The sequence below is a fragment of the Actinoplanes sp. NPDC000266 genome, assembly GCF_042899005.1.
Classification (GTDB): domain Bacteria; phylum Actinomycetota; class Actinomycetes; order Mycobacteriales; family Micromonosporaceae; genus Actinoplanes.
Genome location: NZ_JBIAZI010000003.1, coordinates 515948 through 573618, shown reverse-complemented (window position 1 = coordinate 573618; position 57671 = coordinate 515948). Strand labels below are relative to the sequence as shown.

The following is a 57671-nucleotide window of genomic DNA, read 5'->3' as shown; positions in this document are numbered from 1 at the left end:
CTGGCCACGCTCTTCGCCGACGTGCTCGGCCTGGACGAGGTCGGCGTGGAGGAGGGGTTCTTCGCGCTCGGCGGCGACAGCATCGTGGCCCTGCAACTGGTGGCCCGCGCCCGCGCGGCCGGGCTGGAACTCTCGGCCCGGCAGGTCTTCGAGCACCAGACCGTGGCCGCGCTGGCCGAGGTGAGCGAGGCCTTCGAGGGCGCGCGGGAACCGGCCGCGGTGGCCGTCGGCGAGGTTCCGCTGACCCCGATCATGGCGTGGTTGCGCGAGCAGGACACGCCGATCGGCACCTTCAGCCAGTCGGTGCTGTTGCGGGTGCCGGCCGCGCTGACCCGTGAGGCGCTGACCGGCGCCCTGCAAGCGGTTCTCGACCGGCACGACGTGCTGCGCGCCCGCTGGACCGGCGACGGCCTGATGGTGCCCGCGCCGGGCTCGGTGACCGCCTCGGTGCGCCTCGCCGCGGAAGGCCCGCACGAGGAGCACGCGGCCGCCGTCGGCCGGTTGCGGCCGGCCGAGGGGCACATGGTCGAGGCGGTCTGGTTCCCCGGCGACGCGCGGCTGTTGCTCGTCGCCCACCACCTCGTCGTGGACGGTGTCTCGTGGCGGGTGCTCGTCGAGGACCTGGCGGTCGCGGCCGACGGCAAGACCCTGCCCCGGTCGGGCACGTCGATGCGGGCCTGGGCCAAGGGACTCGCTTCCGCGGCGCGGGAACGGGCGGGTGACCTGCCGTACTGGCTCGACGTGGTCGACGCGCCGGTGACGTCCCTGGGCACGCGGCCGGTCGGCCGGGGCGACACGGTCTCCCGGACGCGGCACCACACCCTGCGCCTCGACGCCTCCCTCACCGGCCCGCTGCTGACCGCCGTGCCCGAAGCCTTCCACGCCGGCGTGCAGGACGTTCTGCTCACGGGTCTGGCCCTGGCGATCCGTGCGTGGCGGCCGGCGACAGCCGAGCACGGCGTCCGGCTGCGCCTCGAAGGCCACGGCCGCGAGGAGCACCTGGTGCCGGGCAGCGACCTGACCCGGACCGTCGGCTGGTTCACCACCGAGTTCCCGGTGCGGCTCGACCCGGGCGGCGACGACCCGGGCGCGGCCCTCAAGCGCGTGAAGGAGCAGCTGCGGGCGGTGCCCGACAGCGGCGCCTCCTACGGGCTGCTGCGCTATCTGCACCCGGGCGCGGCCGAGGCCCTGCGCGGCCGGCCCGCACCGGAGATCCTCTTCAACTATCTGGGCCGCATGGCCGCCGGCGACGGCGACTGGGTCGCGGCCGCCGAGAACGACACCCTCGGCGACGGGCTCGACCCGGCCTTCCCGGCCGGGCAGGCCCTGGAGATCAACGCCGCCACGGCCGACCGGCCGTCCGGTCCCGAGCTGGACATCCGGCTCTCGTACGTGGACGGCGTGCTCACCGAGGCGGACGTCATCGCGCTCGGCGAGCGCTGGCTGGCCGCGTTGGAGAGCCTGCGCGACGCCGCGCGGGCCGGCGGCGGGCACACCCCATCCGACCTCCTGGTCACCCTCAGCCAGGACGAGATCGACGAATTCGAGGACGAGTGGAGGCTTCTGTGACCAGCCCGGGCGGACTGCAGGACATCCTGCCGCTGTCGCCGCTGCAGGAGGGTCTCTACTTCCTGTCCACCTACGCGGCCGGCGGACCGGACGTGTACGTCGTGCAGCAGGTGCTCACCCTGGACGGGGCGCTCGACGCCGGCCGCCTGCGCGCGGCGGCCCAGGCGGTGCAGGACCGGCACGCCAACCTGCGGGCGGCGTTCCGCCCCCGCAAGGCGGGTCAGCCCGTGCAGCTGGTCCCAACCGCGCTGCCGGTCGACTTCACCGAGGCGGCCGAGGGTGCGAGCGTCGGCGACGTGGCCGAGGCCGAGCGGAAGCGGCCGTTCGATCTGGCCCGGCCGCCCCTGCTGCGGTGGACGCTGGTCGGGCTCGGCGGCGAGCGGCACGCGCTGGTGCTGACCGCGCACCACATCCTGCTCGACGGATGGTCGGCGCCGCTGGTCGTGCGCGACCTGCTGACGTTCTACGCGGGCGGGAAGCCGCCGGCGGCCCGGCCCTACAAGGACTATCTGGCCTGGGTGGCCCGGCAGGACCGGGGCGCGGCCGAGCGGGCATGGCGGGACGCCCTGGCCGGGGTCGAGGAGGCGACGCTCGTCGCGCCCGGTGCCGAACGGGCCGCGGTGGAACCGGCGGTGATCGAGCGGAAGGTCGGCGTCGCCCGGGTGGCCGAGGTGGCCCGGGCCCGTGGGCTGACGCTCAACACGGTGGTGCAGGGCGCCTACGCGCTCGTGCTGGCCGAGCTGACCGGGCGGGACGACCTCGTGTTCGGGGCAACCGTGTCGGGGCGGCCGGGAGCGCTGGCCGGTGTCGAGGACATGGTCGGCCTGTTCATCAACACCGTGCCGGTGCGCGTCCGGCCCCGCCCCGCCGACACGTGGGCCGGATATCTGGCCCGGGTGCAGGCGGAACAGGCGGCGCTGCTGGACCACCAGCACGTCGGGCTGGCCACCATCCAGCGGCAGGCCGGCGCCGGGGCGCTCTTCGACACGCTTCTGGTCTTCGAGAGCTACCCGCTGGACGAGGACGGGCTGCGCGCGTTGCAGGACGCGGCCGGGCTGCGGCTGGCCTCGGTGACGGGCGACGACGCGACCCACTACCCGCTGACCCTGACCGTCGTGCCGGGGGCCGAGGAGATCGCGCTGGGCGCCGAATACCGGGCCGACGCCGTCGATCGCGCCACCGCCTCGCACGTCCTGGACCGCCTGGCCGAGTTGCTCGGCGCGTTCGCCGCCGATCCGGACGGACGCCTCGCCGCGATCCGGACGGCCGAGCTCGTGGTCGCCGATACGGCGTTCTCCGCGCCGTCCACCCTGCTGCTGGACGAGTTCGACGCCACGGTCCGGGAGACCCCGGGTGCTGTCGCTCTGCGTTTCGGTTCTGCTTCTTTGACGTACGCCGAATTGCACGCCCGGGTGGAGCGATTGGCCCGCGTGCTGGTGTCGCGCGGCGCCGGCCCGGAGAAGGTCGTCGCGGTGCTGTTGCCGCGCACCGAGGACGCGATCGTGGCGTGGCTGGCCGCGATGAGGTCGGGGGGCGTGTACCTCCCGATCGACGTGGACTATCCGCGGGAGCGCGTCGACTATCTGCTCGACGACGCGGCTCCGGCGGTGGTGGTGACGCCTTCACTGCTCGCCGAGACGGCCGAAGCGCCGCTTCCGGTCATCGATCCTCGGTCGGGCGCCTATCTCATCTACACCTCGGGTTCGACCGGGCGGCCCAAGGGGGTCGTGGTCGAGCACGCGAGCCTGGCCAACCTGTTCCACCACCACCGGCAGCGTCTGTTCACGGGCGAGCGGATCGCGGTGGCGCTGTCGGCGGCGCTGGTCTTCGACACCTCGTGGGAGGGGCTGCTCCGGCTCGTCGCCGGGCACGAGCTGCACCTGCTCGACGACGAGACGCGCCGCGACGCCGACCTGTTCGTCTCCTACGTCCGGCGGCACCGCGTCGACGCGCTCGACGTGGCGCCCTCGCTCGGGCAGGAGCTCGTCCAGGCCGGACTGCTGACCGGCGACCACGCGCCGGCGCAGGTGCTGCTCGGCGGCGAGGCGGCGGGGCCGGTCCTGTGGGACGCCCTGCGGGCGGCGCCCGGCACGGCCGGCGTCAACCTCTACGGGCCGACCGAGTGCACTGTGGACACGCTCATGGCGCGCGTCGCGGACAGTGGGACGCCGCTCGTCGGACGGCCGATCGGCAACACCCGGGCGTACGTCCTGGACAGCTGGCTGCGGCCGGCCCGTACCGGTGAGCTCTACCTGTCGGGTGCGCAGCTCGGCCGGGGTTACAAGGACCGGGCGGGCCTGACGGCGACGCGTTTCGTGGCCGATCCGTGGGCGCCGGGGGAGCGGATGTACCGCACCGGCGACGTGGTCCGGTGGACGGACGGCGACCGCCTCGAATTCGTGGGCCGGGCCGACGACCAGGTGAAGATCCGGGGTTTCCGGGTCGAGCCGGGTGAGGTGGCCGCGCTGCTGAGCGAGCATCCCGCAGTGTCTCAGGCGGTCGTCCTCGCGGTCGAGGGGCGCTTGGTGGCGTACGTCGTGGGAGGAACCGGCGGTCTGCGGGAGTGGGCCGCCGAGCGGATGCCCGACCACCTCGTTCCCGCGGCCTTCGTGGGGTTGGAGCGGCTGCCGGTCACGGTGGCCGGCAAGGTGGACAAGCGGGCGCTCCCGGCGCCCGACTTCGGGGCGCTCAGCGGTGGCGCGGCCCCGCGGACCCCGGCCGAACAGACTCTGTGCGGCCTCTTCGCCGAGGTGCTCGGGCTGCCGGCGGTGGGCGTGGAGGACAGCTTCTTCACGCTCGGCGGCGACAGCATCGTCTCGCTGCAGCTCGTCGCCCGGGCCCGGACGGCCGGGCTGCGCATCACGCCGCGGCAGATCTTCGAGCTGCGGACGGTGGCGGCCCTCGCCGCCGTCGCCGCGCCGGCCACATCGGCCCCGATCGCGGACGCCGGAGCGGCGCTGGGCGACGTTCCGCTGACCCCGATGCTCGCGTGGCTGCGGGACAACGGGCCGGCCACGCGCTACAGCCAGTCCATGGTGCTGCGGGCGCCCGCCGATCTGACCGCGGCCCGGCTCGAGGCCGTCGTGCAGGCGCTGCTCGACCGGCACGACCTGCTCCGCGCCCGCTGGAACCCGGCGGCCGGGCTGTCCGTGCCGCCGCCCGGCTCGCTGTCCGCCGCCACCGTCATCGGCGCCGGCCGGCTCCGGCCCGAGGAGGGCGTGCCGCTGCGCGTGACGTGGACGCCCGGTCAGGTCGAGTTCGTCATCCACCACACCGTCGTCGACGGTGTCTCCTGGCGGATCCTGCTGGCCGACATCGCCGCCGCCTGGGCCGACCTGGTCGCGGGCCGCCCGATCGCGCTGCCGCCCGTCGGCACCTCGTTCCGCGAGTGGGCCCGGTCCCTGCGGCCCGACCCGGCCGAGCTGCCGTACTGGCGGGACGTGGTCGACATCGACGAGCCGCTGCTCGGCGCGCGGCCCGTCCGCGACACGGTCTCCAGCGCGCGGACGGTCACCCTCGAAGCCGACGCCGCCCTCATCCAGGCGAGCCCGGCCGCGTTCCACACCGGCGTCACCGAGGTGCTGCTGGCCGGTCTGGCCGTGGCCCTCGGCGGCCGGGACGTGCTGATCGAGCTGGAAGGCCACGGGCGTGACACCACCGACGCCGACCTGTCCCGCACGGTCGGCTGGTTCACCACCGAATATCCGGTGCGCCTGAGCCCGGGCGGCACCGATCCGGCCGCCGCGCTCAAACGCGTCAAGGAACAGCTGCGGGCCGTGCCCGGCAACGGCGCCGGGTACGGTCTGCTGCGCCACCAGCTGGATGGGCTCGCGGAGCCGCAGATCCTGTTCAACTACCTCGGCCGGTTCGACGGCGGCGGGGAGACGAGCGGGGCCTGGGCGCCGATCGGCGGGCTCGGCGGCGACGCCGACCCGGAGATGCCCCTCGGCCGGGCCCTCGAGATCAACGCCTCCGTGCTGGGTGACCGGCTGACCGTGGCGCTGACCTATCCGGACGGCGTCCTCACCGAGGAAGTGGTGCGGGAGCTGGCCGGTTCCTGGTTCGCGGCGCTGGCCGAGCTGGCGACCGCGAAGGGCGGGCGCACCCCGTCCGATCTGCTGCTGGCCGGCGTCACCCAGGAGGAGATCGACGCCCTGGAGCCGGAGGACGTGTGGCCGCTGTCGCCGCTCCAGGAGGGCCTGGTCTTCCTGGCCGCGCTGGCCGGCACGGTCGATCCGTACGTCGTGCAACAGGTCCTTGACCTGGACGGCCCGGTCGATCCGGACCGGATGCGGTCGGCCGGGCAGGCCCTGCTCGACCGGCACCCGTCCCTGCGGGCCGGCTTCCTGGACGGGCCCGACGGCACCCTGCGGCAGGTGGTCGCCGGCCACGCGGCACTGCCGTGGCAGTTCCTCGACCTGACCGAGGAGGAGTTCGAGCGGTTCGCCGCCGCCGATCGCGCCCGGCCGTTCGACCTCACGGCCGCGCCCCTGCTGCGCCTCACTCTGGTGCGCCTTTCCGGGCAGCGGCACCGGCTCGTGCTCACCAACCACCACGTGCTCCTCGACGGCTGGTCCACGCCGCTGGCGGTCCGGGAGCTCTTCGACCTGTACGCCGGGCGGTCGCTGCCCGCGCCCCGCCCGTACCGGGACTATCTGCGGTGGCTGCTCGGCACCGACCGGGCCGCCGCCGAGGCCGCCTGGCGCGAGTCGCTGGACGGTCTCGACCAGCCCACCCTCGTCGCGCCGGGCGCGGGCGCCGTCCTCGACAGCCGGCCCGGCAAGCTCGAGAGCGAGCTGCCGCGCGAGGTCACCGACCGGCTCACCGCGCTCGCCCGCGACCGGCAGGTCACGCTCAACACCGTCGTCCAGGCGGCCTGGGCGGTCCTGCTGGTCCAGCTGACCGGGCGTACCGACGTCGTCTTCGGCACCACGGTCTCGGGCCGGCCGGCCCAGGTCCCCGGCGTCGACGAGATGATCGGCTTCTTCATCAACACCCTTCCGGTACGGGCAGCGCTCGACCCCGCGGAAAGCTGGGCCGCCCTGCTCGACCGCCTCCAGGCCGGGCAGTCGAAGCTGCTGGACCACCAGCACCTGCCGCTGACCGAGGTGCAGCGGATCGCCGGCCTGGGCGAGCTGTTCGACACGCTCACCATCTTCGAGAGCTACCCGCTCGACACGGAGGCGCTGCACGACTCGACCGGCTCGGCCGGCCTGCGGATGACCGACGTGACCGGCGACGACGCTCCGCACTATCCGCTTACCCTGGCCGTCGCGCCGGGGGAGCGGCTGCGGCTCGGCCTGGCCTACCGCTCGGACGTCTTCACCGCCGCCACCGCCTCGGAGATCCTCGACCGGTACGGGGCCCTGCTGGCCGGCCTGGCCGCCGACCCGCACCGCCCGGTCGGGCGCACCCAGCCCGACCACCAGGCGGTGGACCGGGTCGCCGTGCCCGAAACGACGCTGCCGCGGCTGTTCGCCGCCTCCGCCCAGGCCCACCCCGACGAGATCGCGGTCGTGTACGAGGGCTCGTCCCTCACCTACGCCGCCCTCGACGAGCGGGTCGCCGCCCTGGCCGGCTGGCTGCGGTCGCGCGGCGCCGGCCCGGAGACGATCGTCGCGGTCGCGATCGAGCGCTCGCTCGACCTCATCGTGGCCCTCTACGCGGTCCACCGCGTGGGGGCGGCCTACCTTCCGCTCGACCCGTCGCATCCCCAGGAGCGCAACGACTTCCTGCTCACCGACTCCGGAGCCACGATCGTCCTGACCTCCGCCGACCACGCGGGCGCTCCGGTGGCCGAGGCCCCCGGCCTGCCGGGCGACGCCGCCGCGTACGTCATCTACACCTCCGGCTCGACCGGCAAGCCCAAGGGCGCCACCGTCTCGCACCGGTCGATCGTCAACCGCCTCCTCTGGATGCAGGACCGGTACCGCCTCCAGCCCGGTGAGCGCGTCCTCCAGAAGACCCCGGCCGGCTTCGACGTGTCCGTGTGGGAGTTCTTCTGGCCCCTCATCACCGGGGCCACCCTCGTCGTCGCCCGCCCCGGCGGGCACCGCGACCCTGCCTACCTCGCCGACGTCATCACGCGGAACGAGGTGTCGACGGTCCACTTCGTACCGTCGATGCTGCGGGCCTTCCTGGCCGCCGACCCGGACGTGCCGCCGCTGCGCCGCGTCATCTGCAGCGGCGAGGCGCTGCCCGGCGACCTGGCCCGCCGATTCGGCGAGATCCTGCCCGGCGCCGAGCTGCACAACCTGTACGGCCCCACGGAAGCCGCCGTCGACGTGACCTACCACCCGGTCGACACGTCGGCCGGCGGCCCGGTGCCGATCGGCCGCCCGGTCTGGAACACCGAGGTCCACGTCCTCGACCCGTGGCTGCACCCGGTCCCGGCCGGCGTGACCGGCGAGCTGTACCTCGGCGGCGTCCAGCTGGCCCGCGGCTATCTGGGCCGCCCCGGCCTGACCGCCCAGCGCTTCGTGGCCAGCCCGTTCGGCGGTCCTGGCGCACGGCTCTACCGCACCGGCGACCTGGCCCGCTTCACCGGCTCCGGCGTCCTCGAATACGCCGGCCGCACCGACGACCAGGTGAAGATCCGCGGCCTGCGGGTGGAGCCGGGCGAGATCGAGGCCGCCCTGACCGCGCTGCCCGGCGTCAGCGCCGCCGCCGTGGTCGCCCGCGACGACGGCCCCGCCCGCCGCCTGGTCGCCTACGTCGTGACCGCCGCCGAGCCCGCCGGCCTGGCCGGCGCCCTGGCCGCGACGTTGCCCGAGCATCTCGTCCCGGCCGCGTTCGTGCGCCTCCCCGAGCTTCCGCTCAGCCCGAACGGAAAGCTGGACCGCCGTCGCCTCCCCGCGCCCGACTTCGCCGCCCAGGCCGGTGACGACGAGCCGCGCACCCCGGCCGAGGAGCTTTTCGCCGGCCTGGTCGCGGGCGTGCTCGGCCTCGACCGCGTCGGCGTCCGCGACAGCTTCTTCACCCTCGGCGGCGACAGCATCCTCGCCCTCCAGCTGACCGCCCGGGCCCGCGCGGCCGGCTGGCGCCTCTCGGCCCGGGACGTCTTCGCCCGCCCGACCGTCGAAGGGCTGGCCGCGGCCGCGGTCCCGGTGGAGGCCACGCGCCCGGAGGCGGACTCCTTCGGCGACGTTCCGCCGACGCCGTTCATGCGAGCCCTCGACGACCCGGCCGACCCCCACCTCACCCAGTCGATGGTGATCCGCACGCCGGCCGGCCTGACCCGGGGCGACCTGACCGAACGCCTCCAGAAACTGATCGACCACCACGACATGCTCCGGGCCCGCTGGACCGGGACCGCCCTGCACGTCCCGCCGCCGGGCACGGTGAACGCGGCCGATCTGATCGCGCCCGGGGTGGCTCCGGCGGAGGGCCGCATGCTGAGCGCCGAGCCGCTGGACGGCGACCGTTTGCGCCTGACCATCCACCACCTGGCCGTCGACGCCGTCTCCTGGCCGATCCTGCTGTCCGATCTGGCGGCTGAGGGACCGCTGCCGTCCGCCGGCACGTCGTTCCGTTCGTGGGCGCTGGCCCTGGAGACAGCCGATCGCGAGGCGGAGAACGGTTACTGGGACTCGGTTCTCGCCGGCCCGCCCGCCTTCCTGGCCGAGGTGGAGCTGGACCCGGAGGCCGACACGCTCGGCACGCTGGACCAGGTGACCGCGCGGATCCCGGTCGGTGGCCTGACCACGACGGTCCCGGCCGCGTATCGCGCCAACGCGCAGGACGTGCTGCTGACGGCCCTGGCGGTCGCCGCCGGCCGTGACGTCCTGGTGGAGCTGGAGGGTCACGGCCGCGAGGAGCAGATCCTCCCGGGCGCCGACCTGTCCCGCACGGTCGGCTGGTTCACCACGGCCCATCCGGTACGTCTCGACGCGCCCGCGAACCTCAAGCGCGTGAAGGAACTGCTGCGCGCCGCCCCGGACGGCGGCATCGGCTACGGCCTGCTCGGCCGCACCGACCCACGGCCCCCGATCCTCTTCAACTACCTCGGCCGCGCGGAGGGAGAGGGGCCCGGCCGCGCGGAGGGAGAGGGGTCCGGCCGTGCTGCGGGTGGTGCCGGCGGCGACGGCGGTGCGGGCGGTGCCGGTGTCGGTGGTCGTGGGGCCGCGGAACAGGCCTGGCAGCCGGTTGACGGGATGCGCGGGGATGCCGGTGACGAGGTGCCGGCGCGGCATGTTCTCAGTGTTGAAGCGACCGTGGTCGGGGACGAGATCGTGTTGTCCGTTGCCTATCCGCGGCGGGCGGTGGCGGCAGCGACCGTGCGCGGGCTGCTCGACGGCTGGACCGCGGCCCTGGCCGAGCTGGACGCGGCGCCCGGTGAAGGTGGGCTCACACCCTCCGACGTGCTGGCCCCGGTTGGGCAGGCGGCGCTCGACGAGCTGGGGGAGCGCTACCCGGATCTGGTCGACGTTCTGCCTCTGACGCCTTTGCAGGAAGGGCTTTTCTACCTGCACGCCCTCGACGGGGCGGGCGATGTCTACCTCGTGCAGCAGCAGCTCGACCTCGACGGGGCCCTCGACGCCGGCCGTCTGCGGAGGGCCGCCGCTACGCTGCTCGACCGGCATCCCAACCTGCGGGCCGCCTTCACGGCCACGGTGGACGGTGTGCCCGTTCAGGTCGTCCCGGCGCGGGCCGAACTGGCCTGGCGGGAGGCCACCGCGGCCACCCGGGGCGAGGCCGACCTTCTCGCCGACGCCGAGCGGAGCCGGGCCTTCGTGCTGGCCGAAGCGCCGCTCATCCGGTTCCTGCTGGTCCGGCTTGGCGCCGACCGGCACCGGCTCGTCATGACCCAGCACCACGTGATCGTGGACGGCTGGTCGGGGCCTCTGATGGCCCGGGAGCTGCTTTCGGCGTACGCCGGGAAAGCCCCTGGAAATGCTCGCCCCTATCGGGATTTCCTCGCCTGGCTGACCGCGGCCGACGGTGAGACGGCGCGCCGGGCCTGGAGTGACGCGCTGGCCGGCGTGACCGAGCCGACCCTGGTCGCGCCGGGCGGCGTCGGGCGGCAGGCTCAGCTTCCGGGTGAGGTGACCGCGCAGCTGCCGCCGCGCCTCGTCGACTTCGCGCGGGGGCTCGGGGTCACGCCGAACACGTTTGTGCAGGCGCTGTGGGCGGTTCTTCTGGGGCGGCTCACCGGCCGCGACGACGTCGTGTTCGGCGCGACCGTCTCCGGGCGGCCGCCGGAGCTGAGCGGGGCCGACGAGACCATCGGGCTGTTCATCAACACCGTGCCGGTGCGGGCCAAGCTGCCCACCGGTGAGAGCTGGGACGCGTTCCTGCAACGGTTGCAGCAGGAGCAGGCGGGCCTTCTGGCGCACCAGCATCTCGGGCTGGCGCCGATCCAGCAGCTCGCCGGGGTGGGGGAGCTGTTCGACACGCTGCTGGTGTTCGAGAGCTACCCGGTGGACGAGGACCGCCTCGACGAGAGCCAGCGCGACGCCGGTCTCAAGCTGGCCGGTGTCACCGGGCGGGACGCCACGCACTATCCGCTGACGCTCGTCGCGGCCGAGGACGACGGCCTGCATCTGGCCCTGGAATACCGGCCCGACGTGTTCGGGGAGGACTTCGCGCGGCTCTTGCTCGACCGGTTCGTGGCGCTCGCGGACGAGGTGGCGGCGAATCCGCTGACCCCGGTCGACCGGGCCGACACCCTCACCGCCGGGGAACGCCACCGCGTGCTCGGCGAGTGGAGCGGCGACACCCTCGCGGTGACGCCGGAGACGCTGCCTGATCTGGTCCGGCGCTGGAGCGGGCCGGCCCTCGTGGTCGGGGAGCGGCGGTGGAGCTACGCCGAGCTGGTGGCCGAGATGGACGCCCTGGCCTCGGTTCTGGCCGGCCGCGGCGCCGGGCCCGGCCGGATCGTGGCGCTGCTGCTGCCGCGCGGCGAGCACATCGTCCCGGCCATCTTCGGGGCGATGGCCTCGGGCGCGGCCTATCTGCCCATCGACCCCGACTATCCGCCGGCCCGGATCGCCGCGATGCTCGACGACGCGCGGCCGGTCATCACGCTCGCCGTCCGCTCCACGGCCGGGCTCCTTCCGCCGGGCACGGCCACGCTGGTGCTCGACGAGCCGTACGAGAAGGGGACCGGAACGCCGGAGCCGATCGGCCCGGACCATCCGGCGTACGTCATCTACACCTCCGGGTCGACCGGGCGGCCCAAGGGCGTCCTGGTGCCGCACCGCACCGTGGCGACTCTGCTGGCCAGCCACACCGAGCGGATCCTCGGCCCGGCCGCCGGGAAGCTGGGCCGGCCGCTGCGGGTGGCGCACAACTGGTCGTTCGCGTTCGACGCCTCGTGGCAGCCGCTGCTGGCGCTGCTCGGCGGCAACGAGCTGCACCTGGTCACCGAGGGACCGCGCCGCGACCCCGAACTGCTCGCGAAGCTGTTGCGGGACAACGGGATCGACATGATCGAGGTCGCGCCGTCGCACCTCGACCAGCTCCTCGCGGCGGGCTTCGACGCGGCCGGGCTGGCCGTGCTCGGCGTGGGCGGCGAGGCGGTGCCCGATCCGCTGTGGGCCGGGATGGCGGCGCTGCCCGACACCGAGTCGTACAACTTCTACGGGCCCACCGAATGCACGGTCGACACGATCGTCCAGCGGGTCAAGGAGGTGCCGCGGGCTCTGATCGGGCGGCCGGTCGCCAACACCACGCTCTACGTGCTCGACGGCCGGTTGCGGCCGGTGCCGCCGGGCGTCGCGGGGGAGCTCTACATCGGCGGGGCGCAGCTCGCCCTCGGCTACCTCCATCAGCCGGGCCTCACGGCCACCCGGTTCGTGCCGGATCCGTTCGGCGCGGCGCCGGGCCGGCGTCTCTACCGGACCGGCGACGTCGTCCGGTGGACCACGGACGGCCGCATCGACTATCTGGGGCGCTCCGACGACCAGGTGAAGATCCGGGGCTACCGGATCGAACTGGGTGAGGTCGCCACGGTGCTGTCGCAGCATCCGTCGGTGGCGCAGGCGGTCGTGGTCGCGGATGGGGGGCGCCTGGTGGCGTACGTCGTCGGGAATGCCCTTGATCTGAGGTCCTGGGCCGCCGAAAGGCTGCCGGACCATCTCGTCCCGGCGGCCGTCGTCGAGCTGGACGCCCTTCCACTGACCGTCAACGGGAAGCTCGACCGTGCCGCCCTGCCGGCCGTCGCGTACGTCTCCGCCACCCGCGCGCCGCGCGGAGAGAATGAGGAGAAATTGGCCGCGTTGTTCACCGAGGTGCTCGGGGTTCCCGTCGGCGCCGAGGACAGCTTCTTCGACGCCGGCGGCGACAGCATCGCGGCCATGCGGCTGACCAGCCTGGCCCGCGCGCGGGGCGCCGAGATCCGCCTGGCCGATCTGGTCGCGCTGAAGACCGTGGCCGCCCTGGCCGAGGTGACCCGATGAGGCCCTCCGTGCTGCTGCGCTGGGCCGTGCGTGACTCGGCCAAGGGCCTCACCGCCTCCTGGATCGGCGGCCTCGGCTATCAGGCCGGGCTGATCCTGCTGCCCTGGTGCCTCGGCCGAGCCCTCGACGAGGGGATCACGCCGGGCGACCGCACCCCGCTGCTCTACTGGGCCGGGGCCACCCTGGCCGTGTCGGTCGCGCTGACCGGCGCCGAGTTCGCCATGCGCTGGTGGGCCACCCTGGCCGGCGTCCGCACCGGGAACCGGCTGCTGCTGCGCCTCAGCGAGCGGGTGCTCGGCTGGGATTCGGCCACCGCGCACAAGTTCTCGGCCGGCGACCTGGTCACCCGCGGCACCCGCGACGTCGAGCAGATCACTATCTGGCTGTCCACAGTGCCCTCGCTCGCCAGCGGCGTGCTGGGCTTCCTCACGGTGCTGGTCGTCGTGGCCACGCTCGATCCGATGCTGGCCGTCGTCGGGCTCAGCACGGTGCCGCTGCTGATCGCGGTCAACCTCTGGTATCCGCGCCGGTACGAGGGTGCGAACGCCGCGCTCTCGGCGGCGCACGGAGCCCGGGCGGACGCGGTGGAGGACCTTCTCTCGGCCAGTACGGCTGTACGGGGCCTCGGCGGTGAACAAGTGCTCATCGAGCGGCACCACGAGGTCAGCGCCACGGTCCGCGACCGCACCCTGGCCCTGGCCCGGATCGCCGCCGGGTGGGCCGCGAACGCGCCGTTCGTGCCGTGGCTGGCGACCGCGATCGGCCTGGCCTTCGGTGGCCTGGCCGTGCTGGACGGGAGCTTCTCGGTCGGTGGCCTGGTGTCGTTCGCGAGCTGGATGACGCTGCTGGGCCGTCAGGTCATGATGCTGACGTTCCGCTTCGGTCAGCTCGGCGACGCGTGGACGGCGGCCGGCCGGATCGAGACCGTTCTTTCGGCTCAATCGGAAATGTCCGAGACAGGCGATGGGGTTCGGCTGGGTGTGGGGGCGCTGACCACGGCCGGCGTCACGGTGGAGCTGGAGGGCCGGGCACCGCTGGCGCTGCCCGACATTTCCGTCGGTGAACGCGAGTTCGTCGCGGTCGTCGGGCCGGTCGGTACGGGCAAGTCGACGCTGCTGCGACTGCTGGCCCGGCTCGCCGACCCGGCCACGGGGGCGATCCGTTACGGCGGCACCGATCTGCGGGACGCGGTCATCGGCGATGTGCGCGACACCATCACGATCGTCGGCCAGCGCCCGCTGCTGCTGTCCGGGACGATCGCCGAGAACCTGCGCCTGGGCCGGGCCGAGCTCACCGACGAGCAACTGCGCGAGGCCTGCCGGATCGCCGGGATCCTCGAGCACATCGAGTCGCTGCCCGAAGGCTTCGCCACGGTGGTCGGCGAACGCGGCAGCACGGTCTCCGGCGGGCAGCTGCAGCGCCTCGCCCTGGCCCGGGGTTTGCTGCGCGGGGCCCGGGTGCTGCTGCTGGACGACGTCACGTCGGCCGTGGACGCCCGCACCGAACAGCGCATGCTCGACGGCCTGCGCGGCCTCGACGTGACGATCGTGTTCGCCACCTCCCGCACGGCGGTCCGCGACCGCGCCGACCGCGTCGTCGACCTCGGCGTCCACGATGGAGAGCTGGTGTCCCATGGCTGACGTCCGCCTGCTGACCGAGGAGCCCGACCAGCGGCACGTGCTGCGCCGCGTCTGGCCGCATCTGCGGGAGCACCGCCGGGCGATGGCCGCGGCCATCGCGGTCAACCTGCTCTCCACGCTGTCGCTCACGCTGGTGCCGCTGGTGATCGGCCGGGCGGTGGACGAGCTTCTCGACGGCGACCGTACGGGGCTGCTGGTCACCGCCGGTGTCGTGCTCGGGCTGGTGGTGGCCCGGACGGTGCTGCTGCGCTGGTCGGAGCTGCTGCTCACGCGGGTCGGCGAGAAGGTCGTGCACAGCCTGCGCGACCTGGTGGTGGAGCGGCTCGGGAACACGTCGCTGCGCTTCCTCGAGGCGCACCGGGGCGGGGACCTGCTGCAGAGGGCCACGGTCGAGATAGCGGAGCTGGCCACGTTCGTACGGAGTCAGCTCCCGGACCTCATCTCGCTCGGCGGCTATCTGGTGTTCAGCGTGATCGTGCTGCTGTCGTCGTCGTGGCAGCTCTTCGGCCTCCTGGTGCTGGTGTTCGGGCCGCCGATGTGGTTCATCTCGCGGCGCTTCCGGCGGGCGGCGGCGAACGCCTATCCGGCCGAGGCGGCCGCGCAGGCGACGCTGGCGGCGACGTTCTCGGAGAGCCTGCTGGCCCGCGAGCAGCTCCAGATCGACGGCGCCACCGGCACGTGGCTCGGCCGCCTGGGCAAGGATGCTGACGCCTACCTGCGAACGGCACGGGTCGCCCAGCGCGGCGCGACGTGGATCGACGCGACGTGGGTGGTGCAGGGCCTGACGAGCGCGGCTCTGCTGATCGCCGGCGGCGCGCTGGCGAGCGAGGGAATCGTGACGATCGGCGTCGTCGTCACCTTCGTGCTGGCCAGCCGCGACCTGTTCAGCTCCATCGACGACTTCACGCTGGTCGCGGGGGAGATGCTGGAGTCCCGAGTGGGCCTGGCCCGCCTGCTCGACCTGCTCGACGCCACCGCATCACCTTTGTCGCCGGTAAATGCCGAAATATCGGGCGGGGAAGGGTTCGGCGCGGCGGGGGTGCGCGTGGCGGAGGGCGTAGGTGGTGGGCCTGCGGCGGCGGGTAGCGCGACTGAGGAGCGCGGTGCGCAGGTGGGTTCCGGCTCGGCGGTGCGGCTCGCCCACGGTGGGCTGAGCGCTGAGGTCGTCACCTACGGGTATCGGCCCGGGGAACCCGTGCTGCACGGGGTCAGCGTTCGTTTCCGGGCGGGAGAGCACGCCGGGATCGTGGGGGAGACCGGGTCCGGCAAGACCACTCTGGCCAAGCTGCTCTGTGGGCTCTACCTGCCCGATGCCGGAGCGGTCCGGCTCGGGGACGCCGATCTCAGTGGGCTCGGCGCGGGTGAGGTGCGGCGGCGGCTTGTTCTGATTCCGCAGCAGGTTCACATGATTGCCGGGAGCTTCGCCGACAACCTCGCGCTCACTCCTGGGCGGCCCGGGCCGGAGGACTTCGCGCGGGCCGCCGAGCGGCTCGGGCTCGACGGATGGGTGGCCGGGCTGCCCGGCGGGTTCGACGCCGAGCTCGGGCGGCGCGGTGAGCGGTTCTCGGCCGGGGAACGGCAGCTCGTCGGGCTTCTGCGGGCGGCCATGACCGATCCCGAAGTGCTCATTCTCGACGAGGCCACGGCCGACCTCGACCCGGCCACCGCCCACCGCATCGAGGAGGCCCTGGCCCGGCTGCGGCGCAACCGGACCGTGCTGGTCATCGCCCACCGGCCGTCCACCATCGACCGCCTTCCCCGCGTCGTGCGCCTGCACGCCGGGCGGATCACATCCCCGGAGGACTGAGAGATGCCCGTCATCGACGGCCTGCACTACCAGGAGGCCGGCACCGGCCCGGGAGTGCTGCTGCTCGCCGGCAACGGCGCCCGGGGGCGCACCTGGCACCTGCACCAGGTGCCCGCGCTCGTGGCGGCCGGCTATCGGGTTGTCACCTACGACGCCCGGGGGCTGCCGCCCAGCGCCACCCCGCCCGTGGTCACCATGCCCGACCTGGTGAACGACGCGGTCACCCTGATCGAGCAGCTCGGCCTGGGCCCGTGCCGGATCGCCGGCTCCTCCATGGGCGCGCGGGTCGCCGCCGAGCTCTGCCTCGAACGGCCCGACCTGGTCGACAAGGCGGTCCTGATGGCCACCTTCGGGCGCCGCAGCGCGTTCCAGGCCGCCATGACCGCGGGCGAGCGCGGCCTCGAGCGGGCCGGTGTGGAGCTGCCGGACGAGTACCGGGCCGTGGTGCGGGCGGCCTTCAACCTGTCGCCGCGGACGCTGGCCGACGACCGGCAGGCCCAGGACTGGCTCGACGTGTTCCAGGTCCGCCTGCCGGGCCACGCCGGGACGCCGAGCCGGCAGGAGGCCGGCGCCGAGGAGGACCGCCTGAAGGCGTACGGGGGAATCGAAAGCCCCTGTCTCGTCGTCGGGTTCGCCGACGACCTCATCGCGCCGGCCGCCGGTGGCCTCGAGGTTGCCCAGGCCATCCCGGGCGCCCGGTACACCGAGATCCCCGACGCCGGCCACTACGGATATCTGGAACAGCCCCATCGGCTCAACACCGAGCTGATCGCCTTCTTCGATGGAGAGCCCGCATGACCACCACCGCCCGCGAGGTCGAGCTCGTCTGGCACGACCTCACGCCCCGCCTGCTCGAGGTCCGCCGCGTCGAGCGGCTCACCCCGCGCATGGTCCGTATCACCCTCGGCGGCGAGGAGCTGGACGGCTTCAAGTACGGGGCGCCGGACGACCACGTGAAGGTCTTCTTCCCCGAGCCCGGCGCCGACCTGCCGGTGATGCCGTCGATCGGCGAGGAGGGCCTGGAGCCGCCGCCGCCCGGCTCGCCGCTGCCCATCTACCGCGACTACACCATCCGCTACCTGCGGCCGGAGGCGCGCGAGCTCGACATCGACTTCGTGCTGCACGAGCACGGCCCCGGCGGATCGTGGGCGGCGCGGGCGGCGCCGGGTAAGCGGGTCGGGATCCTCGGGCCGCGCGGCTCGAACCTGGTGCCGTACACCTTCGACTGGTATCTGCTCGGCGCCGACGAGACCGCCCTGCCCGCCCTCGCCGCCTGGCTCGAGCAGCTTCCGGCCGGCGCCACCGTGCTCGCCTTCGCCGAGGTGGCCGGCGAGAGCGAGAAGCAGCCCCTGGACGGCGTGACCTGGCTCCTCCGCGACCGCGGCCAGAAGCTCAGCGATGTGCGGGACGTGACCCTTCCGGAGGGCGACGGCTACGTCTGGATCGCCGGTGAGGCCACGGGTCTCAAGCCGGTCCGCCGCCATCTGCGCGCGCGGGGCCTCAACCGTAAGTGGATGGAGATCGACGGCTACTGGAAGAAGGGCGTCGAGAACCTGGACCACCACGAGGACGACGATGAGTAGCCCGCTGCCCAGCCTGGCGCCGCACACCCTGCTGGTGTTCCTGCTGCAGGTGTCGCTGCTCCTGCTGGTCGCGCTGGCCCTGGGCCGGCTGGCCGTGCGGCTCGGCCTGCCCGCGCTCGTCGGCGAGCTGCTGACCGGCGTGATCCTGGGGCCGTCGCTGCTCGGGGCGCTCGCCCCCGGCGCCTTCACCTGGGTGCTCCCGTCCGACGCCGACCAGCTGCACCTGGTCGACGCCGTGGGGCAGTTCGGTGTGCTCCTGCTCGTCGGCGTGACCGGCGTACAGCTGGACACCGTGATGCTGCGCAAGCGCGGCATCACCGGCGTGAAGGTCAGCCTCGCGGGTCTTCTGCTGCCCCTGGCGCTGGGCATCGCGGCCGGATTCCTCGTGCCGGCCGCGATGCTGACCGAGACCAGCGACCGCGGCACGTTCGCGCTGTTCCTGGGCGTCGCCATGTGCGTGACGGCCATCCCGGTCATCGCCAAGACGCTGTCCGACATGGGCCTGCTGCATCGCGACATCGGCCAGCTGACGCTGGCCGCCGGCATGGTGGACGACGCCGTCGGCTGGTTCCTGCTGTCGGTGGTCTCGGCCGCGGCGACCACCGGCGTACGGGCCGGGGCCGTCACCCTGTCGGTGGTCTACCTCATCGGCTTCGTGGTGGCCGCGATCCTCGTCGGCCGCCCGCTCGTGCGCTGGGTGCTCGACCTGGCCGGCATGGCCGGTGACGGCGGCCCCCGGGTCACCGCGTCCGTGGTGCTGATCCTGCTCGGCGCGGCCGCCACCCACGCGATGGGCATGGAGGCGCTGTTCGGCGCGTTCGTCGCGGGCATCCTCATCGGGCAGGCCCGCGCGGCCGAGAAGCCCGATCCGCGGCCGGGCCGCTCGATCTGGCAGGACCTGTCGCCGCTGCGCACGATCGTGCTGTCCGTGCTGGCACCCCTCTTCATGGCCACGGCCGGCCTGCGGATGGACCTGACCGCGCTGGCCGACCCCAAGGTGCTGCTGGCCGGCGTCGCGCTGCTGCTGGTGGCGATCGTCGGCAAGTTCGCCGGCGCCTACATCGGGGCGCGGGCCAGCAAGCTGTCGCGCTGGGAGTCGATCGCTCTCGGCGCCGGCATGAACTCGCGCGGCATCGTCGAGGTCGTGGTGGCCACCACCGGCCTGCGCCTGGGCGTGCTGTCCATCGCCACCTACACGGTGGTCGTGCTCATCGCCGTCATCACCTCGGTGATGGGCCCGCCCATCCTGCGCTGGTCGATGTCGAAAGTGCAGATCACCGAGCTCGAGCAGGAGCGGGCTCTCGCCTTCTCCGGACAGGGGGCGCCGAAATGACGGGAATCGCGCTGGTCACCGGGGCCGGTCAGGGCATCGGCCGCGCCGTGGCGCTCGCCTTCGCCGAGGCCGGCACGCGGGTGGCCGCGGTCGACCGGGAGGCCAAGGGCGTGGAGCGGCTCGCCGCCGAGCACGACGGGATCACGGCCTACGTGGCCGACGTCTCGCAGTCCTCCGAGGTGGAGGGTGTCGTCGAGGCGGTGGAGCTGGGCCTCGGCCCGATCGGGGTGCTGGCCAACGTGGCCGGCGTGCTGCGCACCGGGGCCGTCGTCGGCTTCTCCGACGAGGACTGGGCGGCGCTGTTCGACGTCAACGCGGGCGGGGTCTTCCGGGCCAGCCGGGCGGTGGCCCGCCGGATGGTGACCCGCCGGGCCGGGGTGATCGTCACGGTGTCGTCCAACGCGGCCGGGATCCCGCGCTCCGGCATGGCCGCGTACGCCGCGTCCAAGGCGGCCTCGACCGCCTTCACCAAGAGCCTCGGGCTCGAGCTGGCCCCCTACGGGATCCGCTGCAACGTGGTCGCCCCCGGCTCCACCGACACCCCGATGCAGCGGTCCCTGTGGGACGAGGGCGGACCGGACCCGGTCATCGCCGGTGATCCGGCCACCTTCCGTACCGGCATCCCGCTGGGCCGGCTCGCCGAGCCCGAGGACGTCGCCGACGCGGTGCTGTTCCTCGCCTCCGACCGCGCCCGGCACATCACCATGCACGACCTGTACGTCGACGGCGGCGCGACGCTCCGGGCCTGAGCCTGACAAGGAGAACCATCGAAGTGACTACCGTCTCCGCCGCGACCACCGCGGCCGAGCTGCTGGCGGGCTACCGCCCGGGCCGCTCGTCGCTGTTCGCCTCACCGAGCGGCACCCTGCTCGCCGAGGGCACCTATTTCGCGGTTCCGCCGTCGGGCCGCCGGGACGGCCTGGCCGACCTGGCCCACCGCGTCGACGCCGTCCTGGGCGTCGCCGAGGCGGCCGGTCACGAGGTCCGCGCCGTGGTGGGCGCGGTCCCGTTCGCCCCGGACGCGCCGGCGCACCTCGTGGTGCCGGCCCGGCTGCGGCGCGGCGGGCCGCCGGTGGCCGCCGCGGCCGGCGAGGCAACCGTCCAGGTGAAAGAGATCCGGGCGGTGCCGGATCCGGGCCGCTACACCGCGGCGGTGGCCGAGGCGGTCCGGCAGATCAACGCGGGCCGCTACACCAAGGTGGTCCTGGCCCGGTCGCTGCGGGCCGACGCGCCCGGCTTCGACCCGGCTCCGGTGGTGCGGGCGCTGGCCGGGCGCGACCCGGGCGGCTACACGTTCGGCGTCGACCTCGGCGGCGGCCGCACCCTGTTCGGTGCCAGCCCCGAGCTGCTGGTCTCCCGCCGGGGCACCCTGGTCACGGCCAACCCGCTGGCCGGTTCGGCCGCGCGCAGCGGCGACCCGGCCGAGGACGCCCGCCGGGCCGAGGCGCTGCTGCGGTCGGAGAAGGACCGGCACGAGCACGCGGTGGTGGCCAGCGCGGTCGCCGACGGTCTCCGCCCGTACTGCTCGCATCTGACTGTGCCCTCCGAACCGTCGCTGGTGCGCACGGCGACGATGTGGCATCTCTCCACCCTGATCACCGGCACCGTGGCCGATCCGGCGGCCTCGGCCCTGCGGCTGGCGACCGCGCTGCACCCGACCCCGGCCGTGTGCGGCACGCCGACCGCCGCCGCCCGCGCCGCCATCAGCGAGCTGGAGCCGTTCGACCGCGGCTTCTACACCGGCATGGTCGGCTGGGTCGACGCCTCGGGCGACGGGGAGTGGGCGGTCACCATCCGCTGCGCCACCGCCGACGAGGACGGCCTCGACCTGTTCGCCGGGGCCGGCGTCGTGGCCGGCTCGGAACCCGCGGCCGAGCTGGCCGAGACCACGGCCAAGCTCGGCACCATGGTGGCCGCTCTGGGATTGGAGCACTCCGATGTCCTCTGAGGAGCTTTACCGGTCGCGCGGGTACTGGACCGGCCAGACCTTCGAAGATCTTCTACGTTCCTCCGCCGAGAAATTCGGCACCCGCGTCGCCGTCGTCGACGGCGACCGCGAGATCACCTACGCCGAGCTCCGGGACCGCGCGCTGCGCCTGGCCGCGGGCCTGCACGGCCTGGGCATCGGCAAGGGCGACCGGGTCGTCGTCCAGCTGCCCAACGAGGCCGAGTACTTCGAGGTCATCTTCGCGCTGTTCCGCCTGGGCGCGCTTCCGGTCTTCGCGCTGCCCGCCCACCGGGCGGCCGAGATCGGCTACTTCTGCTCGCACACGAACGCCGTCGCCTTCGTGACGACCGGCGTGCACGAGGGTTTCGACCACCGCACCCTCGCGACGGCCACCGGCGCCGCCCGGATGATCATCGACGCGGATCTCCCGTCCCTCTACGCCGATCCGGCCGGGCTGCCGGACGGGCCGTCCGCCGGTGAGCTGGCCTTCCTGCAGCTCTCGGGGGGCAGCACCGGGCTGCCCAAGCTGATCCCGCGCACCCACGACGACTACCTCTACAGCGTCCGCGAGAGCGCCGACATCTGCCACCTCACCCCGGACAGCGTCTACCTCGCCGTGCTGCCGGTGGCGCACAACTTCACCATGTCGTCGCCGGGCGTGCTCGGCGTGCTGCACGCGGGCGGGCGCATCGTGCTGGCCCGCCGGCCCGACCCGGCGACCGTGCTGCCGCTCATCGCGGTCGAGCGGGTCACCATCACCGCCGTCGTGCCGCCGCTGGCCCAGCTCTGGATCGACGCGGTCGCGGCCATGGACAAGAAACCCGACCTGTCCAGCCTTCAGGTGCTCCAGGTGGGCGGCGCCAAGCTGGGCAGCACGGTCGCGGCCCGGGTCGAGCCGGTGCTCGGCTGCCGGCTGCAACAGGTGTTCGGCATGGCCGAAGGGCTGGTCAACTACACCCGTCTCGACGACCCGGACGAGATCGTGCTCAACACCCAGGGGCGGCCCATCTCGCCGGACGACGAGATCCTCGTGGTCGACGACGCCGGCGAGCCGGTCGAGCGGGGTCAGGTCGGACATCTGCTGACCCGAGGCCCGTACACCATCAAGGGTTATTGGAACGCCGAGGAGCACAACCGGACCGCGTTCACGGCCGACGGTTTCTACCGTACGGGCGATCTCGTGCGGCATCGGGCCGACGGCTATCTCGTGGTCGAGGGCCGGGCCAAGGACCAGATCAACCGCGGCGGCGAGAAGATCGCGGCCGAGGAGGTGGAGAACCACCTGCTCACCCACCCGGCCGTGCACGACGTGGCCGTGGTCGCCATCCCCGACGCGTATCTGGGCGAGCGGACGTGCGCTTTCGTGGTGCCACGCCCCGGCATGGCGCTCGCTCTCAAGGACGTCCGTGTCTATCTGCGGGAACGCGGACTGGCGGCGTACAAGATCCCCGACCGGCTGAACGTGGTCGACGCGTTCCCCGTCACCGGCGTCGGCAAGATCAGCCGGCGCGAGCTGCGTGCGGCCCTGCGATCGCTGAAGGAAGGCTGACATGCTCCCGCGCATCACCCCGTACCCCCTTCCCACCGGTTTCTCCCTGAAGAACGCCCGCGTCGGCTGGCGCCCGGACCCCCGGCGGGCGGCCCTGCTCGTGCACGACATGCAGAACTACTTCCTCGCCCCGTTCGGCACCGCCGACCACGCCCTGATGGCCCGGGTCGTCGACAACATCGCGGCGCTGTGCAAGCACGCCCACGAGGCCGGCATGCCGGTCGTCTTCTCGGCCCAGCCGGGCGGGCAGAGCCTGGCCGAACGCGGCCTGCTCCAGGACTTCTGGGGCGACGGGCCGCCGCCGTCGGCGAGCGCGCTGGCCATCACCGACGCGCTGGCCCCGGGGCCGGGCGACGTCCAGATCACCAAGCGCCGCTACAGCGCCTTCGCCGGCACGCCCCTGGCCGAGCTGCTCGAAGGACGCGACCAGCTCATCGTCACCGGGGTCTACGCGCACATCGGCGTGCTCGCCACCACCCTCGACGCGTTCATGCGCGACATCCAGCCGTTCGTCGTCGCCGATGCCGTCGCCGACTTCAGCCCCGCCCACCACCGCGACGCGCTGCGGCACGTCGCCGACCGGTGCGGCGTGGTCGGCACGGCCTCCGAGATCGCCACCTTCCTCTGAAAGGCACAACCATGACGGTGTACGACCTCGTGGGCATCGGCTTCGGCCCGTCGAACCTGGCGCTCGCCATCGCCATCGAAGAAAGCGAGACTCCGCTGACCGCTGTCTTCCTGGAGAAGCAGGAGGACTTCGGCTGGCACCGCGGGATGCTCTTCGAGGACGCCACCATGCAGGTGTCGTTCCTCAAGGACCTGGTCACCATGCGCAACCCGGCCAGCGACTTCAGCTTCGTGTCGTACCTGCACGCCCACGACCGGCTGGCCGAGTTCATCAACTTCAAGTCGATGTACCCGCTGCGCGTCGAGTTCCACGACTACTTCGTGTGGGCGGCCCGCCGGATGGCCCACATGGTCCGCTACGGCCACACCGTCACCGACGTCGTGCCCGTGGTCGACGAGAACGGCGAGGCGTGGGCGGTCGACGTCATCAGCCCGCGCGGCACGTTCCGGGCCCGCAACGTCGTCGTCGCGGTCGGCCTCGAGTCGAGCCTGCCGCCCGACGTCACCCCGGGCCCGCGCGTCTGGCACAACCTCGATCTGCTCCACCGGGTGGCTTCCTTCGAGGTCGCCGAGCCGCGCCGGTTCATCGTCGTCGGCGCCGGGCAGAGCGCCGCCGAGTCCGTCGCCTACCTGCATTCGCGCTATCCCACGGCCGAGGTCAACAGCGTCTTCTTCCGGTACGGCTACAGTCCCGCCGACGACAGCAGCTTCGCCAACCAGATCTTCGACCCGGCCGCCGTCGACCTGTACTACGACGCGCCGGCCGAGGTGAAGCGGATGCTGTTCGACTACCACCGCAACACGAACTACTCGGTGGTCGACGGCGATCTCATCGAGGAGCTGTACCGGCGTACGTACCGGGAAAGGGTTCTGGGCCGGGACCGCCTCCACATGATGCGCGCCTCCCGCATCGCCGACCTGACCCCGCGCCCCGACGGGGTGACCGCGGTGGTCGAGCACCTGCCGACCGGCGAGCTCACCACCCTGGAGGCCGACGCGATCGTCTACGCCACCGGCTATCGCCCGGTCGACGTGACCCGCCTGCTCGGCATGGCCGGCAAGCACTGCCTGCGCGACGAGGAGGACCTGCTGCGCGCCGGGCGCGACTACCGCCTCGAGACCGACCCGGAGCTGCGCGCCGGCATCTATCTGCAGGGCGGAACCGAACACGCGCACGGGATAACGGCCACCCTGCTCTCGGCCGGCGCGATCCGGGCCGGCGAGATCACGGCCTCAATTTCCGGGGTGGGCGGCCGATAGGACGAACGTGCCGGAGCAGCTGTACCTGCTCGCGAACCTGGTCATCATGGTCGCTTACGCGGGGATCATGATGGCCATCGTGGTGCCCGTGGGCCGCGAGGGACAGCTGCGCACGAACCGGCTCGCCATGGCGACCGCGCTCATCTTCTTCAGCTGCGCGGTCGGCCACGGCCTGCACGCGTGGACGTCGTACCGGGCGAGCATCGCGCACACCGCTCATGTGGGGTGGACCCTGGCGCTGTGGGACACCTTCACGGCCGCCGTGGGGGTCTACTACTGGTCGCTGCGCCGGAGCTACGGCGTCCTGCTCGGCGGCGGCGCCATGTACGTCTCCCCGGGCGAGCAGAACCGCCTGGCCGAGGCCGACGAGGCCCGATCCACCCTGGCCGCCGTCGTCGAATACACCGACGACGCCATCATCGGCCTCGGCATGGGCGGCCTGGTGAACGCGTGGAACGGCGGCGCCGAGCGCCTGTTCGGCTACACGGCCGACGAGATCATCGGGCAGCCGGTGGCGATCCTGGCCGACGAGAGCGGCTTCGCCGAGCAGCAGGACGTCCGGGCCCGGATCGCCGCCGGCGAACGCGGCGTCTACTACGAGGCCCGGCGGCTGCACAAGGACGGCTCCCCGGTCGAGGTGTCGCTGAACGTGGCCCCGATCCGGGAGAGCGGCGGCGTGGTCACCGGCGTCTCGGTGGTGGCCCGCGACATCCGCGAGGCCCGGGAGGCGGCCGAGCGCCAGCGCGCCCTGGAGGAACGCACCCATCAGGCCCAGCGCATGGAGAGCCTGGGCAAACTGGCCGGCGGCATCGCCCACGACTTCAACAACATCCTGGCCATCATCGTGAACTACACCGAGTTCGCCATCGAGGAGAGCGAGGGCAACGACGGCGTACGCTCCGACCTGAACCACGTGCGCACGGCGGCCGACCGGGCCATGGGCCTGACCCGCCAGTTGCTCACCTTCACCCGCGGCGACACGGTGCAGCCGCAGGACGTCGATCTGAACCTGGCCCTGGCCGAGGTCCGCGACATGCTGGAACGCACCATCGGCGAGCACATCACGCTGGTCGCCCGCCCCGCCGCGCAGCCGGTGGTCGTGCGGGCCGACCCCGGTCAGCTCCAGCAGATCCTGCTCAACCTGGCCATCAACGCCCGCGACGCGATGCCCGACGGCGGCTCCCTGGTCCTGGAGGCGGACACGGCCGAGGTCGACGGCGACGAGGTGAAGATGCAGCCCGCGCTGCCGGCCGGCCGTTACGCCCGCCTGCAGATCAGCGACACCGGCGAGGGCATGCCGCCGGAGGTGGTCCAGCGCATCTTCGAGCCGTTCTTCACCACAAAACCCCGGGGCCGGGGTACGGGCTTGGGCCTGTCCACGGTCTACGGCATCGTGACCGAGGCGGGCGGCGCCCTGAACGTCTACTCGGAACCCGGCGTGGGCACGACGTTCCGCATCTACCTGCCGTTGGCCGCCGTCGCCGGCGACGCCCCGGTCGCGGCCCGACCGGCCGCCCCGCCACCGGGCGACGGCCGCACCATCCTGGTCGTGGAGGACGAAGTCGACCTGGCCCGGGTGGTGACCCGCATCCTGACCGCGGGCGGATATCACGTGCTGCTGGCCGACAGCGCCCCGCACGCCTTGGAACTGTTCGCGGAGAAGGGCTGCGACGCCCTGCTGACCGACGTCATCATGCCGGAGATGTCCGGCCCCCGCCTGGCCCAGCTGGTCCACGAGCGCCGCCCCGACCTCCCGGTCGTCTACATGTCCGGATATAGCAACGGCCTGCTGGGCGAGACCCGCGTCCTGGACCCCGACATCCCCTTCGTCGAGAAGCCTTTCACCCGCCAGGACCTCCTGCACAAGGTCCACGACGCCCTGACCCCGGCCCGGGTGTCGCCTTAGCGGCGCCACCGCGAAGGGTGAATCGGAGTCGCATTTGCCCCTGATTTATAGCATCGCCGCGTGAATCTCGAACCTGCTGAAAAGACCCCGCGTCGGCGATCGTTGTCAGCGTCGTGACGGCGCTCGCCGGGGCGTTCATGCCCTGGTGAACGAGCAAGACAAGAAAGACGGGAAGAGGGCGGACCGGGTGATCGCGGCGCTGGACGAGAATTACCGGCCGCGCAGACCGATTTCTCCGCCGCGGCCTGGACGCTGGAGCAGCAGATCGTCCAGCGCAAGGCTGAGGCCGTGAGCAGCCGTGACCGGGTGAGCGAACTGGCGGCGGCTCCGGTCGACTCGACGGCGAGGGGGACGGCAGAGGAAGCCGGATCAGTCCGCTCAGTGCGAGCCGGCTTCTCCACCGCCTGAATCGAAGTTCGCGGCGTCGCCGTAAGTGGCGTTCTCGGCGACGGCGCCGGAGTGGCGGTCCGGAACACCGTGGCCCCGGGTGAAGATGTCGTCGCGGTAACGGGGCGAGCTCCGGCGGATGGAGCGCATGGCCGCGCGGGCGGCCGCCGCCGGGTCCGCATTGGTCTGTCGCCGACCACGTATGCGCTTGAGGAGCAGGACAGCGAATCCGGCCACGAGCCCCAAGCCGGCGAGCCACAGATACCCCTGCATGCAGTCACGGTAGACGCCGCGTGCATCAGTGGGTCCTCAGACGGACGGTCAGGACGGCGTCCGCGAAAGCCTCGGGAGCCTCCTGGGGGAGGTTGTGACCGGCGTCGATCACCCGGTGCTCGTGGGGACCGCTGAACATGTGGGCGTGGCCGGCGGTACCGCCCGGTTTCAAGGTGTCGGTCAGGCCGTCCAGGGTCACCGCGGGCACGGTGATTTTCGGGCGGGTCGCGAGAAGGGCCTCGACGATGTCGTACGCGGGATCGCCCGCGGCCTGACCGAGGGCGTGGCGGTAGGCGTGGATGACGACGTCGACGAAGTCGGGGTTGTCGAACGAAGGAGCGGTCCGGGCGAAAGCCGCCTCGTCGAACTCCCATCGGGGCGACCACTGTCGCCACAGCATGCGGCACAGGTCGCGGCGGTGTGCGGCCAGGCCCTCGCGGCCGCGTTCCGTCTGGAACAGGTGCTGGTACCACACCGCGTGCTCGACGGCCGGGTCGAACGCGTGCCGTTGCCGTTCGATGTCGATGATGTCGTAGCCGGCCAGTGAAACCAGGCCGGCCACTCGCTGCGGCCACGCCGCGGCCGCCACACAGGAGGCCAGGCCGCCCCAGTCGTACCCCGCCACGATCGGCCCGTCGAGACGCAGCGCGTCGATCAGCGCGATCAGGTCGGACCCGAGCGCGGCCTGCTGGCCGCTGCGCATCGTGCCGCCCGGCCGGAAGCGGGTGGGTCCGAAACCCCGCAGGTACGGGCGGACGACCCGAGCACCGCGCGCCGTCAGCGCCGGAACGACCTCATCGTAGGCGTGGACGTCATACGGGAAACCGTGCGACAGAACGACCGGCCAGCCGTCAGCCGGACCGTCCTCGAGATAGGCGACGGACAGCACGCCCGCATCGACATGTTCCATGAGGCCACCATACGAATGCTCATGGGACCACCGCTCCTGCCGACCGTTCTGTGGAGAGGGCGAGGCTGCTGCCGGGAGAGACCGTGCGTGTACGGCTGTTGAGCGACTCGTGCACCAAGGGGTGGACCAGTTGGGGTCACGGCGAGCTGTGGTTGACTGACGACGCGCTGGTGCGGGTGGGCAAGCGGGACCTGACAGTCCGCGCCATGCTGGGCGGGGCCGCGGCGGCGACCGGTGGGGTGCTCGGCGTGGCGGCCGCGTTGGGGCTGGCCGCGTTGTCGAAGCCGGCTCCCCATCACGACATGGACGTCGATCCGGGTGCCTGGTTCGGTTACGTCGCGGCGCAGAAGGACGTGCTGATAATTTCGTACGCTCAGATCGCCTCCGCGACTTTGAAGGAAGGCTTGACTACGAGCAGCCTGACGGTGCGCCTTCAGGACGGGTTCAGCGCGAAGCTGCTGTGGAAACGGTCGCCGGCGGCCGTCCGGGCGCTGCGTCAGGTACTGCCGGGCTAATCCTGGACCATCTGGTCGGCGGGGGAGAGGTGCTCGACGGTCACGCCGGTTTCGGTGAAGGTTCGGGTCACCACGCCTGATGTGTAGACCCACAGGATGCGCAGGGGTGTTGTGCCCACGTTGCGGAAAAGGTGGGGGATCGGGGACGGGATGTACGTGGTGTCGTACCGGCTCAGGCGGGTTGCCTTTCCCTCGACCAGGACCTCGGCCTCGCCGTCCAGGATCGTCACGTGCTCGTCGCAATTGTGGGAGTGCATGGGGGCTCCGGTGCCCACCGGGTAGACGCTGATGCCGCTTGTTATGCGGTTCTCGCCGGCCGCTGACGTCGTGGTGATCAGGGGGGTGGTGGCTACCGAGCCGCCGCGGTCGAGGACCTTGACGTCGGCGGACTTGATGATCACGGTCATGAAAGTGAGGGTAGGTGCGATCTGTGTGTCGCCGGATGCACCCTTACCTTGCATCTCGCGCCGTGTGAGGACGTACCACGGCGTTGTTACGTTCTTGCGAAACACGCACGAGGCGAGGGCGTAACAACCATGAGACTTCCCGTCGTCGACGCCGACGAGATGACCGAACGGCAGCAGGAGATCGCGGCCCGGATCGCCGGGCGGCGCGGGGCCGTCCGCGGGCCCTTCCAGGTGTGGCTCAACAGTCCGGAGCTGTGCGAGAAAGTGGAGGCGCTCGGCGCCTTCTGCCGGTTCGAGTCGAGCCTTCCGCTGCGGCTGCGGGAGCTGGCCCTGCTGCTCGCGGCCCGGCACATGGACGCCCAATATTCGTGGAACGCCCACGTCGACAAGGCCGTCGAGGCCGGCATCCCGGCCGAGGCGGTCCGGGCCATCGCCGAGCGGCGCGAGCCGAAGTGGGAGACCGACGAGGACGAGGCCTTCCACCGCTTCGCCGTCGAGATCCTGGAGAACCACTTCGTCAGCCCGGAGACGTTCGAGCGGGCCAAGGGCTTCTTCGGCGCCCAGGGGCTGGTCGACGCGGTCGGCGCCCTCGGCAACTTCACGATGCTCGGCATGCTCCTCAATACCTTCGAGGTCGACCTTCAGAAGGACCGCACCCCGCCCTTTCCCGACATCCAGGGCTACGCCCGGGTGACCCATGAGTGACCTACCGGTCGTCCGGGTCGCGGGGATCGGCAAGAGCTTCGGCGGCGCCGTCGCCCTGCGGGACGTGAGCCTCGACCTGTTCCCCGGCGAGATCCACGCGCTGATGGGCATGAACGGCGCCGGCAAGTCGACCCTCGTCAAGATCCTCTCGGGGGCGCAGAACCCGGACGCCGGGCAGATGGAGATCGCCGGCGGCGGCGCGCAGGGTCAGCTCACCGCCCGCAAGGCGCGCAAGCTCGGCATCGCCACCGTGCCCCAGCGGCGCGAGCTGGTCATGACCCTCACCGTGGCCGAGAACATCATGCTCGGCGACCTGCCGGCGCGGGGGAGCCTGGTGCGCTGGCGTTCGGCGCGATCGCAAGCACAAGCGGCGTTGGGAGACCTCGGCATCGACCTCGACGTGGACGCGCTCGCCGGTGACCTGACCGTGGCCGAGCAGACCATGGTCGAGGTGGCCCGGGAGGTGCGCCGCGGCAGCCGGGTGCTGATCCTCGACGAGCCGACCGCGTGTCTCGGGGCCGAGGCCGCCGCCCAGATCCACACGCTGGTCAGGACCCTGCGGGACGGCGGGGTGGCCGTCGTCTTCATCTCGCACCACATCGGCGAGGTGCTCGCCCTGGCCGACCGGGTCACCGTGCTGCGCGACGGCGCCGTGGTCTGGGCCGGCCTGGCCAAGGAGACCGACGAGCCAGGTCTCGTACGCAGCATGGTGGGGCGCGACGTCGTCTCCACCCGGCCCGACAAATCATCCAAGATGGGGAATGTCGGGATCAGGGTTCGGGGCGTGAACGAAGGCCGCTTCGTCGAGGACTTCACCGTCGAGGTCCGCAAGGGCGAGGTGGTGGCCGTCCTCGGCCCGGCCGGCGACGCCCAGTCCCGGCTGTTCGACCTGCTCAGCGGCCGCCGCCGCCCGGAGAGCGGCGAGCTCGAGATCGACGGCCGCAAGGTGCCGTTCGGCCGGGTCTCACGGTCGCTCTCCAGCGGCCTCCGCTGTGTCACCGGCGACCGCCGCCGCCTCGGCCTCATCCCCGAGCTGAGCGTCGACGAGAACCTGCTGCTGGCCCAGGACCGTCTCGACAACAAGAAGCTGCACCGCTGGGACCTGCTGTCGCGCCGGGCCGCCCCGCTGCGCCACGACTACCGGGTGGTCACGCTGGCCGAGAACCCGCCGGTCGGCCTGCTCTCCGGCGGCAACCAGCAGAAGGTCCTGCTGGCCAAGTGGCTGGGCACCTCGCCCAGCGCCTGCCTGCTGGAGGACCCGACCAACGGCGTCGACATCGCCGCCATGGCCGACATCCACGCCCTGGTCGACGGGCTGGCCGCCGAGGGCGTGGCCGTCCTGCTCGCCTCCTCCGACGCCAAGGAGGTGATGCGGCTGGCCGACCGGGTCGTCTGCGTCCGCGACGGCCGCATGGTCGCCGAATACGACATCAACAGCATCACGCACGACGAGCTCGTCGCCGTCGCCCTGGGAGGAGCACTGTCGTGACCGCAACATTGGCCGTCGCCGAAAGTAAGCCGACAAAACGGACCAAGCGCCGCACGGTCGCCCACGCGGGCCTGATCGCCGTGCTGGTGCTGATCGTCGTCTTCGCCTCGGTGCAGACCGATTCCTTCCTCTCGACCAACAACCTGCTCAACGTGCTGCGCCAGGTCAGCGTGGTCGCGGTCATCGCGGCCGGGCTGACCCTGCTGATGACCGCGGGCGGCATGGACTTCTCCCTCGGCGGCAACGTCGCCGTCACCACCGCCGTCGCCGCGCAGATGTTCGCGCACGGCCAGTCCACCGGGCTGACCCTGCTCGCGTCGATCGCCCTGGCCACGGTGATCGGCCTGGTCAACGGCCTGGTGGTCACCTACACCAAGGTCGCGCCGTTCGTGGCCACGCTGGCCACGGCCACCCTGCTCGACGGCGTCGCCCTGCTGATCATCAACGGTCTCAGCGTCTCGATCGACGACCAGCTGACCGGCCTCGGCAACGGCAAGACGCTCGGCCTGCCCAACCTGGTCTTCGTGGCCGCGCTGGTGCTGGCGGTGATCGCGCTCATCATGCGCTACACCACCTTCGGCCGCGACGCCTTCGCCATCGGCGGCAACGAGGACGTGGCCCGGCTGAGCGGCATCAACGTCGCGAGGGACAAGCTTCTGCTGTACGGCTTCGCGGGCGCCCTGGCCGGCCTGGCCGGCATCATGCTGCTCTCGCGCCTCGGCGCCTCCAGTCCCGGCACGGGCGGCCTCCAGCTCCAGCTGACCGCGGTGGCCGCCGTGGTCATCGGCGGCACCTCGCTGGCCGGCGGCAAGGGCACCGTCTTCGGCACGGTGCTGGGCGTGCTCCTGCTGGGCGTGGTGGCCAACGTGCTGAACCTGCTCCAGATCTCCAGCTACTACCAGACCATCTCGGTCGGCGCCGTTCTGCTGATCGCTGCCATCGCCAACACGCTGCAAAGACGCCGACATTGACCCTTCCGGCCGGCCGCCGAAGATGTCAAGATCGTTTCAACCTGATGAACCCGGGGAGGCCCGATGGACCGCATCCTCGTCATGCGCAGCTTCGTGACGGTGGCCAAGGTCGGCAGCTTCAGCGGCGCCGCCAAACAGCTCGGCACCTCGGGCTCGCTGATCTCCCGGCACGTGGCCGACCTCGAGAAACAATTGGGCGTACGCCTGGTCAACCGCACCGCCCGCTCGGTCAGCCTGACCGAGCCGGGCCTGCGGTACAGCGAGTTCGCGAACCGGATCCTCGACGAGATCGAGGACGAGGACGCCCGGATCGCCGAGCTGCACGACCGGGCCGAGGGGCCGCTCTCGATCATCTGCCCCAAATGGATCGGCACCCTCGACCTGGGCGACGCGATCGCCGCCTTCTCGGTGGCCCACCCCAAGATCGCCGTGCGGTTCGAGCTGGGCGGAATGTCGGACCGGACGTACGACTTCCTGGACGACGGGTTCGACATCGCGTTCCACACCCGCGATCTGCGCGATTCGAGCGTACGGCTGAAAAAGATCGCGTCTTTGCCCTTCGTGCTGTGCGCCAGCAAGACTTATCTGGAGAAGCACGGCCAGCTCGACGACCCCAACGACCTGGCGAATCACGATTGCCTGGTCCACTCGAACGACCCGGTGTGGCGCATCGGCCGCGGCCACGAGAGCACGTTGCACAAGATCCGCAACGTCGCTTTCTCGTCGAACTCGTACATCGCGCTCCAGAAAGCGGCCGTGCACGGGCGCGGTATCGCGTTGTTGCCGAGCCGTCCGGCGTACGACGATCTCATGAACGGGACTTTGGAGATTCTGCTGCCGCATCTGCCGGTGCCGAGCCGTTCGCTGTACGCCATCTACGGCCCCGCCCAGCAGGCGCCGCGCAAGGTCGAGGTGTTCCTCGGCTTCCTCACCCAGTGGTTCGCGCAGAACCCGATCCCGGTGTTCGAGCGCGACGCCGCGTAGAACGCAACAAAGGCTTGCGGGAAACGGCCCTGTAACGGCGGCCGATCGGCTTCTAGGCTCGACGCGGGCCGAAAAAGGCTCTGAGAGGGAGGTGTCGGCACATGGGAGTGCAGCGCATCGAATCGGTCACCTACGGCGTGGACGACATCGATACGTGCGTCCGTTTCTTCGGCGACCTCGGTCTCGGCCTCCGCCATCACGACGATGACTCGGCCGTGTTCGAGACGCTGGCGAAGCAGACCCTACGCCTGCGCCGGCGGGACGATCCCGGCCTGCCGCCCCCGGTGGAGCCCGGCAACACCATCCGCGAGGTGGTGTGGGCGGTCGACACCGAGGCCGAGCTGGCCGGCATGCTCGAACGCCTGGACGTCCCGGTGACACAGGACGCGGACGGCGTCTGGCACACGCGGGACCGGACCGGCTACGGCGTCGGCCTCGTCGTCGCGCCGCCCGCCGCCTACGAGCCGCCCACGCCGCGCGAGGCCAACATCATGGGCCGGGTGACCCGCTGGAACACCGGGCTCACCAGCGTCGGCCGGGTCCGGCCGCTGCGCATGTGCCACGTGGCGCTGAACATCCCGAAGGCCGGCCGGGAGGAGGCGGTCGCCTTCTACGTCGACCGGCTCGGCTTCATCCCGACCGACGTGGTCAAGCCGATGGGCGTCTTCATGCGCGTCGAGGGCGACGCCGACCAGCACAACTTCCTGCTCTGCCACCGGCCCGACCGGGCCAGTGTCAACCACGTCTCGTTCGAGGTGCCCGGCTTCGACGACGTCATCGAGGGCGGCAACCACATGATCGGGCAGGGCTGGCAGGAGGCCCGCAAGCTCGGCCGGCACACCGTCGGCTCGAACGTCTTCCGCTTCGTGCACGCCCCCTGCGGCGGCCGGGTCGAGCTCGCGGCCGACATGGACCGCGTCGACGACTCGTACGGCACCCGGGTCCACGAAACCGCGCCGCCGCACCACATCTGGACGCTGCGCAGCTCCCGAGGGGAATGACCTTGACTGACCAGTACGCGCCGCTCGGCCTGTTCATCGACGGCGAGTGGACCACCGGATCCGGCGGGACGACCGCGCCGGTGCTCAACCCCGCCACCGAGGAGGTCCTGGCCGAGCTCCCGCTGGCCGGCGCCGCCGACCTGGACCGCGCGATCGAGGCCGCCGTCGCCGGGTTCGCCGTCTGGCGGGCGACGCCGATCGCCCGCCGGGTCGCGATCCTGCACGACGCCGCCGACCGCCTCGTGGCGAGGGCCGACCGGGTCGCCCGCGTCATGACGCTCGAACAGGGCAAGCCGTTCAGGGAGGCCCGTGGCGAGATCGTCCGCATCGCCGGGACGCTCCGCTGGGACGCGGACGACGCCCGCCGCGCCTACGGCCGCATCATCCCCTCGGCCGACGACACGATTCTCTCCGTCCGTAAGGAGCCGATCGGCCCGGTCGCCGCGTTCACCCCGTGGAACTTCCCGGGCGGCTCACCGATGCGCAAAATCGCGGCCGCTCTCTCGGCCGGCTGTTCCATCGTCATCAAGGCCTCCGAGGAGACGCCCGGGACGGCGTGCGAACTCGTGCGCGTGTTCGACGAAGCGGGTGTGCCCAAGGGTGTACTCAATCTGGTCTTCGGCGATCCCGCCTTCGTCTCCGGCCATCTCATCGCCTCGCCCGCGATCCGGTTGATCGCCTTCACCGGCTCCATCCCGGTCGGCAAACTGCTGGCCGGTAAGGCCGGCGCCGAGATGAAGCCGAGCCTGATGGAGCTGGGCGGGCACGCGCCCGTCATCGTCTGCGCCGACGCCGACCCGGTCCAGGCGGCCCGCAAGTCGGTCGCCGCCAAGTTCGCCAACGCCGGTCAGGTCTGCACCTCGCCCAGCCGGTTCCTGGTCCACGACGATGTGTACGACGAGTTCGTCGCCGCTTTCCTGGCCGCTACGGACGGGGTGGTCGTGGGTGACGGGCTCGACGAGGGTGTCACGATGGGGCCGCTCGCCAATCCGCGCCGGCTCAAGGCGATGGAGGAGCTGGTCACCGACGCGGTCAGCCGCGGCGCTGTTCTGCGAAGGGGCGGCGAGCGGATCGACCGGCCGGGTTTCTTCTTCGCGCCGACCGTGCTGACCGAGGTGCCGCTCGGCGCGCGGGTCATGACCGAGGAGCCGTTCGGGCCGATAGCGCCCATCGTGCGCTTCACCGACCTCGCCCAGGCCCTGGAGACCGCCAATTCCCTGCCGTACGGCCTGGCCGCGTACGGCTTTACGCGCTCCTCCAGGACGGCGGAGAGGCTGATCGCCGGTTTCGAGGCGGGCATCCTGTCCATCAACCACTGTGGAGGATCGGTGCACGAGGCGCCGTCCGGCGGTGTGAAGTCGAGTGGTTTCGGCCGTGAGGGCGGCCCCGAGGGCCTCGAGGGCTACCTCGTCACCAAGCGCGTCAACCACCTGCTGGTCGATTGATGAGGTACACGCGTATCTCGCTCGGCGGGCGGCCCTCGTGGGCGCGCGTGGAGGATTCGGCGGTCCACGTCCTCGACGGATCACCTCTCTCCGGCTCGCCCGCGGTGGTCGGCGACCTCCCGTTGGGCGACGTTCACTTTCTGCCGCCGGTGATTCCGCCGGTCTTCTACGCGGTCGGACTGAACTACCGGGGCCACGTCGAGCACGCCAAACAGATGGGGTACCCGGCGGCCGCGCTCCCGGAGCGGCCCGAGATCGGCTACCGGGCCAACAACGCGCTCACCGGGCACCGGTCGCCGATCGTGCGCCCGGCCGGCGTCACGGGACGCTTCGAGGCCGAGGGTGAAGTCGTGGCGGTCATCGGCCGTACGGTGAAGAAAGCGTCCCGGCAGGAGGCGCAGGAATCGGTCTTCGGCTGGACCATCGGCAACGACGTCAGCGCCCGCGAATGGCAGAACGCCGACCGGACCTTCTGGCGCGGCAAGAACAGCGACACGTTCAAGCCGATGGGGCCCTGGATCGAGACCGGCGTCGACCCGCTGCGGCAGACCACGACCGTCCGCATCGACGGCGACGTGCGCGCGTCGTTCGACACCGGCGCGATGATTTTCGATCCCTACGACTACATCGTCGAGACCACGAAGTACATCACCCTGCACCCCGGCGACGTCCTCTGGATGGGCGCCGACTCCACCGTCCAGATGGAGCCGGGAAACGTCGTCGACATCGAGATCAGCGGCATCGGTGTGCTGTCCAACCCCGTAGTTCTGGAAACCTGAGGAGGCTTTCGGTGTCCACGAAACCCCGCTTCATCCACCACGTGAACTTCCCGACCACCGATCCCGAGCGCACCAAGGAGTGGTACTCGAAAGTGTTCGGGCTCAAGGCCATCACGCCCAAGAGCAACACCAAGGTGGTGCTCATGACCCGCGGCAACTTCGACCTGCATTTCACGCCGGTCGAGGAGATGGACCGGATGGCGCCCTACCACTTCGCGATCGAGGTGGAGGACTGGGACGGATTCCTGGCCCACCTCACCGAGCTGGGAATCCGGCACACGCGGCCGATCGAGCGGCCCGAGAACAACTCGAAGTTCTGCTACATCCACGACCCCGACCACACTATGATCGAGCTGGTCTACCACGGGAACTTCGCCCGATGAGCGTCGTCAGCGCCGGCGGCGTCTCCATCTACTACGAGCGGCACGGCGCCGGCCCGGCCATCCTGCTCGTGCACGGCTCGGGCGGCCACCACGCCGCCTGGTGGCAGCAGGTGGCCGCGCTGCGCACCAGGTTCACCGTCATCACGGTCGACCTGCGAGGCTTCGGCAAGTCCTCCACATCCTCGTTCGACGGGCAGGACTTTCCCGGCGACATCCTGGCCGTGCTCGACCAGGAGGACATCACCGGCGCCCTGCTGGTGGGCCAGTCGATCGGCGCGGTGGCGGCCCTGCGCGCCGGCCTGTCGCGCCCGGACCGGGTCCGAGGCGTCGCCCTGGCCCACTCGCTCGGCGGCATCGCCGATCCGGTGCTGGCCGACCTGGTCGCGGCCGACCGCGCGGAAGCGGTCAAGCTGCCGGTGCTGGACCGGTTGCTGAGCAAGGCGTTCCAGGAGAACGAGCCGGCCAAGACGTTCCTCTTCCAGCAGATGGGCACGTTCAACGTGGCCAAGATGGCCGACCTGCGCAACCTGTCCGCCGGCGGCCCGACGATCGAGGAGGTCGTCGCCTCCGGGCTCGACATCACGTTCCTGGCCGGCGAGAAGGACGCGGTGCTCAGCGCGGCCACGGTGCGCAAGGCACACGAGCTCGTGAAGGGCTCCCGTCTCTCGCTGATCCCGGACGCGCCGCACTCCATGTACTGGGAGCGGCCGGACCTGTTCAACGCGGCCGTCACGTCGATCCGGGAGGCCCTGGCATGAAGCTGACCCTTCACGACGCTTCCGTCATCGTCGACGCCGCGCAGAAGGCCGGAAGCACCATCGGCAAGGCCCTCAGCGTGGCGGTGGTCGACGCGGGCGGGTTCCTGCTCGTGGTGAAGCGGGCCGACGGAGCGCGGCCGCTGACTCCGAACATCGCCATCTCCAAGGCGTACAGCGCGGCGGTGATGGAACGGCCGACCAAGATGCTGAAGGCGTGGGCGGAGAGCAACCCCGGCTTCTTCGCCTCCCTGTCGGCCCACGCGGCCCAGCCGATCGTGGCCACCGAGGGCGGAGTGACCGTCAAACGCGACGGCGAGATCCTCGGCGGCCTGGGCATCTCGGGCGGCACCGGCGACGAGGACCAGCAGATCTGCGACGACGTGCTGGGAGCGCTCGGCTATGAGCTCGAATTCCAGGCGTGGGGAGGGGCCAGGAAGTAATGGCTGACACTTACAAGTTCCGGATCGACCACCACGGCAGCCTCGTGCGCCCGCCGGAGCTTCTCGAGGCCCGCCGCCGCGACGACCCCGGCCTGCGCGCGGTGGAGGACGAGGCGATCGCGGCCGTGGTCCGCGACCAGCGCAAGCTCAGCCTGTCGGTGGTGACGGACGGGCAGTTCCGCCGGGCATCGTCGGCGGGCGTCGTCCTCGAAGGGGTCGCGGGCTTCTCGCAGGTGGGGGACCGGTGGATCGCGGACGGATGGCTGAAGCCGGTGCGCTCGCTGGTGGCCGAGGACACGGCGGCGGTCGACGGCCTGACCCAGCAGCTCCCGGCGAAGGCGACGCTGCCGTCCCCGGCGTTGCTGGCGGCGGCGACGTTCGACCCCGGCGGCCCGTACGACAGCGTCCGTTCGCTCGGCGAGGCGCTGGCCGCGATCATCCGCGACGAGATCGCACAGCTGATCGCGAAGGGGGTGCGCTACGTCCAGCTGGACGGGCACGCCTACGCGGCGGCGCTCGGCGGGGAGTCGATCCCGGGCATCTCGCTGGACGACGCGATCGCGGTGGACTCGCTGGCCATCGGCCTGAAGGACAAGCCGGAGGACGTACGGATCGGAATCTGCCCGGCTCTGGTGGCGCCCGGGGCGGTCGACAACGCGGGGGCGGAACGGCTCTTCAACGAGGTTCCGGCGGATCGGTGGATTCTGCCGTACGACAAGCACACCGGCGCCGAGCTGGCGCTGGTGCGGGCGGTGCCGGCGTCCAAGGACGTGTGCCTGGGCATCGTGGACCCGTTCACCGCTCGGCTCGAGGACATCGACGCGGTCATGAGCCGGATGGACCTGGTCTTCGAGGTGCGCGACCTGGAGGACGTGGCGGTCAGTCCGAGTGCGGGCTTCTCGGACGTGGCGGGAGGGTCTTCGATCGGGATCGAGGATCAGAGGCGCAAGCTGATCCACGTGGAGACGGTGGCTCGGATGTGCTGGGGGAATGAGCTCTGATTCTTCGGTCGCGGGGTGTGGACAGGGGAGTCGGTCACGCGGGCCGGCTGGGTGGTGGGCTGGTCGGCAATTCCAGGCCGGTCGCGCGGGTCGGTGCTCATGCTCGGCCCCGCGAGCCGGTTGTGCCCGCTGGGTGGTGCGAGAGTCGGTCATCGCTGACCCGTGCCCGTTGATGCTCGGCGGCGATCGCGACGCGCCGGCCGGGTTCGGTGGCTGGGCGGCGGTTTGTGGGGGCCGTGAGCGGAGTGGAAGACCGGTACTGTGCGGCTGTGCGTGGGGTGGGGCGGATTCTTGTTGCTGTGGTCGGGCTTGTGGTGCTCGGTGGGTGTAGCGGCGATCGCAGCGTTGGCGGGGCCGAGGATGTGCTCGTCGAGAACTATCTGGAGCCGCTGGAAGAAGCGGGGATCGGCGTCACTGTGGAGCACTCGTGCCGGTATGCCGGTGACGTGGGCTATCCCTGGCACCTGAGTGTCGCGTTGCGGCTGGACGGGGCCCTGGAACGGGTGGCCGGGTTTCTCGAGGGTGAGGGCATGATGGTTTGCCGCGACCACGAGCCGATGATCGTGCAGCAGGTCTTCAACCATCCGGAGGACGGCTGGAACGGGTCGCTGGCGGCCGATGGCCAACGGTCCGTGCTGTCGCTGGTGTTCAACAACGCCGAGCGGTCCGGCTGGGACGGGGCCGTCGGCTGGGCCGATTCGTGTCCTCCTCCTCTGGGGCCCGTCGAGTGATGAAGTGATGCAACCTTTTCGCCGTCCGCGGAGTAGATGGGTGGGCGAGGGAAGGGGGCGTGGTGGTGCGGGCCGACTGGGAAGAGCAGTTCGCCGAATACTTTCGCGTGCGGGCGCAGCCTCTGCGCCGGCTTGCCTATTCGCTGTGCGGGGACTGGCATACGGCTGAGGATCTGGTTCAGGTCACCTTCGTGCGGCTGTACCGGCGGTGGACCGGTCTTCGTGGGGAGACGGTGGACGCCTATGCGCGGCGCGTGCTGGTCAATGCCTTTCTGACGCACCGGCGGGATCGGCGGCGTGAAGCACTCATGGCCGAGCCGCCGGAGCGGGCGGCTGACAGCGCCGATCCCACGTCGAAGGTGGCGGTGCGCCGGGCCTTGGCCGAGCTGGGGCCGCGGCAGCGGGCCGCGGTGGTGCTGCGCTATCTGGAAGATCTGCCGGTGGCCGAGGTCGCCGCTCTGCTCGGGGTCACCGAGGGCACCGTGAAGAGCCAGACCGCCCGGGCCCTCCAATCCATGCGGGCGGTGCTTCCCGATGCCGCGTTCACCAAGGAGTAGGCGATGGGCGAACGGGAAGTGCGAGAAGCGTTGAGGGCGGCGTACGCCGATGACGCCGAACCGGTGATGGGGCTGAGTGCCCAGACCGTGCTCGCCGCCGGGCGGCGATCACGCCGGAACCGGCGGCTGGCCGGGTTCGCGGGGGCCGGGCTCGCGGCGGTGCTGGCCGGGGCGGGCGTGGTCGCGGTGTCCGGGGCCGGATCCGGTGGTGCTCAGTTCGCGGCGGCCGAGCCGTGCCTGATCGCGCCCGGGTCCCGGCCCAGTGGGGTGGTCGCGGCCGGCCAGGCACTGCCGCCCGATGTCGTGGAGTGGGCGGCTGTCAGCCTGACCTGTCATCTCGGCGAGGAAGTGCCCCGCCTGCTCCCGAACGCGCGCTACGCCCAGGTGCCGGGTGCGCCGGCGGGGCCGCTGACCGGGTTCAGCCTGGGCGGCGACCGGGTGGACGCCGTGGCTCTGGTTCGTGATGCCGAGGGCACCGGTGACCTGACGGTCAATGTCGCGGTGGTGGATCAGGAGGCCGCTTCTGAGGGCGAGGATCAGTGCCGGCGGGAAAAGGCGGCGAAGTGCACCGTCCGGCCGGGGCCGCGCGGGGAGACCGTGCTGCTGAGCACCGAGGCCGGCGGCCTGCCGGCCGGGGAGCCGCGGAATTACGTCGTGCGGGTCTATCGGGGTCACAGCGAGATCTACGTGCAGGTCTCGAACACCGACCGGCAGGTGAAGGGCGGCGGGGCTCCGGTCGCCACCCGGCCGGAACCCGTGCTCACCGCGGACCAGGCCGTTCAGCTGGCGCTCTCGGATGGGCTGTTTCTGTTTTCCTGAGTTATGACGTCGCCGAAGAAGACCTGGCGGTCGGTCAGGCGGGGGCGGATCGTGTCGAGGATGTATTCGGTGAAGTGTGGGGTGGCGGCGTGGGTCTCGAAACCCGCGCGGTCGGTGTACTGCTCGTAGATGACGAAGACGGCCGGGTCCTCGGGGTCGGTGTGCAGCTCGTAGAGCAGGTTGGCGGGCTCGTCCCGGGTGTGGGCGCGCATCTTCAGCAGGGCCTCGCGGACCAGGTCGGCGTCGGGTGGGGCGCAGCGGTAGTGCGCTATCACGGCGTACGGCATGGAAGGATTTCAGCACCTCGCAGAGTGCGCGCGGCGCAAGCATTGGATGCCCCGCGACGGATGGTTAGGGCGCATCGCGGTTCCTAGGGTTTCTCTCAGATTCCCGAGGAGCGGTGATGTTTGTGCGAACGATGGAGACGCTGGCCGGGGGCCGGTGGACGGGCGCCGACGCCTGGGTCGACGTGTTCGATCCGGTCGATGTGCGCCAGCCCGTGGTGCGGGTGCCGGCGCTGTCGGCGGCGGCCGTGACCGAGATCTATGACGCGGCTGAGGACGGCTTCGCCACGTGGCGGCGTACACCGGCGCTCGAACGCTCGAAGGTTTTGGCGAAAGCCGCGTCTCTGGTGCGGGTCCGCGCCGCCGAGATCGCGCTCGCGGTGGTCACCGAGAACGGCAAGACCCTGGCCGAGGCTCGCGGCGAGGTCGAGAAGACGGCCGACTTCTTCGAGTACTACGCGGGGATCGGGCGGGAGCCGTACGGGGCGCTCGTCAACGACGCCCGGCCGGCGACCCGGACCTCCTGGCAGCGGGAGCCGATCGGGGTGGTCCTGGCCATCACGCCGTGGAACGACCCGCTGATCACGCCGGCCCGGAAGCTGGCGCCGGCGCTCGCGGCCGGCAACGCCGTGGTGATCAAGCCGGCCAGCGAGACGCCCAGCTCGACGCTCTACCTGGCTCGCGCCCTGCACGACGCCGGGCTGCCGGCCGGGGTGCTCAGCGTGGTCACCGGGCGCACCTCGGAGATCTCCGGCGCGCTGCTCGACGATCCGCGCGTCGCCGCCGTCACCTTCACCGGGAGCAACGAGGTCGGCGAGGGCATCCGGGCCCGGGTCGCCGGGCGCAACGTGCGCTTCCAGGGGGAGCTGGGCGGCAAGAACGCGACCGTGGTGCTGGCCGACGCCAAGCTCGAGCAGGCCGTCGCGGGCGTGGTCGCCGCCTCGTTCGGGCAGGCCGGGCAGCGGTGCACCGCGACCAGCCGGGTGCTGGTCGAGCGGGCGGTCGCGGACGACTTCCTGACCGCGCTCAAGGACCGGGTGGCCGCGCTCCGGCTCGGGCCCGGCAACCAGGACGGCACCGTTGTCGGGCCCCTGGTCAGCCGGGCGCAGCAGGACAGCGTGCTCGGCGACATCGCCACCGCGGTCAAGCAGGGGGCCCGGGTCGAGCTGGGCGGGGACGCGCCGGGCGGCCCGCTGGCGTACGGCTGCTATGTCAATCCCACGATCCTGGCCGGCGTCACCACCGAGATGGACGTCTGGAGCGAGGAGGTCTTCGGGCCGGTCGTGGCCGTCCGGGTCGTCGACGGGATCGAGCAGGCGATCGCCGAGGTGAACGACTCCCGCTACGGGCTCGCCGCGGCGATCTTCACGACGGATCTGACGGCGGCCCACCGTTTCCTGGACGAGGTCGAGTGCGGGCAGATCGCGGTCAACACCACGACCTCCGGCTGGGACGTCCACCAGCCGTTCGGGGGCTTCCGGAGCTCCGGATCGGCCTTCAAGGAGCAGGGCAGCGAGGCCCTGCACTTCTACACCCGCGTCAAGACCGTCGCGATCAACTTCAGCTGAGAGGAAACACCCTATGTTCGTCGTCGACTCCCAGGTGCACATCTGGAAGGAAGAGACGCCCGACCGCCCGTGGGTTCCGGGCGCGCGGGAGCGGATCCGTCTCAACGGGCACCGGGAAGACCCCTTCAGCTACGAGGAGTGCCTCGCGCTGATGGACGAGGCCGGCGTCAACCGGGCCCTGATCCTGCCACCGTCGTGGGAGGGCGACCGGATCGACTACGCGCTGGAGGCCTGCGAGGCGTTCCCGGAGCGGTTCGGCATCATGGCCCGCATCCCGCAGAACAAGCCCGAAGAGGGCAAGGCGATGCTGAAGGACTTCGCACAGAACCCCTACATCAAGGGGACGCGGCTGACCTTCCACCGGCCGATCGACCGCAACTGGATGATCGACGGCACCAACGACTGGTACTGGCCGATCGCCGAGGAGCTGTCCATCCCGACGATGGTCCACGCGCCGATCTGGAAGGCGGAACTCGGGAAGATCGCCGAGCGGCACCCCGGCCTGAAGATCATCATCGATCACATGGGCATCATGGCGCGCTGCGTGGACGACGCGATCGGCTACTGGGTCTCCGAGACCGCCGACCTGCACAAGCACCCGAACATCTACGTGAAGGTCTCGGCCATCCCGGGCTACTCCACGCAGCCCTTCCCGAACCTCAACATCGAGAAGTACGTGCGTGAGATGGTCGACAAGATGGGACCCGAGCGCTGCTTCTGGGGCACCGACATCACCCGCCTGCTCGGTCACGGCCTCAGCTACGTCGAGACGATCGAGCAGTTCACCAAGCACTTCGACCTCACGCCGGAGGAGCTTGAGTGGATCATGGGCCGGGGCATCTGCGAGGTGCTGGACTGGCCCATCAACGACAAGGCCTCCTCGTGACCGACGGGGGCGACGCCGTCGTCGCGGCCTTCCTCGCGGCCGGCGCCGACTACGTCTTCTCGTCGCCGGGCTCGGAGTGGGCGCCGGTGTGGGAGTCGATCGCGCGGCGGCACCGCGACGGCGAGCCCTGCCCGGGATATCTCGACCTGACCCACGAGACGGTCGCGGTCGGCATGGCCACCGGCTACGGCCTCGTGACCCGCCGGGCCCAGGGCGTGCTCCTGCACGCCGGGCCCGGCCTGCTCCAAGGGGCCAACGCGGTGCACGGCGCCCTGCTGGCCGGCGTGCCCATGGTGGTCGCCTCCTCGGAGTCGACCACCTACGGCGACGGGCCCGGCCCCGACCCGGGCGGCCAGTGGTACCGCAACCTGTCGGTGGTGGGCGGGCCGCACACGTTCGCGGCGCCGTGGACGAAGTGGTCGAACCAGGCGGCCAGTGTCCACACGCTGCCCACGATGATCACGCGCGGGGCCGAGCTGGCCGCCCGCGCGCCGGCCGGGCCGGTCTATCTCAACGTGCCGCTGGAGGTGCTCCTCGAGCCGTGGTCCTCTCCACCGATCAAAACCGTGGCTTCGAAGGGCGCCAGCGTCAGTCCCGACAGCGAGCTGCGGGCGGCGCTCGAGCTCATCGCGGCGGCGGACAACCCGGTGATCGTCACCGAGACGGTGGGCCGCGAGGAGGACGGCATGGCGGCGCTGGTCGCCTTCGCCGAGAAGCTGCGCATCCCGGTCGTCGAGCCGAGCTCGGCGGTGTGCGCGAACTTCCCGCGCAACCACCCGCTGCACGTGGGCGGGAACCTGGAGCCCTGGGTGGACACGGCCGACCTGATCATCCTGATCAACTGCCGTGCGCCTTTCTACCCGCCGTCCCGTACGCCCGCGAAAGCCAAGATCCTGGTGATCGACGAGGTACCCCAGCGGCCGCACATCGCCTATCAGGTGCTGAACGCCGATCAGTACCTCGAGGGCGGCACGGCGGAGACGCTGCTGGCGCTGGCCCGGCTGGCTTCCCCCTCGTCACGAGCAATGCCGGCCCGGCACGGCGAGGAACAGGCGGCGATCAGGGCGGCCGAGGAGAAGGCCGAAGGGCTCGACCCTGTGCTTGTCGCCGCGACACTGCGTGAGCTGCTGGCCGATGGCGACTCGATCGTGGTCGACGAGACCATCACGCACAGCCGCGTCGTGCAGCGGCACCTGCGGCGCAGCGCCCCCGACTCGTACTTCTACGTGCAGGGCGGCCTGGGGCAGGGGATCGCGGTGGCCCTCGGCGTGAAACTGGCCGCGCCGGACAAGCCGGTCGTGCTCACCGTCGGCGACGGCGCGTTCCTCTACAACCCGGTGATCCCCTCGCTGGACGCGGCCCGGGCCAACAACCTGCCGCTGCTCATCGTGGTCTTCAACAACCACGAATATCTGTCGATGAAGCTGAACCACCTGCGGTTCTACCCGAAGGGCGCGGCCGTCGAGACCGGCGAGTTCCTCGGCAACGACCTGAGCTCGCAGCCCGAGCTGTCGGCCTTCGCCGAGCCGTTCGGCATGCACGGCGAGCACGTCGCGGCCCGCGACGAGCTGGCGCCGGCCCTCGACCGGGCGTTCAAGGCCGTGCGGTCCGGAACCACCGCGATCGTCAACGTGCGCGTCTCGCGCTGATCCCGTTTGGAGACCCATGCCCCCCAAAGTCCTGGTTCCCGCCGGTGAGCTCAAGGAGTTCACGACCGCGCTGCTCGCGGCGTCGGTCAAGGACCCCGCGCAGGCGCGGACCATCAGCGACGTGCTGATCTGGGCGGCGCTGCGCGGCGTCGACTCGCACGGCGTGGCCCGGGTGCCGCGCTACCTGGAGCTGCTGGCCTCGGGCGAGGCGAATCCGGCGCCCACGATGTCCCTCTCGTCGACGGCGGCGGCGGTCGCCGTGCTCGACGCCGACCGTGCCCCCGGGCCGGTCGCGCTGACCGCGGCCGCGACCGAGGCGGTCAGGCTGGCCCGGGCCGGCGGGATCGGTGCGGTCGGCGTGCGCGGCACGGTGCACACCGGAGCGATCGGCTACTACACGTCGCTGATCGCGGCCGAGGGCCTGATCGGCATCGCCTTCGTCGCGGGCATGCCGAACATGAGCTATCCGGGAGTGCGGGGCGCGGCCGTGGCGACCAGCCCGCTGTCGATCGCCGTGCCCACGGCCGGGGACCAGCCGCCGGTATTGCTCGACATGGCGACCGCCGGCATCGCGCTCGGCAAGATCGCGCAGTACCGCAACGCGGGACAGACCCTGCCCGAGGGGGTGGCCGCGACCGCGGACGGCACGCCCACGACCGACCCGAACCTGGCCACGATGCCGCTGCCGCTGGGCGGAGCGAAGGGCGCGGGCATGTCGCTCGTGTTCGAGCTGCTGACCAGCGTGCTGGTCGGCGCCCCGATCCTCTCCTCGTTCCACGGCGACGACCCGGCCGGGCGCCGGCACCGGCAGAACGCGCTGATCCTGGCCCTGCGGCCGGCCGCGTTCGGTGACGCGGAGGCGTTCGGGCCGGCGGTGGACTCGACCCTCGCCGCCTTGCGAGGGCTGACGCCGGCGGCGGACGACGCGGAGATCCGCTATCCGGGCCAGCACAGCGCGGCGGTGGCGGCCGACCGGGCCGTCAAGGGCGTTCCGGTGGCCGCGAAGGTGTGGTCGGAACTGGAAAACGCAGCGAAAGAGTTGCACATACCGCTACCGTCGCAATCCTGATGATCTTCCGTACGCGGTGACGGCAGCTGCCGCGTACGGAGCGGGCGAATCGCCCGGGAGACCACCCGAAAGCCGGATGACCGGCCGGTTCACGGGGTCACCCGGGCGATTCGTGTTTATGGTCCGTTCATGTCGGATTTTCTTGTGCGGCGGCTCCTGATCGCGCCGTTGTTGCTGGTCACGGCGGCCTGCGGGTCGGACGCGGACGAACCGGCGGCGACCGCGACGTCGGCCACGGCATCCGCCACAGCCTCGGCCTCGGCGGCCACCGGATCGTCCGCGGCCGTGCTCACCGCGGCCAACGCCTTCCTGGCCACGCTGGACGACACGCAGAAGACGACCGTCCAGGGCGAGCGGACGACCGCGAATCTCGCACAGTGGTCCAACCTGCCCGATCAGCTCTTCAAGCGGGCCGGGCTGCGGATGGACGCCCTCTCCGACACGCAGCAGGCCGCGGTGCTGGCGATTCTCAAGGCCGGACTGAGTACGGACGGCTACAACCAGGTCGCCGGCATCACCGCGGCCGACGGGGTGCTGGCGTCGACGGCCACGATGAACCTCGACTTCGGCGCCGACCACTACTGGATCCGGCTGCTGGGCACGCCGTCGGCCACGGACATCTGGACCGTCCAGTACGGAGGCCATCACCTCGCCGTCAACCTGACGATGAAGGGCGACGAGATGACTCTCGCACCCACGCTATGGGGAGCGCAGCCGGCGTCGTACACCGAAAGCAGCAAGACCACCGAGCCGCTCAGCGGCGAGACGCAGAAGGCCTTCGCGCTGGTCGACGCGCTGGACGCGACCCAGCTGAAGGCCGCGGTGCTGGACACGGCGGTGACCGAGATCGTGCTCGGCGCCGGGCAGGACGGCAAGACGCTGGCCCAGGAGGGCGTCAAGGCGTCCACCTTCACCACGGCCCAGACGGCGCTGCTCAAAGACCTGCTCAGCGAGTGGATCACGCCGCTGCCGTCGTCGACGGCCAAGCTGACGGCGGCGATGACCTCGGCCAACCTCGCCAAGACCACGTTCGGGTGGTACGGCTCGACGACGACCGGGAACCCCATCTACTACCGGGTCCAGGGGCCGACCTACACGATCGAGTTCGCCCATCAGCAGGGTCAGGGGGCCAACGCGGGCGGCGTCACGCACATCCACTCGATCTATCGCGAGCCGGACAACGACTACGGGGCCTCGCTCTGAAACGGCTCCTGCTGGCCGCGCTGCTGATCCCGGGGCCGGTGACCGCGCATCCGCTCGACCAGGTGCTGCAACAGGTCTATCTGACGCCGGCCGTTGGCGTGCTCGACGTGCAGATCGACATCGTGCCGGGCGCGCTGGTGGCGGGCGCCTTCGCCCGGTCGCTGGACGAGGACGGCGATCGCGCGCTGTCACCACGGGAGACGGCCGGGCACACCGGGGCCCTGCGGGCGGCTTCGGTGGTACGCGTCGACGACCGCACCGAGAAGCTGACGATCACCTCGGTGGCCTACCCGGCGTACGACCTCCTGGAAGCCGGCGGCGGGACGATCACCGTGCGGGCGACGGCGCCGCTGCCGGCGGGAAGCCGGAAGGTGGTGTTCCACAACGACTATCGGCCCGGACAGCCGTCCGTGGTCCAGATGAGCGTGACGACGGAGCGCGGCGCGCCGCTGGCGCCGGGCGAGATCAGCCACGACGACCTGGGGCGCGGCATCACGGTCGCGCTCACACCGTCGGCGCCCTCGGCCGCGCCGGTGGTCGCCACCCCGGATCCGGTCACTCTCCAGGAACGGGCCTTCGGTGCCCTGCGTGATCCGCTCGGATCGCCGTGGGCACTGCTGGTGCTCATCGGGGTGTGCGCCCTGCTCGGGGCGTTCCACGCGCTCACGCCCGGTCACGGCAAGGCGATGCTCGCGGCGTATCTGGTCGGCCGCAAGGGCACGCCCGCGCAGGCGGTCTTCCTCGGCCTGGTCGTCACGGTCACGCACACGGCCTCGGTGCTGATCCTGGGCACGGCCGCGCTGGTCGCGGGCCGGCACGTCCTGCCCGGCGTGCTGATGCCGTCGCTGGAGGTGGTGGCCGGCCTCATCGTGCTGATCCTGGGCCTGCGGGTGGCCCGCGACCGCTGGCGACAACGCGGCCGGCACCAACATCACCACCACCATGGACGCGGATCGCTGGCCGCGATGGGTGTCTCGGGTGGCCTGCTGCCCTGTCCGGAGGCGCTGGGCATCCTGATCCTGGCCGTCGGGCTCAACCGGACCGCGCTCGGCCTCGGCATGATCGTCGCCTTCAGCGCCGGCCTGGCCGCCGTCCTGGTCGGACTCGGCCTGGCCGTGGTCCTCGGTGGCTCCTTCGTCCGGAGGCCCCGGGCCACCTCGCTGTTCGGCCGTCTGCCTCTTGTGTCGGCCGTGGTCGTCGTGGCGCTCGGCGTGGTGATGACCGCGACCGGGGTCATGAGTTTCACCGAGGGCGACGCCCTCGCCTTCCTCAGGCGCTGAGAGGCACGCCGCGGGTGAGGGTCGCCAGCATCATGTCGAGGCGGGGGAGGGGGTCGTCGAGGGCACCGCCCAGATAGTCGTCGTACCAGACGCGGAAGACGCCGGTGGCGTTGACGACCAGGACCCGTACGCGCCAATCGGTTTCGTCGTTCCCGGACAGCGCGGCCAGCCGGCGTACGATCTCCGCCTCCTGCTCCGGAGGCACGCCGGCGTGCGCCGCCCGCAGATGCTGCGACTGCCGGGCCACGTGCCGCAGGGCCGCCAGCCACTCCCGGTGGGCCACCACGAACGCGCCCACCTCGCGCATCGCCGCGCTGATCAGCTCGGCCGGGGAGAGCCCGGGCGGCGCCGCCGCCAGATGATCCGTCACGATCGCGGCCATCCGGCGGATCGGGTCGGTGACCACGTCCTCCTTGGCCGCGAAGTAGCGGTGGAAGGTCCGCGGCGCGATGTCGGCCGCGGCGCAGATGTCGGCCACGGTCACGTTGTCGTAGCCGCGGTCCATGAACAGCCGCCACGCCACCTCGACGGTCTTCACGCGGTTCTGCTCGCGCTTGCGGTCCCTCAACCCGGTGATCGCCCTGCTCCTGTCGGTCGTCTCTTGTGACGGTGCTCTCATCGGCCTCGGCGGGCCACACCATCGCAACAATATCGTGGCAGTCTCTGCCTCGTGGCAGACTCTGCCACTTTGCCGTTCGCCCTCGTTGGAGATGATTCATGGCACAGGCTGTCTCGACCACGCCCGCGGTGGCGCCACCGGCGCCGAAAGCGTGGTCAGGGAAGCAGATCGTCGTCCTGCTCGTGATCGGCGTCGGCGCCCTGATGGTGTCGCTGACCCAGTCACTGCTCGTGCCCGTGCTGGGCGAGCTGGCGGTCGACCTCAACGCGACACAGGACGGCGTGGCCTGGCTGCTGACCTCGACGCTGCTGGTCGGCGCGGTGGCCGTACCCGCCTTCGGCCGCCTCGGCGACCTCTACGGCACCCGCCACCTGGTCATCGTGGCGCTGGTCGCGCTGGTCGCCGGATCCCTGGTCTGCGCGCTGTCGAACAGCCTGGAGATGATGATCGTCGGCCGCGCGATCGTGGGCCTCTCGGTGGCCACGGTCCCGCTGAGCATCAGCCTGATCGGCGTCATCCTGCCCAAGGAGCACGCCGGCGCCGGCATCGCCCTGATCAGCGCGATGCTCGGCGTGGGCGGCGCGCTCGGCCTGCCGCTGGCCGGCGTCATCGCCCAGTACGCCGACTACCACGTCCTGTTCTGGGTGTGCGTGGCCGGCGGCGTCATCGCCATCCCCGGCATCCTGCTGCTGGTGCCCTCACCCAAGCCGGCCGCCTCGGGCCGCATGGACATCCCCGGCACGGTCCTGCTCGGCGCGGCGATGCTCGCCCTGCTGCTGCCGCTCGCCCAGGGCGAGTCGTGGGGCTGGACGTCCCCGCTCACGCTGGGCCTGCTGGCCGCGGCGGTGGCGCTGCTGGTGGCGTTCATCCTGATCGAGCTGCGCATCAAGTCGCCGCTGGTCGACGTACGGACGACGGCCCGCCCGGCCCTGCTGCTGACCAACATCGCGTCGCTGTTCGTGGGCTTCGCCCTGTTCGCCACGCTGATCGGCACGGCCACGTACGTGCAGGCGCCGCTGGCGACGGGATACGGCTTCGGAAAGTCCATCCTGGTCGGCGGCCTGTGCATGCTCCCCGGCGGCCTGGCCATGCTGGTGCTGTCGCCGTTCTCGGCCAAGCTGGCGCCGCGCACGGCCCTGATCATCGGCTCCCTGATCATCGCGGTCGGCTTCGCCAGCCGTATCTGGCTCACGGACAGCCTGTGGGAGGTCATCCTGGGCGCCACGATCGCCGGCGCGGGCACGGGAATCGCGTACGCCGCCATGCCCGGCCTGATCATGCACGCCACCCCGAGGGGCGAACTGGCCGCCGCGAACGGCCTGAACGCCTTGTTCCGCAGCGTGGGCAGCTCCCTGGCCAGCGCCATCGGCGGCGCGATCCTGGCCGCGAAGACCCTGGACCTGGGTGGCCACGCGCTGCCGTCGCTGGGCGCCTACCAGCTGTTGTTCGTCATCTGCGCCGGCGCGGCCGTGGTCGCCGCCCTCCTGGCGGTGGTCATCCCGAAGCACTCGGCCACGGCCGACGCCGCCCTGCCCGAGTAGAAGCCACACAGGCCGGGCTCAGAGCGACGGCGTGGACGTGGAGAAATCCGACGACGCCGAGTTCGAGCCGTACCTGCACCGGACCCAGACCGGGGGACGTTCTACACATACGACAAATACATCGCACAACGTATCGACGTGCCCACCTTCAACCCGGGCGGTGTTTTCCTCGCCACCGTGACTACCGGCGGCTGGTGACGTTCCACCACCCCGGTAACACGTCCGCGATCGCGATGAACCGGCGGCTCGGCTTCGTCGACCTGGTGACCGGCGACCGAGCCGGTCGAGGCCGAGCCCGCTGATCGCTGGGAACGTGACCGGTCAAGGTCGGTATCTCCTCGCCAGCCTCGCGATCCCTCGGGTTGCGAACTTCCGCACGGCCTCGTCGGGGTCGGTGAGCAGCGTGCATAGTGCCGATTCGGCCCGAGAGTCCCGCAGGCCACCCAAACGCCAGGCGAGTTGCATCCGTACATGGGGATCCGGGTCCCCCAACCGTGGGAGCAGGGCGTCCAGCGCGCCCGGCTTCGCCGCGAACCCGACCATGCCGACCGCCCGCGAACGGACCCTGGCCTCCGGATCGTCCAGACACGATCGGGCGATGGCGTCGACCCGATCGGTGTCGGGCTGGTGGGAGACGGCCTCGAGCGCCGTGAGCCGTAACTCGGGATCGGCCAAGGCGGCGTCGAAGACGTCGAAGTCACGAGGGTCGGCGACGAGACCCAGCACCCACAGGCGCAAGCCGTCGTCGCCGGAGTAGGCGCGGACTGCCGTACGGCTGCCCTCGGGGTCTTCTTCGACGTGGGCCTCGATGGCGTCGACCAGGTCGGACACGTCGTCGCCGCGCTGCACGGCCGCGTGCAGGACCGGCAGCAGTTCGCCGAGAGACATCGCCGGATCGTATCCGGACGGAAAGCTGATAGTGCCCGGGGCCGGGACGGTAGATGCTCGATTCACCCAAACCGACCGGGAGGGACCAAACGTGCCCACTGAGCTCATGCGTGTGCAGGCCGACGACGGCAGCGCCGTGCTGATCGAGATCGACAAGCCCGACTCCGGGTTCGGTGAGGTCGCCTTCGACGGCGCCGTGTTCAAAGCGAAGGAGACGCTGGAGCAGGCCCTCGACGGCGTACGGACCATCGCGCTCAAGGCGCTCGACGAGTTCCGCAGCGGCGACGGGCGTGGCCACAGCCCCGACTCCGTCGAGCTCGAGTTCGGCGTGAAGTTCAAGGCCGAGGCGGGCGCCGCCGTCTTCGCCAGGACCGCCGCCGAGGGCCACATCGTCGTACGGATGGCCTGGTCGGGCCGCGAGCATCCGGTGGGCCGCCCGGCCCTCGACGACGATGACGACCCGACGGCGACCGACGACTTCGAGGAGCGCCGGGGGAGCTAGGGGTTTCGTACGGCGAACGGTGTGGCCTGGTCGGGGGAGACCTGCTCCAGGTGCACGCCGCCGTGGCGGGCGACCAGGAAGTGTGTGGGGTAATTGGTGGCGGCGAAGGTCAAAGCGCCGCCGGTCGGCCGCGGGCAGAATGTGGCGTCGAATCTGAACAATTGTGAACTGTCCTGCCGGTCGAGGCGGAGGATGAAGTCGCGGTGGCGCAAGAAATAGCCTGGATAGTTAACTGATTCGAAAGAGACACAGCCCTGCCCGTTCAAACCGTTGCGGACGGTGAAACGGGAATTGTCGCGCTCGGCTTCGGTGCGCAGCACCTCGAGCGTGGCCACGAAGTCGCGGTGCCGCAGGCGGCGGCCGGACTGGTCGGCGGCCTCGAGGGCGATCGTGGCGCCGGGGACCAGGGCCGGTGCGGGTGACGAGGGCGGCGGTGTCGTCCGGGCCGGCGTGGTCGTCGTGGGCTTCGGGGCCGGCTTCGCCGTGGTGGTGCGGACCGGCAGGGTCGCCGGTGGCACGAAGGTCGGCGCGGGCGCCGACGACGGTGTGGGCTGGGGCCGGATCGAGACCGGCGCGGCCGCGGAGAACGGCGGCACCACCAGCTGGGCCGCTGGTGGCGGCGATGACGGCTCCTCGTCGCCGCCCACGGTGAGCGCGATCAGGCCCGCGCCCAGGATCACCGCCGCGGTGACGCCGGCCAGCAGGACGCGCCGCGGCGAGCCGCCGCTGAGAGTGTCGGCGATGGAGTGGCGCGGTGGGTTGGCGCCGAGCAGGCTCAGCAGTGAATGGCGCAGAGCGCGCGGGCCGCCGGCGGGCGGGCTGGTCAGCGGGGGAACGGTGCGCGGGGAAGGGGACGGGCCGGCGTCGGGGCCGTCACGGTAGGGGCCCCAACCGTCGACGCGCAGACGCTCGTCCCTATCATCTTCGGTCATCTGAATTCCGCTCCGAGGGCGCCCGCTAAGACTTTCTTAAGCTGTCGAAAAGGCATTCTTACGGCGAAGGACGCCAATGGCAAGATTCTTCACGCGTTCGATCGTGATCGAACTTTCCGGGGCTGGTCTGCGTACTCCGGGTCGACGGCGCCCGCACGAGGAGACGACGCCATGGACGGCTCTGGCTCGCAGCAGCACACACTGGACGAAACCGCCGGTTGGCCGAAGATCTCGGACTACTGGCCCGACACCAAGCCGCACGACGGCGACGAGGGGGAGGGCGGGAAGCCGTACCCCCGGGAAAGGAAGCCGCGTCACCTGGCGCTCGTGGCCGGTTTGGCCGGCGTCGTCGTGCTGGTCGTCGTGACCGGGGTGATCCTGCTCCGCATGGCCACCACATCCGACCGGCCGCCCGCGGCCGCGCCCAACCCCGGGATCGTGGTGCCCTCGCCCAGCGCGCCGGTGTCGATCGAGCCGGCGCCGGTCTCGCCCAGCGCCACCACCCCTTCGGCGGCGCCCTCCTCACCGCCGCCGGCGCCGTCCTCACCGGCCGCCACGCCGAAGGCGCCGCCGGCCGGACCGGCCTTCCCGGCGGCGACGTTCGTGCTGGCCGGCGGCATGCGGCAGCTCAACGTCTCGGTCGGGCGGCCGCCCACCAACGGCATCGCCCGGGTGTCCACGCCCGACGACAGCGGCGTGACGCCGGACGCGACCCTCGACGGCACCACGCTGACCCTGACCACCAAGGAGAACGACAACGAGGGCGAGGCCGTGGTCGACGTGGTGCTCGACGAGCGGATCGCCTGGACGATCAAGACCGTTCACGGTGTACGCCGGGCGACGTTCGCCATGGCCGACGGCAAGGTCACGGCGTTCGACCTCCAGGGCGGGGCCAACAGCTTCGAGATGACGTTGCCGCGGCAGGACGCGCAGATCCCGTTGCGCATGTCGGGCGGCGTGAACAGCTGGAAGATCCGTACGGAGGGATCGTTTCCGGTCAAGCTGGTCGTCGGCAAGGGCGTGGGGGAGTCGACCCTGAACGGCGAACGCGACGAGGACCTGGCGCCCGGCGACACGCGCCGCGCCGACGGCGACGACGACTCCGGTGGCCTGCGGATCGACGCCGTGGGTGGCATCGGCACCCTGGAGGTCAAGCCCCTTTGAGCTGAGCCCCGGAGATCGGAAGGGCGAGGGGCGGGCCCGTGCTGCGAAGGCCGTCTCGCGCGAAGCGCCGGGGAGCTGCTGGACGCCGCGCGCGGTTTGGCGCGGCGGAGCCCTGGTGCCGAAGGCGGGGCAGATCGTGGCCGGCGCTCCAGGCCCGAGCGTGCCGAGCTCTTCCTGAGCGCGCGAACGGCGCCCGCACAAGGTCTTCCACAAGCTCGGCATCTCCGGGCGGCGCGAGTTGCGCGACGTGCTGCCCGCCTCGGCTCAGTGCCTCAGTTCGGTGGAGGCGGCAACGTCCTCACCCCACGACATCACCGGCCTTGACCTGTCCCGCTGGCCGGGAAATGTGTTCTGCCGTGCACCCTGTGCTATTTCCGGTTGGCATGATCCTTCCTTTGGTGTCGATCTTCGGAGTGCGGGATAATGGTTTATGGCGCAGCTGGGGTTCTTTTCGAGGTCGGTTGTTTCCGCGATGCGGGATTGGAGTGGGGGTGCCGAGTCATTCGCCGGAGATGCTTGCGTTGCGGCGTGATCAGGCGGAGCGGCGGCGGTGGGGTTCAAAGCGGCGCCATGCTTTGAAGTTGTACCGATTGCATGGTTGCTCGCGGGTGTGCGGTCGGCTGCGCCTGCTTGTCGTGCGGACAAGCCAGAGGCAGTGGTGCGACCCGAGCCCCTGGTTGACGCCGCGCGGGTAGTGCGCGCCGAGACTCAAGCGGTAGCGCAGACCGAGCCGGCGGTCCAGGCCGAGGCGGCGGTGCGGCCCGAGTCGGCGGTCCAGGCCGGAGCGGTAGTGCGGCCCGAGTCGGCAGTCCGGGCCGGAGCGGTAGTGCGGCCCGAGCGGGTGGCTCGGGCCAAGGCGGTGATGCGCGCCGCGACGGCGGTATCGGCTCGGCGAGCGGTGTCGGCGAAGACCGCCGCTCAGGGCGAGTCTGCCTGGCAGGGCGGGTCTCCGCGCTCCGCCGTGGATCTCGGCCGCAGGCGGCGATCGCGCCATCCGGAATCGAACGTCGGGCGTCACGGAATCATCGATGATGACATTATTGGTGACACCGGAATTGCGGGCCGGATGCATTCGCTTCGGTCGCGGGAAGACTATGGGCAGTGACGGAGAAAGCGTAACCGATTCCTTCTTCTTTATGGAGTGCTTTCTCGTCAGTGGAAGCGTGAGCCGGATCGGAGAAACTGCGGACCGGAGCAATTAGCTAGCCCGCGCCCCGGGCGCCTATGAAGCCGGTGATCTCGTCGACGATGCGGTCGAGGTCGGCCGCGTCGGGCAGGTGATAGCGGCCCTCCAGGGCGATCAGCCGCGCGTCGGGCAGGCCCGCGGCGAGCTGGCGGCCGCCGTCGAACGGGATCACCCGGTCGCCCCGGTAGTGCAGGACCAGCGACGGAGCGGCCACCTGGGGCAGCAGGCCGGCGACGTCGGCCTCGTACGCGGCCTCCAGATATCCGGCCGCCACCTCGCGGTCGGCTGAGTCGCGCAGCACCTCGGCGAGATGCTGGGCGGCGTGGTCGCTCGCCCCGGGGCGGTAGAGGTCGGCGAAGACCTTCGAGCCCAGACCCCAGTGTGTACGGATCATGGCGATCAGCGCCGCGTTCAGCTCCGGACGCCGGAACGTCGCGGGCCCGTCCGCGTACGTGCCGACGAAGACCAGACGGTCGACAAGGTCGGGCTGGGCGGCGGCCAGGGCCACTGCCAACGGTCCGGCTTCCGACATGGCCAGGACATTCGCCCGTACGCCGACGCGCCTGACCACCGCGAGAAGCTCCGCCACCGACGCCTCGAGCCCGAAGCCGGCGACCGGGCCCCGCGACAGCCCCGTGCCGTACCGGTCGAACAGCGTCAGTGCGCACCGGCCGGCGAGGCGCTGAAGAAGACTCGACCGTGGATCGCGCCCGGAGGCGATGACGTCGAGGGCCGACACCCACCCGGGTAACGCCACCAGCGGCGGTCCCTCCCCGAGCGTGGCCGTGGCGACCGAACGTCCGCCGGGCACGGACACGTAGACCGCGCGCAACCGCGACAACGGTGGCGCCGAGGCCACGTCGCGCGGCAGGTCGTGGCGCAGCACCCGCAGGTGCGTCTCGCGGATCTCCGCCGCCGGTTCCAGGCCCAGCTCCTCGGCCAGCCGCGCGGTGTAGTCGCGGTAGCTTTCCAGGGCGTCGGCGTGCCGGCCCAGGGCGTACAGCGTCCGCAGCAGCAGATCACGGGCCCGCTCGCGCAGCGGATGCCCGGCCACGAACGCCTCCAGCCCCGGCAGGGACTCGGCCGCCCGCCCGGCGCCGAGCAGGGCGCGATGCCACTGCTCGGTCGCGTGCAGGCGCGCCTCACCGAGCCGGATGGCCTCCAGCCGGGCGATCTCGGAATCGGCGACCTCGGCGTACGCGTCACCGCCCCACAACCGCAAGGCCTCCTCCAGCAGCGCCGCCGCGCCGGCCGGTGGCTCCCGGGCCGCCCGGGCGACCAGATCGTCGAAGCGGGCGGCGTCGAGCTCGCCCGGCCCGAGACGCAGCACGTAGCCGGGCGGCTCGGTGACCAGCCGGGTGTCCGCGGGCAGGGCGCGGCGCAGCCGGGACACCTGGCTGTGCAGGGCCGCCGCCGGATCGGCCGGCAGCTGGTCGCCCCAGATGAGCCCGGCCAGCCGGTCGGCCGCGACGGTGCGCCCGGCCCGGGCCAGCAGCGCCGCGAGCAGCGCCCGCTGCCGGTCGCCGAGCGGGATCGGGGTGCCGTCGGCGGCGTACGCCCGCACGGCGCCGAGCACCCCGAACCGCATCAGCGCACCGCCACGCCGGCGATCTGGGTGTTTATCGGCAGGAACACCGACCGCAGCCGATAGCGCGACACGGACAGGCCGGCGAAGCCCGCGCCGCGCAGCAGCCCCTCGGTGTCGCGGCTGACCTCGCAGCCCT

46 protein-coding genes (2 of these 46 running past the window's edge) are annotated in these 57671 nt (G+C 71.7%); 37 read left to right on the top strand and 9 right to left on the bottom strand.

The features are described 5' to 3' along the window. The 13 genes in view from ACFY36_RS14145 to ACFY36_RS14085 are tightly spaced (at most 23 nt apart) and all read left to right on the top strand, a layout consistent with a single transcriptional unit that may run on beyond the window. Positions 1 to 1569, top strand: partial view of an amino acid adenylation domain-containing protein gene (locus ACFY36_RS14145; RefSeq protein WP_499746356.1) — the final stretch only. 13065 nt of this gene lie to the left of the window's left edge; only the last 1569 of its 14634 coding nucleotides appear in the window; its start codon lies beyond the left edge, outside the window; it ends in the stop codon at positions 1567 to 1569. Then, positions 1566 to 12968, top strand: coding sequence for an amino acid adenylation domain-containing protein (locus ACFY36_RS14140; protein WP_499746355.1), 11403 nt, complete (start codon positions 1566 to 1568; stop codon positions 12966 to 12968). Before ACFY36_RS14145 ends, ACFY36_RS14140 begins: the two co-directional genes overlap by 4 nt. After that, on the top strand, positions 12965 to 14608 hold the full coding sequence (locus ACFY36_RS14135; RefSeq protein WP_499746354.1) for an ABC transporter ATP-binding protein: 1644 nt from the start codon (positions 12965 to 12967) through the stop codon (positions 14606 to 14608). Before ACFY36_RS14140 ends, ACFY36_RS14135 begins: the two co-directional genes overlap by 4 nt. Continuing rightward, positions 14601 to 16415 carry an ABC transporter ATP-binding protein gene (locus ACFY36_RS14130; protein WP_499746353.1) on the top strand — a complete coding sequence of 605 codons (1815 nt, stop codon included), beginning with the start codon at positions 14601 to 14603 and terminating at the stop codon, positions 16413 to 16415. The genes ACFY36_RS14135 and ACFY36_RS14130 overlap by 8 nt, the downstream gene beginning before the upstream one ends. Positions 16416 to 16418: 3 nt before the next feature. Continuing rightward, entirely contained in the window at positions 16419 to 17213 is a 795-nt protein-coding gene (locus ACFY36_RS14125) for an alpha/beta fold hydrolase (RefSeq protein ID WP_499746352.1), read from the top strand. After that, positions 17210 to 17998, top strand: coding sequence for a siderophore-interacting protein (locus ACFY36_RS14120; RefSeq protein WP_499746351.1), 789 nt, complete (start codon positions 17210 to 17212; stop codon positions 17996 to 17998). The genes ACFY36_RS14125 and ACFY36_RS14120 overlap by 4 nt, the downstream gene beginning before the upstream one ends. Next, positions 17991 to 19331, top strand: a complete 1341-nt coding sequence (locus ACFY36_RS14115) for a cation:proton antiporter (RefSeq protein ID WP_499746350.1) — start codon at positions 17991 to 17993, stop codon at positions 19329 to 19331. The genes ACFY36_RS14120 and ACFY36_RS14115 overlap by 8 nt, the downstream gene beginning before the upstream one ends. Next, entirely contained in the window at positions 19328 to 20080 is a 753-nt protein-coding gene (locus ACFY36_RS14110; protein WP_499746349.1) for a 2,3-dihydro-2,3-dihydroxybenzoate dehydrogenase, read from the top strand. The genes ACFY36_RS14115 and ACFY36_RS14110 overlap by 4 nt, the downstream gene beginning before the upstream one ends. Positions 20081 to 20103: 23 nt before the next feature. After that, the gene (locus tag ACFY36_RS14105) at positions 20104 to 21279 is read left to right on the top strand and encodes an isochorismate synthase (protein WP_499746348.1); all 1176 of its coding nucleotides are present in this window, start codon (positions 20104 to 20106) and stop codon (positions 21277 to 21279) included. Continuing rightward, a complete protein-coding gene (locus ACFY36_RS14100; protein WP_499746347.1) occupies positions 21269 to 22828 on the top strand; it encodes a (2,3-dihydroxybenzoyl)adenylate synthase in 1560 nt (519 codons plus the stop codon). The genes ACFY36_RS14105 and ACFY36_RS14100 overlap by 11 nt, the downstream gene beginning before the upstream one ends. Position 22829: 1 nt before the next feature. Then, positions 22830 to 23456 (top strand): isochorismatase family protein, encoded by a 627-nt coding sequence (locus tag ACFY36_RS14095; protein ID WP_499746346.1) that lies wholly within the window; start codon positions 22830 to 22832, stop codon positions 23454 to 23456. Between the two features lie 11 nt (positions 23457 to 23467). Next, positions 23468 to 24715, top strand: coding sequence for a lysine N(6)-hydroxylase/L-ornithine N(5)-oxygenase family protein (locus tag ACFY36_RS14090; protein ID WP_499746345.1), 1248 nt, complete (start codon positions 23468 to 23470; stop codon positions 24713 to 24715). 7 nt (positions 24716 to 24722) lie between these two features. Continuing rightward, positions 24723 to 26621, top strand: coding sequence for an ATP-binding protein (locus tag ACFY36_RS14085; RefSeq protein WP_499746344.1), 1899 nt, complete (start codon positions 24723 to 24725; stop codon positions 26619 to 26621). Positions 26622 to 26999: 378 nt separating this feature from the next. Here ACFY36_RS14085 and ACFY36_RS14080 read toward each other — a convergent pair whose 3' ends face one another. Further along, complete coding sequence (locus tag ACFY36_RS14080; RefSeq protein WP_499746343.1) at positions 27000 to 27281, bottom strand: hypothetical protein; 282 nt, start codon at positions 27279 to 27281, stop codon at positions 27000 to 27002. 25 nt (positions 27282 to 27306) lie between these two features. Next, positions 27307 to 28191 carry an alpha/beta fold hydrolase gene (locus ACFY36_RS14075; protein WP_499746342.1) on the bottom strand — a complete coding sequence of 295 codons (885 nt, stop codon included), beginning with the start codon at positions 28189 to 28191 and terminating at the stop codon, positions 27307 to 27309. An 83-nt stretch (positions 28192 to 28274) separates the two neighbouring features. Between ACFY36_RS14075 and ACFY36_RS14070 the strand changes: the two genes are divergently transcribed. Next, positions 28275 to 28706: a hypothetical protein gene (locus ACFY36_RS14070; protein ID WP_499746341.1), complete on the top strand. Its 432-nt coding sequence runs from the start codon at positions 28275 to 28277 to the stop codon at positions 28704 to 28706. Here ACFY36_RS14070 and ACFY36_RS14065 read toward each other — a convergent pair. Continuing rightward, positions 28703 to 29113, bottom strand: coding sequence for a cupin domain-containing protein (locus ACFY36_RS14065; protein ID WP_499746340.1), 411 nt, complete (start codon positions 29111 to 29113; stop codon positions 28703 to 28705). The genes ACFY36_RS14070 and ACFY36_RS14065 overlap by 4 nt on opposite strands. Before the next feature lie 129 nt (positions 29114 to 29242). Here ACFY36_RS14065 and ACFY36_RS14060 point away from each other — a divergent pair, with 129 nt between their 5' ends. From ACFY36_RS14060 to ACFY36_RS13995, 14 genes are all read left to right on the top strand, one after another. After that, on the top strand, positions 29243 to 29818 hold the full coding sequence (locus ACFY36_RS14060) for a carboxymuconolactone decarboxylase family protein (RefSeq protein ID WP_499746339.1): 576 nt from the start codon (positions 29243 to 29245) through the stop codon (positions 29816 to 29818). Beyond that, positions 29811 to 31307, top strand: a complete 1497-nt coding sequence (locus ACFY36_RS14055; protein WP_499746338.1) for a sugar ABC transporter ATP-binding protein — start codon at positions 29811 to 29813, stop codon at positions 31305 to 31307. The genes ACFY36_RS14060 and ACFY36_RS14055 overlap by 8 nt, the downstream gene beginning before the upstream one ends. Then, on the top strand, positions 31304 to 32278 hold the full coding sequence (locus ACFY36_RS14050) for an ABC transporter permease (protein WP_499746337.1): 975 nt from the start codon (positions 31304 to 31306) through the stop codon (positions 32276 to 32278). Before ACFY36_RS14055 ends, ACFY36_RS14050 begins: the two co-directional genes overlap by 4 nt. 63 nt (positions 32279 to 32341) lie before the next feature. Continuing rightward, complete coding sequence (locus ACFY36_RS14045) at positions 32342 to 33262, top strand: LysR family transcriptional regulator (RefSeq protein WP_499746336.1); 921 nt, start codon at positions 32342 to 32344, stop codon at positions 33260 to 33262. A gap of 101 nt (positions 33263 to 33363) precedes the next feature. Then, positions 33364 to 34263: a VOC family protein gene (locus ACFY36_RS14040; protein WP_499746335.1), complete on the top strand. Its 900-nt coding sequence runs from the start codon at positions 33364 to 33366 to the stop codon at positions 34261 to 34263. Between the two features lie 2 nt (positions 34264 to 34265). Further along, on the top strand, positions 34266 to 35708 hold the full coding sequence (locus ACFY36_RS14035; RefSeq protein ID WP_499746334.1) for an NAD-dependent succinate-semialdehyde dehydrogenase: 1443 nt from the start codon (positions 34266 to 34268) through the stop codon (positions 35706 to 35708). Further along, positions 35708 to 36487 (top strand): fumarylacetoacetate hydrolase family protein, encoded by a 780-nt coding sequence (locus tag ACFY36_RS14030; RefSeq protein ID WP_499746333.1) that lies wholly within the window; start codon positions 35708 to 35710, stop codon positions 36485 to 36487. The genes ACFY36_RS14035 and ACFY36_RS14030 overlap by 1 nt, the downstream gene beginning before the upstream one ends. Before the next feature lie 11 nt (positions 36488 to 36498). Continuing rightward, a complete protein-coding gene (locus ACFY36_RS14025) occupies positions 36499 to 36870 on the top strand; it encodes a VOC family protein (protein WP_499746332.1) in 372 nt (123 codons plus the stop codon). Next, positions 36867 to 37628, top strand: coding sequence for an alpha/beta fold hydrolase (locus ACFY36_RS14020; protein ID WP_499746331.1), 762 nt, complete (start codon positions 36867 to 36869; stop codon positions 37626 to 37628). Before ACFY36_RS14025 ends, ACFY36_RS14020 begins: the two co-directional genes overlap by 4 nt. After that, positions 37625 to 38068 carry a GlcG/HbpS family heme-binding protein gene (locus ACFY36_RS14015; protein WP_499746330.1) on the top strand — a complete coding sequence of 148 codons (444 nt, stop codon included), beginning with the start codon at positions 37625 to 37627 and terminating at the stop codon, positions 38066 to 38068. Before ACFY36_RS14020 ends, ACFY36_RS14015 begins: the two co-directional genes overlap by 4 nt. Further along, positions 38068 to 39069 carry a uroporphyrinogen decarboxylase/cobalamine-independent methonine synthase family protein gene (locus ACFY36_RS14010; RefSeq protein WP_499746329.1) on the top strand — a complete coding sequence of 334 codons (1002 nt, stop codon included), beginning with the start codon at positions 38068 to 38070 and terminating at the stop codon, positions 39067 to 39069. Before ACFY36_RS14015 ends, ACFY36_RS14010 begins: the two co-directional genes overlap by 1 nt. A 269-nt stretch (positions 39070 to 39338) precedes the next feature. Next, positions 39339 to 39800 (top strand): hypothetical protein, encoded by a 462-nt coding sequence (locus ACFY36_RS14005; protein WP_499746328.1) that lies wholly within the window; start codon positions 39339 to 39341, stop codon positions 39798 to 39800. A 59-nt stretch (positions 39801 to 39859) separates the two neighbouring features. After that, positions 39860 to 40357 (top strand): SigE family RNA polymerase sigma factor, encoded by a 498-nt coding sequence (locus ACFY36_RS14000; RefSeq protein WP_499746327.1) that lies wholly within the window; start codon positions 39860 to 39862, stop codon positions 40355 to 40357. 3 nt (positions 40358 to 40360) lie between these two features. Beyond that, positions 40361 to 41176, top strand: coding sequence for a hypothetical protein (locus tag ACFY36_RS13995; protein WP_499746326.1), 816 nt, complete (start codon positions 40361 to 40363; stop codon positions 41174 to 41176). Here the strand turns inward: ACFY36_RS13995 and ACFY36_RS13990 are convergent. After that, a complete protein-coding gene (locus tag ACFY36_RS13990; protein ID WP_499746325.1) occupies positions 41137 to 41463 on the bottom strand; it encodes a putative quinol monooxygenase in 327 nt (108 codons plus the stop codon). The genes ACFY36_RS13995 and ACFY36_RS13990 overlap by 40 nt on opposite strands. A gap of 116 nt (positions 41464 to 41579) precedes the next feature. Here ACFY36_RS13990 and ACFY36_RS13985 point away from each other — a divergent pair, with 116 nt between their 5' ends. The 6 genes from ACFY36_RS13985 to ACFY36_RS13960 all read left to right on the top strand — a co-directional run bounded on the left by ACFY36_RS13985 (position 41580) and on the right by ACFY36_RS13960 (position 49115). Beyond that, a complete protein-coding gene (locus ACFY36_RS13985) occupies positions 41580 to 43028 on the top strand; it encodes an aldehyde dehydrogenase family protein (protein ID WP_499746324.1) in 1449 nt (482 codons plus the stop codon). A 13-nt stretch (positions 43029 to 43041) separates the two neighbouring features. Further along, complete coding sequence (locus tag ACFY36_RS13980) at positions 43042 to 43914, top strand: amidohydrolase family protein (RefSeq protein ID WP_499746323.1); 873 nt, start codon at positions 43042 to 43044, stop codon at positions 43912 to 43914. Then, entirely contained in the window at positions 43911 to 45563 is a 1653-nt protein-coding gene (locus tag ACFY36_RS13975; RefSeq protein ID WP_499746322.1) for a thiamine pyrophosphate-dependent enzyme, read from the top strand. Before ACFY36_RS13980 ends, ACFY36_RS13975 begins: the two co-directional genes overlap by 4 nt. A 16-nt stretch (positions 45564 to 45579) precedes the next feature. Beyond that, on the top strand, positions 45580 to 46632 hold the full coding sequence (locus ACFY36_RS13970) for an Ldh family oxidoreductase (RefSeq protein WP_499746321.1): 1053 nt from the start codon (positions 45580 to 45582) through the stop codon (positions 46630 to 46632). 129 nt (positions 46633 to 46761) lie between these two features. Beyond that, positions 46762 to 47835: a DUF3500 domain-containing protein gene (locus ACFY36_RS13965; RefSeq protein WP_499746320.1), complete on the top strand. Its 1074-nt coding sequence runs from the start codon at positions 46762 to 46764 to the stop codon at positions 47833 to 47835. Between the two features lie 38 nt (positions 47836 to 47873). Then, positions 47874 to 49115 (top strand): HoxN/HupN/NixA family nickel/cobalt transporter, encoded by a 1242-nt coding sequence (locus ACFY36_RS13960; protein WP_499746319.1) that lies wholly within the window; start codon positions 47874 to 47876, stop codon positions 49113 to 49115. Here the strand turns inward: ACFY36_RS13960 and ACFY36_RS13955 are convergent. Further along, entirely contained in the window at positions 49105 to 49653 is a 549-nt protein-coding gene (locus tag ACFY36_RS13955) for a TetR/AcrR family transcriptional regulator (RefSeq protein WP_499746318.1), read from the bottom strand. The two genes, ACFY36_RS13960 and ACFY36_RS13955, sit on opposite strands and share 11 nt — an antisense overlap. 179 nt (positions 49654 to 49832) lie before the next feature. On the opposite strand from ACFY36_RS13955, the gene ACFY36_RS13950 reads away from it, so the two are divergent. Next, positions 49833 to 51275: an MFS transporter gene (locus ACFY36_RS13950; RefSeq protein ID WP_499746317.1), complete on the top strand. Its 1443-nt coding sequence runs from the start codon at positions 49833 to 49835 to the stop codon at positions 51273 to 51275. Between the two features lie 321 nt (positions 51276 to 51596). On the opposite strand, the gene ACFY36_RS13945 is transcribed toward ACFY36_RS13950, so the two are convergent. Next, positions 51597 to 52163: a HEAT repeat domain-containing protein gene (locus tag ACFY36_RS13945; protein ID WP_499746316.1), complete on the bottom strand. Its 567-nt coding sequence runs from the start codon at positions 52161 to 52163 to the stop codon at positions 51597 to 51599. A gap of 91 nt (positions 52164 to 52254) precedes the next feature. On the opposite strand from ACFY36_RS13945, the gene ACFY36_RS13940 reads away from it, so the two are divergent. Next, on the top strand, positions 52255 to 52665 hold the full coding sequence (locus tag ACFY36_RS13940) for a CU044_2847 family protein (RefSeq protein WP_499746315.1): 411 nt from the start codon (positions 52255 to 52257) through the stop codon (positions 52663 to 52665). Here the strand turns inward: ACFY36_RS13940 and ACFY36_RS13935 are convergent. Beyond that, complete coding sequence (locus tag ACFY36_RS13935) at positions 52662 to 53597, bottom strand: AbfB domain-containing protein (protein ID WP_499746314.1); 936 nt, start codon at positions 53595 to 53597, stop codon at positions 52662 to 52664. The genes ACFY36_RS13940 and ACFY36_RS13935 overlap by 4 nt on opposite strands. Before the next feature lie 171 nt (positions 53598 to 53768). Here ACFY36_RS13935 and ACFY36_RS13930 point away from each other — a divergent pair, with 171 nt between their 5' ends. Next, positions 53769 to 54761 carry a hypothetical protein gene (locus tag ACFY36_RS13930; RefSeq protein ID WP_499746313.1) on the top strand — a complete coding sequence of 331 codons (993 nt, stop codon included), beginning with the start codon at positions 53769 to 53771 and terminating at the stop codon, positions 54759 to 54761. 1202 nt (positions 54762 to 55963) lie between these two features. On the opposite strand, the gene ACFY36_RS13925 is transcribed toward ACFY36_RS13930, so the two are convergent. Together ACFY36_RS13925 and ACFY36_RS13920 are read right to left on the bottom strand one after the other, a co-directional pair. Beyond that, positions 55964 to 57535: a bifunctional AfsR/SARP family transcriptional regulator/alpha/beta hydrolase gene (locus ACFY36_RS13925; RefSeq protein WP_499746312.1), complete on the bottom strand. Its 1572-nt coding sequence runs from the start codon at positions 57533 to 57535 to the stop codon at positions 55964 to 55966. Continuing rightward, positions 57535 to 57671, bottom strand: the 3' end of a protein-coding gene (locus ACFY36_RS13920; protein WP_499746311.1) for a class I SAM-dependent methyltransferase. 499 nt of this gene lie beyond the right edge of the window; the window shows 137 of its 636 coding nt (coding positions 500-636); its start codon lies off the right edge, out of view; it ends in the stop codon at positions 57535 to 57537. The genes ACFY36_RS13925 and ACFY36_RS13920 overlap by 1 nt, the downstream gene beginning before the upstream one ends.

Coding starts and splice junctions, on each gene's coding strand:
- ACFY36_RS14135 (WP_499746354.1), top strand. CDS start 12,965: ATGAGGCCCTCCGTGCTGCTGCGCTGGGCCGTGCGTGACTCGGCCAAG.
- ACFY36_RS14130 (WP_499746353.1), top strand. CDS start 14,601: ATGGCTGACGTCCGCCTGCTGACCGAGGAGCCCGACCAGCGGCACGTG.
- ACFY36_RS14125 (WP_499746352.1), top strand. CDS start 16,419: ATGCCCGTCATCGACGGCCTGCACTACCAGGAGGCCGGCACCGGCCCG.
- ACFY36_RS14120 (WP_499746351.1), top strand. CDS start 17,210: ATGACCACCACCGCCCGCGAGGTCGAGCTCGTCTGGCACGACCTCACG.
- ACFY36_RS14115 (WP_499746350.1), top strand. CDS start 17,991: ATGAGTAGCCCGCTGCCCAGCCTGGCGCCGCACACCCTGCTGGTGTTC.
- ACFY36_RS14110 (WP_499746349.1), top strand. CDS start 19,328: ATGACGGGAATCGCGCTGGTCACCGGGGCCGGTCAGGGCATCGGCCGC.
- ACFY36_RS14100 (WP_499746347.1), top strand. CDS start 21,269: ATGTCCTCTGAGGAGCTTTACCGGTCGCGCGGGTACTGGACCGGCCAG.
- ACFY36_RS14095 (WP_499746346.1), top strand. CDS start 22,830: ATGCTCCCGCGCATCACCCCGTACCCCCTTCCCACCGGTTTCTCCCTG.
- ACFY36_RS14090 (WP_499746345.1), top strand. CDS start 23,468: ATGACGGTGTACGACCTCGTGGGCATCGGCTTCGGCCCGTCGAACCTG.
- ACFY36_RS14080 (WP_499746343.1), bottom strand. CDS start 27,281: ATGCAGGGGTATCTGTGGCTCGCCGGCTTGGGGCTCGTGGCCGGATTC.
- ACFY36_RS14075 (WP_499746342.1), bottom strand. CDS start 28,191: ATGGAACATGTCGATGCGGGCGTGCTGTCCGTCGCCTATCTCGAGGAC.
- ACFY36_RS14065 (WP_499746340.1), bottom strand. CDS start 29,113: ATGACCGTGATCATCAAGTCCGCCGACGTCAAGGTCCTCGACCGCGGC.
- ACFY36_RS14060 (WP_499746339.1), top strand. CDS start 29,243: ATGAGACTTCCCGTCGTCGACGCCGACGAGATGACCGAACGGCAGCAG.
- ACFY36_RS14055 (WP_499746338.1), top strand. CDS start 29,811: ATGAGTGACCTACCGGTCGTCCGGGTCGCGGGGATCGGCAAGAGCTTC.
- ACFY36_RS14045 (WP_499746336.1), top strand. CDS start 32,342: ATGGACCGCATCCTCGTCATGCGCAGCTTCGTGACGGTGGCCAAGGTC.
- ACFY36_RS14040 (WP_499746335.1), top strand. CDS start 33,364: ATGGGAGTGCAGCGCATCGAATCGGTCACCTACGGCGTGGACGACATC.
- ACFY36_RS14030 (WP_499746333.1), top strand. CDS start 35,708: ATGAGGTACACGCGTATCTCGCTCGGCGGGCGGCCCTCGTGGGCGCGC.
- ACFY36_RS14020 (WP_499746331.1), top strand. CDS start 36,867: ATGAGCGTCGTCAGCGCCGGCGGCGTCTCCATCTACTACGAGCGGCAC.
- ACFY36_RS14015 (WP_499746330.1), top strand. CDS start 37,625: ATGAAGCTGACCCTTCACGACGCTTCCGTCATCGTCGACGCCGCGCAG.
- ACFY36_RS14010 (WP_499746329.1), top strand. CDS start 38,068: ATGGCTGACACTTACAAGTTCCGGATCGACCACCACGGCAGCCTCGTG.
- ACFY36_RS13995 (WP_499746326.1), top strand. CDS start 40,361: ATGGGCGAACGGGAAGTGCGAGAAGCGTTGAGGGCGGCGTACGCCGAT.
- ACFY36_RS13990 (WP_499746325.1), bottom strand. CDS start 41,463: ATGCCGTACGCCGTGATAGCGCACTACCGCTGCGCCCCACCCGACGCC.
- ACFY36_RS13985 (WP_499746324.1), top strand. CDS start 41,580: ATGTTTGTGCGAACGATGGAGACGCTGGCCGGGGGCCGGTGGACGGGC.
- ACFY36_RS13980 (WP_499746323.1), top strand. CDS start 43,042: ATGTTCGTCGTCGACTCCCAGGTGCACATCTGGAAGGAAGAGACGCCC.
- ACFY36_RS13970 (WP_499746321.1), top strand. CDS start 45,580: ATGCCCCCCAAAGTCCTGGTTCCCGCCGGTGAGCTCAAGGAGTTCACG.
- ACFY36_RS13965 (WP_499746320.1), top strand. CDS start 46,762: ATGTCGGATTTTCTTGTGCGGCGGCTCCTGATCGCGCCGTTGTTGCTG.
- ACFY36_RS13950 (WP_499746317.1), top strand. CDS start 49,833: ATGGCACAGGCTGTCTCGACCACGCCCGCGGTGGCGCCACCGGCGCCG.
- ACFY36_RS13945 (WP_499746316.1), bottom strand. CDS start 52,163: ATGTCTCTCGGCGAACTGCTGCCGGTCCTGCACGCGGCCGTGCAGCGC.
- ACFY36_RS13935 (WP_499746314.1), bottom strand. CDS start 53,597: ATGACCGAAGATGATAGGGACGAGCGTCTGCGCGTCGACGGTTGGGGC.
- ACFY36_RS13930 (WP_499746313.1), top strand. CDS start 53,769: ATGGACGGCTCTGGCTCGCAGCAGCACACACTGGACGAAACCGCCGGT.
- ACFY36_RS13925 (WP_499746312.1), bottom strand. CDS start 57,535: ATGCGGTTCGGGGTGCTCGGCGCCGTGCGGGCGTACGCCGCCGACGGC.